The sequence below is a fragment of the Azospirillum canadense genome (assembly GCF_025961225.1).
Taxonomy (GTDB): domain Bacteria; phylum Pseudomonadota; class Alphaproteobacteria; order Azospirillales; family Azospirillaceae; genus Azospirillum; species Azospirillum canadense.
On the sequence record NZ_JAOQNG010000001.1, the window covers coordinates 3,061,703 to 3,117,630 of the forward strand.

A 55,928-nucleotide genomic window follows, 5' to 3' on the forward strand; every position below is an offset into this window, starting at 1 on the left:
CAGCGCCGCGGCCAGTGCCGCCGCCGACCCCACGCCGAGGTAGCGCCCGTCCTCGAGCACCACGAAGCAGGCGCCCACCCCTGCCCGCGCGAGCCACCGGGCGGCCTCGGTCAGGGGGAGCGCGGCCTCCACGGTCGGGGTTGCCACGGTCAGGGCATCGCGGACGCCGCGCTCCGCGGGCAGGCGCGCCAGCGCGGCGCGCTCCACCAGCCCCAGCACCCGGCCGTCCGCCGCGACGACCGCCAGCGCGGGCAGGCCGGGGTTGGCGTCCAGGCGGCGCGACGCGTCCGCGCAGGACGCACCCGGCCCGATCGCCATGGCGCGGACGGCCAGGGCGGCCACGGTCTGCACGATGCCGTCGCCTTCCGGCACCGCGCGTCGGTCCAGCGCCGCACCATCGGCCGACGGCTCCCCTAGGGTATGAACGGTGGTATGAACGGTTGCTTCGTCGAGAAACATGGGAAACCCCCGTTTCTTCCGCCTTCCGGGCCACCCGCTCGAAGCGGGTGTAGCACACAATCATACCCACTGATTGTTTTTAAATTATTTCCAAATCAGGCGGCGCACATCACGCGGCGGGAGCGATCCGGGTTTCCCCGGCACCGGTCCCGCCGGGTTTGGCGGAGGTCACCTGCACGTCCACCGTCATGCCCAGGAAATCCGCGGGCGCCCCGGTCCAGGATCCGGCCAGCGGCACGGCCTGGGTCGGGTCGCGGGTCACGGCCACGCGGATCAGGTTCTTGCCGCCGATGATGCCGTTGGTCGGGTCGAACTCCACCCAGCCCGCGCCGGGCAGATAGATGTCCACCCAGGCGTGGGTGGCCCCGCCGCCGACCATGGCTCCCTCCGCGCCGTCCCGCGCCGGGTCGTACAGGTAGCCCGACACGAAGCGCGCCGCGAACCCCAGGGAGCGCGCCGCCTCCATCATGAACAGGGCGAAGTCGCGGCAGGACCCGCTGTTGCCCGTCAGAGTCTCCACCGGGCTCTGCGTCCCCTCCAGGTCGCGCGCCTGGTAGGTGAAGCTCTCCTTGATGCTGCGGGTCATGTTGACCAGCATGTCCTGCGTGTCGGGCGGGCCGCCTTCGCCCAGCACGACGAAGCCCTTGGCCCAGTTGTCCACCACATGATCCGGGTCCGGGTAGTGCCGCTGCGTGTAGAGCGCCAGATCCGGCACCTCCTCCGCCGTGTAGCTGAAGGGGTAGGTGCGGGCATACTCCTCGATGGGGAACTCCAGCTCGCCCAGCGGGTAATGCTCCACCCGGATGTGGCTTTCGAAGCGCAGCTCGGTCGCCGGCTGGTCGAAGCTTGCCACGGCGATGGAGTTGCCGAACACGTCGTGCAGCCAGCGCATCTTGGCCGGCGTCGGGCTGATGACCAGCTCCGTCTTCAAAAGGCGCAGGTCGTGGCTGTCGCGCGGCCGGAACATCAGCCGGTGGTCCCCGAAGGTGACGGGGTTGGCGTAGCGGTAGATCGTGGTGTGGTCGATGTCCAACGTGATCATGGTGCGCGCCCCTTGTTCCCCGGGCCTTCCCTGGGCCAGCACGCAACGGCGAGGTTTGAGAATGGTTCCGAATCTTAGTATGGTGCTCGGGCATTCGGGCGACCCGCTCCGGGGACAGGGAGGGCGCGGCCGGGAATGACGCCAAAGCCAACGGCGCCAAAGTTAGAGACGACAACAAGGGGAACCCCTATGCCTTCGCGACTCGAGCAGCTCTGCATCGACAAGGGCCTGAAGATGACCGACCAGCGCCGTGTGATTTCACGCGTGCTGTCGGAGGCGAACGATCACCCCGACGTGGAGGAGGTGCACCGCCGCGCCGCCGCCATCGACGAGCGCATCTCCATCGCCACCGTCTACCGGACCATGCGGCTGTTCGAGGAGGCGAACGTCATCGACCGGCTGGATTTCGGCGACGGCCGGGCCCGCTACGAAGAAGCGGGGGCGGAACACCATCATCACCTGATCGACCTGGAGTCGGGCAAGGTGGTGGAGTTCACCAACGAGGAGTTGGAGAAGCTGAAGGAAGTCATAGCCCGCGAACTCGGCTATCAACTGCTGGGCCATCGTCTCGAGCTTTACGGCGTTCCGCTCAACCGGCGCTCATCCGCGCCGGAGTGATCCCGGCATACTCCCATGCCTGACCCGAATTCTTGGACTCTTGAGTCCTTTGGATTCCCCAGGCATCCCCCGGACGGCGTTTCCATCGATTGCGGAGTGCACCGGGCGCGGATCTGTCCGTGACCGGTGCGCGGTCCTAGTTTCAGGATGCAAACACATCATCGACGGAACCGGCCGCCTGCCATGGACGACATCAGCAAAGACCCCGTTCTCGACCGCCTCGACCGGCTGACCGAGATGGTGACCCGCCGCCTCGACAAGATCGAGGAGCGGCTGCGGTGCCTGGAGCAGGACAACGGTGAGATCATCAACCTCCTGATCGCGGTGAAGGCCGGGCTGGAGGAATGCTCCGGCGAGCTGCTGATCGAGGCCGACGACGCCGACGCGGACGACGCGCCCGGCCTGCTGCACTGATCCCGTCGCGCTGTCCCCCCGGGAGCTCATGCGGGCTCATGCACGCGCCACGTGGGTGAGCTGTCGACATTCGACTTGTCGGCGAAGTCGTTCGGCCGGATAAGGGCGCCATGCAGATCAGCGTCGACCCGCCCGCCGCCCCACTGGCCGCCCCACCGGCCGGCCATGTGGACATTGCCCAGCCGGACATCGCCCACTCGGAGATTGCCCGGACCATCGCGCCGGGCGTCGCCTTCTTCGATTTCGACGGCACGCTGATCCACGGCGACAGCCTGCTGATGTTCATCGGCGAGGTGATCGGCCACCGGCGCGCCAAGCTGGCTTTCCTGGACGCGCTGCGGTCGGGCCTGCACCGCCACGCGCGCGGGCGCGGCCCCGGCGTGGACCTGTTCGGCACCATCAAGACCATCCTGCTGCGCCGGACGCTGCGCGGCGTGCCCGTGGCCGACGCGCTGGACGCGGCGGAGCGGCTGGTGCACCGCGTCCGCTGGCACGCCCCGCTGGTCGAAACCCTGAAGATGCACCGGCGCGAGGGACGCCGCGTCGTCGTTGCCACCGGCGCGCTCGACCTCTACATGCCGGCGCTGCTGCGCGGGCTGGAGGTCGACGCCCTGCTGGCGACCGGGCTGGAGGTGACGGACGGTCGCCTGACCGGCCACCTCAGCACCGGCAACTGCGTGCGGCTGGACAAGGCCGACCGCGTGCGCGCCTGGATCGCCGCCAACGGCCCGGTCGGCGAAACCTGGGGTTACGGCAACCGCCCAAGCGACCTGCCCATGCTCGCCGTCGTCAACCGCCCGACCATCGTGAAGATCTGAGGGGCGCGGCACCCGGGCGTTTACAGCCACCCTGCCTGGGCGTAAAACCTACCGCAGCGCACAACTTCGGTCAGGAAGGCCGGGGCATGTTCTCCATCGAGGCCGACATCTGGATGCCGCCACCCGGCGGGCGCCGCGCCGTGGTGGCCGACGACGACCCGGACCAGCGCGCCGCCCTGGCCCGCCATCTGGCCGGCCGCGGCTACACCGTGTCCGAAGCGGTGGACGGGTTCGAGGCGCTGTCCCTCATCGGAACGGAGTCGCCCTGCGTCGCCCTGCTCCGCCGCCTTCCGGCGGAGGATGACAGCGATGGCGACCGCGCCGCGGCGCTGGCCTGCCTGCTCTACCCGCGCACCCGCATCATCCTGACGGCGAATGCGCCCGATCCCGCGGCGGAGGACAGCCCCTTCACCGTGCTTCCCCGCCCCGTGGACCTGGACCAGCTCGACCGCTGCCTGGCCGAAATGGTGTCATAGGACGTCGACCGGCGTCCCCACGGACAGGCCGAGATCCCGGTCGGCGCGGCCCCGGTTGACGGCGATCTCCGCCAGGCCGCTGGAGTTCTCGTACCACAGCGCCTGCCCCGCCGGGACGTCGGCGAAGGTCCGGCCGCGGCGGACGGTCGTGCCGCCCACCCGCAGCACCGCGCCGTCGGCCAGGGACGACGCGCGGATGCCGGTCATGGCGTTGCCGTAGACGTCCACATAGACGATGCGCGCCAGATCGTCCGGCCAGTCGGGCCGCGCGATGGCGGCAGAATCGACCGGCGTCCCGGGAATCCCCTCCCCCCTCGCCACCTTGGCCGCCACCGGGGCGAACAGGTCGCGCCCGTGGAAGCTGGCCGAAAGGCGCGCCGGCCGCCAGTCGATGGTCCATACCCGCACCGCCTGGGCGCGCACCACTCCCGCCCGCCGCCTTAGCAGCTCGAACAGGCCGTTGTCGGGGCCGACGAACCAGCGCCCGTCCGCCTCCACCACCAGGGGGCGGCGCTCCGTGCCCACGCCCGGGTCCACGACGCAGACGAAGACGCTGCCGGCCGGAAACTCCACCGCGTAGGCGGCGAGCAGGTAGGCGGACAGCTGCGGGTCGAAGACCGGCGCGTCGCTGAACAGGTCGATGACCGGCAATCCCGGCGCCTCCCGCGCCAGGACCGCCTTCATTTGACCGGTGTAGGGGCCGTTGAGGCCGAAATCGGTGAACAGCACGATCATGCGACCACTATAGCGCGGCCGCCGCGCGCGAGACCACCGGCAGGGGGCGGTCCCGGTTGCCGCGGAGGGCCGGAACCCTTAAGATCCGGGCGTTGTCGCGAGCGGAGCCCCGAACGATGCCCCTCCACCGCCGGCCCCGCCGCTGGAGCGGCCTGACGCTCGTCGCGGTTCTCCTGCTTCTGGCGACCGCGCTGCACACGGTCAAGCACGCGCTGGACCACAATTCCGGCGACATGCTCTGGTCGCTGATCGGCATCGCGCTGGCCGGCTTGGTCATGTCGCTGGCCCTGCTGCGGGAAGGCCTGTCCACCGACCGAGCGCGGGCGGAGGCGGAGGCCGCGGAGAGGCGCGCGGTGGAGGCGCACCGCCGCCTGACCGAGGCCATCGAGGCGATCGACGAGGGCTTCGCCCTGTTCGACGCCGACGACCGGCTGGTCCAGTGCAACGCCCGCTACCGGGAGATCTGCGCCCCCTTCGGCCCGGTGGAGCCCGGCGTCCGGTTCGAGGACCTGATCCGCCGCGGCGTGGCGCTCGGCCATTTTCCGGAGTCCGGATCAGGCGGGGCCGACCGCTGGATCGCCGCCCGGCTCGACCATCACCGCAACCCCGGCGGGCCGCTGCTCCAACCCATGGGCGACGGGCGCTGGTTCAAAATCGACGAGCGGCGCACCAGCGACGGCGGCTACGTCGGCCTGCGCACCGACATCACCGAGCTGAAGCGGCGCGAGGAGGAACTGGCGCTCAAGTCCGACCTGCTGGAAGCCACGCTGGCCGCCATGACGCAGGGGCTGGTGGTGTGGAGCGCCGACGGCCACTTCCTGGCCTGCAACAAGCGCCTGCTCGCGATCCTGGAGCTTCCCGAAGCGCTGATGCGGCCCGGCCTGACCTTGCAGGACTGGGCGCACCATCTCGCCGAACGGGGCGAGTTCGGCCCCGGCGACCCGGACGAACTGACGGCGCAGCGGCTGGCGCTGATGGAGCCCGACGCCAACAACCGGAGCGAGCGCGTCCGCCCCAACGGCCGCGTTCTGGAGATCACCGCCGGCCGCATGCGCGACCGGTCGGTCCTGATGACCTACACCGACATCACGGAGCACCGCCGGGCCGAAGCGCAGCTGCGCCTCGCCAAGGAGGAGGCGGAGCGGGCGAGCCGCGCGAAGACCGGCTTCCTGCGCACCATCAGCCACGAGATCCGCACGCCCATGAACGGCGTGCTGGGCATGCTGGGCCTGCTGCTGGACGGCCCGCTGGGGGAGGGGCAGCGCCGCTACGCCCAGACGGCGCGGGAGTCGGCGGAGGCACTGCTGGCCATGCTGAACGACCTGCTGGACATCTCCAAGATGGAGGCGGGGAAGCTCACGCTCGACCTCACGCCCTTCACCCTGGTGGACGTGGTGGAAAGCGTGGTCGAGCTGCAGGCGGCGCGCGCACACGCCAAGGGGATCGACCTGGCCTGCTGCGTGCCCGCCGGCCTTCCGGAACGGCTGCGCGGCGATTGCGGGCGGCTGCGGCAGGTGCTGCTGAACCTGGTCGGCAACGCGGTGAAGTTCACCAACCGCGGCGGGGCGACCGTGACCGCGTCTCTGGCGGAGAGGGCGGCCGACGGGTCGGCGCCGGAACCGGACGGAACGGTGTGGCTGCGCTTCGAGGTGGCCGACAGCGGGATCGGCATCCCGGACGGAGCCCGCGGCGACCTGTTCACCGAATTCGCGGAGATCCACCCGCGGCTGGCGCGCCGGGACGGCGGGGCCGGACTGGGGCTGGCCATCTCCAAGCGGCTGGTCGACATGATGGGCGGCGTCATCGGCTGCGAGCCGGCGGTGGAGGGGGCGGCAGGCGGCGGAAGCCGCTTCTGGTTCACGCTGCCCCTCAGAATCGAAAGCGCCGTCGAAGGCGCCGCGGCCGACTCCGGCCGTGCGCTGGCCGGGCGGCGCGTCCTGCTGCTGGAACCGAACCCGCTGACCCGGCGCGCGCTCGCCCGGCAGATCCACAGCTGGGGGGCCGAGGTGCACGCCCCGCAGGACAGCGCCGACATCCCCGCTGACACACAGTCCGGCTTCGACGTGGCGCTCGTCGGCGATGCGGCGGACCCGGCGCTGGCGAAACTGCCGCCCCGGCTGCGCGCCGCCGGAGCGCGCCGGATCGTCCGCATGGCCGTCCCTCAACAGGCCCCCCAACAAGCCCCTCAGCAGAGCCAGGACGCCGACGCGGTCCTCGCCAAGCCAATTCGCCAGGCCCGCCTGCTGGAGGCGCTGGGCGGCCCGGCCCCCCGCGTGGCATCCAGCACGGCGCCCTGCTCGGCCGCCGAACCGCCTACGGCGGCCGTGGACGCTCTCCCGGGGCAGGGGCGGCGCATCCTGCTGGTGGAGGACAGCCCGACCAACCAGATGGTGGCGGCGCTGGTGCTGCGCGGCGCCGGCTACCGGGTGGACGTCGCCGGCAACGGGATCGAGGCGATCGAGGCCGTGACCGCGGCGCGTTACGACCTGATCCTGATGGACATCTCCATGCCGGAGATGGACGGGCTGATGGCGACGCAGATCCTGCGCGGCATGCCGCCGCCGGCTGGGACGGTCCCGATCGTCGCCATGACCGCCGACGCCATGGACAGCGACCGCGACCGCTGCCTCGCCGCCGGCATGAACGACCACGTCGCCAAGCCCGTCGACCGCACCCGCCTGCTCGGCACGGTGGCCCGCTGGCTGGCGGATGGGGAGGGCCCGAGCCGGGAGAACGTGCCGGCCCAGGATGCGCCGGCACCGGCCCCCGATTCGGACGCGCTCGACGCCGACGTGCTGAACCAGCTGATGCGGGATCTGAACCCGGACATCCTGGCCGACGTGATCCGCGAATTCGTGGAGGAAACCATGGCGCGCGCCGAACGGATCGCGAGGACGTGGGACGATCTGGGCGTCCTGGCGCGCGAAGCCCACACGCTGAAGAGCACGGCGAGCACCTTCGGCGCCCGTGCCCTGTCCGCCGCGGCGCGCGCGCTGGAAGCGGCGTGCCGGGACAACGCGGTCGGCGAGGTGGAGTCGCTGTGCCGCGACATCCCCCGCCTTACCCGCGAAGCCGTGGAAGCCTACCGGATCCGCGGCTATCTATCCCCATCGGGGTGAGATCACTCCATGACGCTGATGTTGACGGCGGCGTCCTTGCCGTTGTTGCCGCGGGCGACCTCGAACTGGACGCGCTGGCCTTCCGACAGGGCGTGCAGGCCCGACCGCTGCACGGCGGTGATGTGGACGAACACGTCCTTGGCGCCGGCCTCCGGCGCGATGAATCCATAACCCTTGGTGGTGTTGAACCATTTCACGGTGCCGGTGGTCATCAGGCGAACTCCCCCTACGTCTGCTCTGGTCGTCTGGTCAGTCTCCGCCACCGGCCCATGAGGATGGATCACGGGCCGGCCGCGGGACATTGTTGGAAAGCGAAGAAAGCCCAAAGGGAACGAAGATGTTGCGCAGGGAGGCTAGCCGCACAAAGCCCGAAGCGGCAAGGCGGCTTCAGGGCATATGCCCAATGCAGGCGGCACCATCATTCGGAAATAAGCCGATGGCGGCACCCCTTAGTATGGCAAGACTTTCGATCCTCTTGTGAAATGGATCGTAGGCGAAACGATTGCTTCAGATTTTGCCTTCGGCCTGCCAGGCGAGGCGCTTGCGGTAGATGGTGGAGGCGCTGATCTCCAGCAGCGCGGCAGCCCGCGGAATGTTGCCGTCGCAGGCCGCGACCGCCTCCTCGATGGTATCGCGCTCCACCTCCCACAGGGGCTTGATCGCTTTCGGCGACGGCGGATGGGCTGACGGAGATTGGGCGGACGCCGGATGAGCCGAAGGCCCATGGGCGGCGTGGTGGTGCGGCCCATGGCTTCCCCCATGATGCCCGCCCTGGTGCCCACCCTGATGCAGGCCATGCCCGTTGCCGGGCGGCGCGCCCAGCGGGGCCGGCAGCATGGCCGGGGTCACCGTGTCGCCGTCGTGCAGGACCACGATGTTGCGCACGACGTTCTGCACCTGCCGCACGTTCCCCGGCCAGTGGTAGGCGCGCAGATCCTGCTCCGCCTCCGGCGAGAAGCGGTTGAAGCCCTTGCCTTCCTCCCGCGCGTAGTCGGCCAGGAAATGGCGGGCGATCTCCAGCACGTCGTCCTCGCGCTCGCGCAGCGCCGGCAGGTGGATGGGGATGACGTGCAGGCGGTAGTAGAGATCCTCGCGGAACCGCCCCTCCTCCACCTCGCGCAGGGGGTCGCGGTTGGTCGCGCAGATGATGCGCAGGTCCACCTTCTCCAGCTTGCTGCCACCGACGGGGGTGAAGGTGCCGGTCTGGATGAAGCGCAGCAGCTTGGTCTGCAGGTCGGGCGCCAGCTCGCAGATCTCGTCCAGGAACAGGGTGCCGCCGTCGGCCCGCGCCGCGGCCCCCTCGCGATCGGCCAGCGCCCCGGTGAAGGAGCCCTTCATGTGGCCGAAAATCTCGCTTTCCATCAGGTCCTTGGGGATGGCCCCGCAGTTGATGGCGACGAAGGGCCGCTCCGCGCGCGGGCTCTGGCGGTGGATGGCCTCGGCGCAGACCTCCTTGCCGGTGCCGGACTCGCCGGTGATGAAGACCGTCGCGCGGGACGACGCGGCGCTGTCGATGATGCGGTAGACCGCCTGCATGGTCAGCGACGAGCCGATGAAGCCGTGGTAGCGGCTGCGCGCCAAGTCCTTGCCGAAGGTCTCGACGATCTGGGCCAGCCGCAGCCGTTCGATGGCGTTGCGCACCGTGATGGTCAGGCGGTCGGCCGAGAAGGGCTTCACCAGGAAATCGTACGCGCCGTAGCGCATCGCCTCCACCGCCACGCCGACCGAACCGTGGGCGGTGATGATGATCACGGCGCAGGGCAGCGCCTGGGCGGTGATGCGCTTCAGCACCTCCATCCCGTGCATGTCCGGCAGTTGCAGGTCGAGCAGCACGATGCGCGGCACGCCGTCGGCCAGTTGCTCCAGCGCCGCGGCGCCGGTTTCCACCGTCACCACGCCGTCGGATTCCTTCTTCAGGAACTCCGCATAGACGCGGGCCAGCGACGGGGTGTCTTCGACGAGAAGGATGGGCGTGGCGCGCGGAGGCATGGACCGATCGATGCGGATGAACAGGCGGCGTGGCGGCGTCCGATGGATGATCGGGACGCCGTGGATAGCACCAAATCCTTAAAATGCACTCTACGCGATGCCGCACCCGCGGCGAAAGACCCGGAATGGGGGCACGCAACGAAATATCGCAAGACACGGTTTCACAAGCGGACGTCGGATCTTATTTCACACAAAATATGCTGTAGCCCGGGGCGATGGACGCTTGTACCGGGCGCCGCGATGGAATATCTGAATTCTACAAAATCAATCGCGAGGAAGGGCGAGTCCCCCGTGGCCGATTCTCCCCTGCTGTCCGGCAAGCGCATCCTGCTCGTCATCGCGGGCGGAATCGCCGCCTACAAGACCCTGGAGCTGATCCGGCGCCTGAAGGAGCGCGGCGCCACCGTGCGCGCCGTCCTGACCAAGGCGGGGGCACAGTTCGTCACGCCGCTGTCCGTGCAGGCGTTGACCGAGGACACGGTCTACCAGGATCTGTGGTCCCTGACCGACGAGTCGGAGATGGGGCACATCCAACTGTCGCGCGCCGCCGACCTTGTGGTGGTCGCCCCGGCCACCGCCAACCTGCTGGCCCGCATGGCCGCGGGCATGGCCGACGACCTCGCGGCGACGGTCGTGCTGGCGACCGACAAGCCGGTGCTAGTCGCCCCGGCCATGAACGTCCGCATGTGGGAGCATCCGGCGACCCGCGCCAACATGAGGCTTCTGGAAGAGCGCGGCGTGCGCCGCGTCGGCCCGAACAAGGGCGACATGGCCTGCGGCGAGTATGGCTTCGGCCGCATGGCGGAGCCGATGGAGATCCTCCAGGCCATCGTCACCTACTTCGAGGAACGCGACGCGCCCAAGCCCCTGAAGGGCAAGCGCGCCCTGGTCACCAGCGGCCCGACCTACGAGCCCATCGACCCCGTGCGCTACATCGCCAACCGCTCCTCCGGCCGGCAGGGGCACGCGATCGCCGCGGCGCTGCACCGTCTGGGGGCGGAGGTGACGCTGGTCACCGGACCGACCCGCCTGCCCGACCCGCCGGGCTGCGCCATCCGCCCCATCGAGACCGCGCGGGAGATGCTGGCCGCCTGTGAGGCCGCCCTGCCGGTGGACATCGCCGTCTGCGCCGCCGCGGTGGCGGACTGGCGCGTCGCCGGCGAATCGGACCGCAAGCTGAAGAAGGACGGCGGCGCGCCGCCCGGCCTGACCCTGACCGAGAACCCGGACATCCTGGCCGCCCTGTCGCAGAGCACGTCGCAGCGCCCGGCGTTGGTCGTCGGCTTCGCCGCGGAGACCGGCAACGTCGTGGAGTACGCAACGGCCAAGCGCATCCGCAAGGGCTGCGACTGGATCGTCGCCAACGACGTCTCGGTCGGCACCACCACCTTCGGCGGGTCGGAGAACACCGTCCACCTGATCCGCGACGGCGGGGTGGAGGATTGGCCGACCATGGGCAAGGACGCCGTGGCCGCCCGCCTGGCCGACGCCATCGCGCAGCATTTCAACCAGCCCCCCGCCCAACCTGCCCCAGCCCAAACCAATCAGGAGAAAGTTCCGTGAGCGTTACGGTTCCGGTCGTCCGCCTTCCCCACGCCGAGGGGCTGGAGCTTCCCGCCTACGCCACGGAGCATTCGGCCGGGCTCGACCTCGTCGCCGCGGTCGCCGCACCGCTGGTGCTGGAGCCGGGCCGGCGCGCGCTGGTCCCCACCGGCATCGCGCTGGCGCTGCCCGACGGGTTCGAGGCGCAGGTGCGCCCGCGTTCCGGCCTGGCGCTGAAGAACGGCGTCACCGTGCTGAACAGCCCGGGCACCATCGACGCGGACTACCGCGGCGAGGTCGGCGTCATCCTGGTCAACCACGGCGACCAGCCTTTCACCGTGGAGCGCGGGCAGCGCATCGCGCAGCTGGTCGTCGCCCGCTACGAACGGGTCGTCTGGAGCGAGGCCGCCGCCCTGCCCGACAGCACCCGCGGCACCGGCGGATTCGGCTCCACGGGGAGCTCCACGGGGGGCTCCACGGGGGGCTCCACGGGGCAGCATGCCTCCAAATCGCCTCAGCCAGCGCCCCAGCCTACGTCCAAGCAGGAGTCCCTGTGATGCTCCGCATCTCCAAGAAGCTGATGTTCGCGATCGAGGCGGTGCTGGACATCGCCTACAACGCCGGCACGGAGCCGGTGCAGTCCGGCGAGATCACCCGCCGCCAGGGCATTCCCAAGCGCTACCTGGAGCAGGTGCTCCAGCAGCTCGTCCGCGACGGCATCCTGGCCGGCGTGCGCGGTCCGCGCGGCGGCTACCGGCTGGCGCGGGAGCGGCGGCGGATCACGCTGGGCGAGATCGTCAAGGTGGTCCGCTCGATGGAGACGGCGACCGACCCGATCGAGGAGCCCGCGGGCTCCATCCTCGGCCACAAGGTGGTCCGCCCGCTGTGGGTCGAGCTTCAGGAAGAGTGCATGAAGAAGCTGGAAGACGTGACCATCGAGGATCTCTGCCTGCGCGCCCGCTCCGCCGGGGTGGAAAGCGAAACGGAAGACCGCATCGATTTCACCATCTGAGCGAACGCGACCGTTTAAGCCCACCAAAAAAGCGGGTAATATCAGCCCAGATTGTGAAAGTGGGCAATAAACCACATACTGGAGGAGTGAAACCATGGCGGCTTCGGAATTCCGCGGCAAGATCTACGACAGCATCCTCGACACGGTCGGCGCCACGCCGCTGGTGCGCGTCAAGCGGCTGGCCGAGGACGCCGGCGTGAAGGCGGACATCGTCGGCAAGCTGGAGTTCTTCAACCCGCTGGCCAGCGTGAAGGACCGCATCGGCTTCGCGATGATCGAGGCGGCGGAGCGTGCCGGCACGATCGAGCCCGGCCGCACCACGCTAGTCGAGCCGACCTCGGGCAACACGGGCATCGCGCTGGCCTTCGTGGCCGCCGCCAAGGGCTACCGCCTGATCCTGACCATGCCGGAGAGCATGTCGGTCGAGCGCCGCAAGATGCTGAAGCTGCTGGGGGCGGAGCTGGTGCTGACCCCGGCGTCGGAGGGCATGAAGGGCGCCATCCGCCGCGCCGACGAGATCGTCGCGACCGACCCGAACGCCTACATGCTCCAGCAGTTCAAGAACCCGGCGAACCCGGAGATCCACCGCAACACCACGGCGGAGGAGATTTGGAAGGACACCGACGGCAAGGCCGACATCCTGATCTCCGGCGTCGGCACCGGCGGCACCCTGACCGGCGTGGCGGAAGTGTTGAAGGCCCGCAAGCCCGGCTTCCGCGCCGTGGCGGTGGAGCCGGAGGACAGCCCGGTCCTGTCCGGCGGCATGCCCGGCCCGCACAAGATCCAGGGCATCGGCGCCGGCTTCGTGCCGGACGTCCTGCAGAAGGACCTGATCGACGAGGTGGTGCGCATCTCCAACCAGCGCGCCTTCGAGACCGCCCGCAAGGTGGCGCGGCTGGAAGGCGTTCCGGTCGGCATCTCCTCGGGTGCGGCGCTGGCCGCGGCGCTGGAGGTCGGCGCCCGTCCGGAGAACGCCGGCAAGCTGATCGTCGTCATCCTGCCCTCCTTCGCGGAACGCTACCTCTCCACCGCCCTGTTCGAGGGGCTGGAGTAAGGCGAACTCTCGCGGCCCGGCGGACCAGCGCCGCCGGGCAGCCGGACAATTCACCACAGAGGCACGGAGACACAGAGAGCGTTGATCCGGCCCCTCTGTGTCTCCGTGCCTCTGTGGTTCAATCCCCTTCGCACGGCGCGCAACCGGACGGCGAAGATTGCAGGCGCGCGCACCCTGCTGTAGAATGGACGCGTGGCTGTCCGGGCCGGCTTTCCGGGCCGAATTTTGACAGTTCGATTGAATTTTAGTAATCTGGAGCCCACAGCACCGCCGGTTCGCAGCCTTGCCTTGCTCGGCTTCGCCTGATTGGGCCTTATTGGGAGTGACCACCATGGGCGTCACGGTTCCGAATGCCTCGACGATGAACTGGTTCCAGTTCCGCGGCATCACCAACGAACTGGGAGACAACGGCGCGTCGACGGACTACCGGCAGTTCACGGTGTCCAAGCCGGGTGAGTTCAACTTCAAGATCAACGACATCCACACCAACATCAAGATCGTCGACCAGAACAATAAGGTCGTCGCGGAAGCCAAGGCGAACAACGAATCGGCGTCGGCGAACGCCAAGCTGGGGCCCGGCACCTACACGGCGGTCATTTCGCAAGCGACCCGCGGGGTCAACGAGCGCGAATACACGCTGGAGGTCACGGAACGCCAGAACGTCATGATGCTGGCGTCGGGCGGCTCGATGAAGGGCACGGCCCGCCAGGTGGCCGGCAACGACCCCGGCGTGCAGAAGCACACGCTGAACGTCGTCCAGGGCGGAGAGTTCGTCGCCAACATGTCGCTGCCCTACACGCGCTGGGCCATCGTGGGCAAGGACGGCAAGGTGGCGGCGTCGGGCGACACCATGGACCCGACGAAGATGGGCGAGGACATGCTGAAGAAGCCCAGCTTCAAAATCACGCCGGGCCAGTACGAGCTGGTGGTCGTCCCACCCAAGAACGTGGACGGCGAGGTGCCCTACCAAATGAACTTCCTGCCGAAGATCGCCAAGGACGCGACCTCGTCCACCGAGGAACGGCCGATCGACAAAATCCTGCGCGAGCGCGAGGACCGGCTGCGCCAGTGGGCGGCGCAGGACGCGTCCAAGAGCGCCAAGAGCACGTCCTCGACCAGCAAGCCCTACAAGATGACGGTCATCACCTGACCTGACCGCAAAGAGCGGATCGCGGGCCTCTTGCGCAGGATGGGGGGCTCCGCGCTATTCTGCCGGCCATGGACTTCACGGAAACCCAGCTCCACCGCTACTCCCGTCACATCATCCTGCCGGAGGTCGGTGGCATCGGACAGGCGGCGCTGCTGCGCGCGCGGGTCCTCGTCGTTGGCGCGGGCGGCCTCGGCGCGCCGCTCCTCCTCTACCTCGCGGCCGCCGGAGTCGGCACCATCGGCGTCGTCGACGACGACACGGTCGACCTGTCGAACCTCCAGCGTCAGGTCATCCACGACGAGTCGACGCTCGGCTTGGCCAAGGTGGAGAGCGCCGCCGCCCGCATCCGCGCGCTGAACCCCGACGTGACGGTGGAGACCCACAAGGCCCGCCTGACCAAGGACAACGTCCTCGACCTGATCGGCCGCTACGACATCGTGGCCGATGGCTCGGACAACTTCGCCACGCGCTTCCTGCTGAACGACGCCTGCTATCTGGCCGGCAAGACCCTGGTGTCGGCGGCGATCCTGCGCTTCGACGGCCAGGTCTCCACCTTCAAGGCCCATCTCGGCGACCCGCACCCCTGCTACCGCTGCATCTTCCGGGAACCGCCGCCGCCCGGCCTGGTGCCCTCCTGCTCGGAGGGCGGCGTCCTGGGCGCGCTCGGCGGCTTCGTCGGCTCGCTCCAGGCGACCGAGGTGCTGAAGGAGATCCTGGGCATCGGGGAAAGCCTGTCGGGCAGCCTGCTGATGATGGACACGCTCTACGCCTCCTACCAGCGCATCGCCGTCAAGCGCGACCCGGAGTGCCCGCTCTGCGGCGCCCACCCGACCATCCACGACCTCTCCGCCCACTGAGAGGATTTGACATGCAAGGCCCTGACAGCCTGTCCATCGTCCTGTTCGCCGGCGGATTCGACCGGGTGCACTACGCCCTGGTGATGGCCAGCGCGGCGGCGGCGACCAACCGCAAGGTCACCTTGTTCTTCACCGGCCGCGCGCTCGCCGCCCTGTTGGACGAGGCGGAGCCGGGCGTGCCCGGCTGGCACGGGTTGGACGCCGCCGACGACGGCCGTTCGCCGGCGGAGCGCGACGGCTGGTTCACCGCCAACGGCGTCGCCGGCCTCGAGGAGCTGCTGGGCGCCTGCGTGATGCTGAACGTCACCGTGATGGCCTGCGAGATGGGGCTGCGCGCGCTGGGCCTGCCGCCCGGCGTGGCGCTGCGCCCGGACGTGCCGGTGAAGACCGGCGGCGTGGTCACCTTCCTGAACGACGCGCCGAAGACCGGCGCCATCCTGTTCGTATGAACACCCCTGCCACCGACCTTGCGCTCGTCATCGAACACGCCAACCGGTTCGAGGCCGTCGCCGCCGATGGCTTCGAGGGCCGCCCCTACCAGTCGGACCTCGACCAGCTTGTGGAGCGGGTGCGGGCACACCCCGTGCCGGATCTGGCGCCGAAGGTCGCCCACGCGCTCGGCATCATGATCGGCTTCATCGAGGACAGCGACCCGGCCGGCCGCTTCGCCCCGAAGGTCGCCATCCTGCGCGCCGCGGTCCGCAAGCTGGAACAGTTGTAAGCCTACGCGTCCCGACCGGTCCGCTCCTCCACCCATTCGTCCACGGCGTCGGCGACAACAGCGGCGACGATGCCGGTGACCGAGCCGGCCAGCAGGTCGGTGGCCCAATGACGCTCCGTCGCCAGGCTCGACCAGCCGACGGCGGCGGCGAAGCCGACGCCCGCGACGGTGACGGGCGACAGGCCGCGGTTCAGGGCGACCACGGTGGCGACCGCCGCCGTCGTGGTCGCGTGGCCCGAGGGGAAGGAGGCGTGCTTGCCGTCCGCCTTGCCCCAGCGGGCCGGGTCGCGGCCCTGGTTTGGGCGCGCGCGGCAGACGACCCGCTTGCCCGCCTTCGTCGCCATCGCCCCCAGCCCGATGGCGAGAAGCCCCTGGCGCGCCAGCCGCGACAGGGCCGGCGTCTCGGTAGCGCGGCCGGCGGCCCACAGCCCGGCCAGCAGCGGCAACAACACCTTGCGCGAACTCGGCACCTGGAGGCCATCGCGCAGGGCGGGAGCCTCCTCTCCCAACGCGACCGCCCTGCGGTGGGCCGCCTCGTCGAGGGCGCTCACATGGCGCAGCACCTCGTCCCCGAACTCGTCCACGGTCATGAACCGGTTCTCCCCACTGGATGGCCCACGCGGAATGGTCCGCCCACGGCGGGCGGCGGACCATCAACAGCCCCGCTGGCGTTTGGTTGCGGAGCCGCTCTCCGCATTGGCAATCGCCGACCGTCGGGGTCCTGGACCGGACCATGGTCGGTGATTGCCAAGACACGGCATCCCCCGGCGCCCTTGGCAATCGCCGACTCCCCCCGGATGCGCACCCCTATCCTGAGTCGCGAATCGCAAGCCGATCAAGCGCTTGGCAATCGCCGACCAGTGGTCGAGTCGCCCGGATTCCCACATCAAGCCTTGGCGAACGCCGACGCGGGTCTTGGCGATCGCCGACGGAATCCCGAGTCGTCCCCTGGCAATCGCCGACCTAGCAAATAGACTCCGGCAATTAGGACTCAATTAGCCTCGTCGGCGATCGCCAAATGGACTCTCCCGCCTGTGCATGTTCGACTGCCGGCAGGATGGACCGGAGGATTGGGACCGATGGGCGACGTACACCAACTCATCATGACGCACGGCCGGCGCGAGGCGCGGAACCTCGTGGACCCGAAGCGCGCCAGCGTCGTGGATGTGGCGGCGGCGGTGCTGGAGGACGAATCCAACGCGCTGGGCATCACATATTCCGGATTTTGCCTGACCAGCCTGCCGCACCGGAAGCTGGCGCCGGACGCCGAATGGCGCCGCGACCAGGGCCGTGTGACGCTGCTGGTGGAGCCGGGCAAGGAGCGCAAGCGCGACGGCAGCCTGACGCCGGTCGGCGTGCCCTATGGCGCCAAGGCGCGGCTGATCCTGCTGTACCTCCAGACGCGCGCCATCCAGGACAACAGCCGCGAGATCGAGCTTGGCCGCTCCATGAACGACTGGCTGGACCGCATGGGCGTATCGGCCGGCGGCTCCACCTACAAGGCGGTGCAGGAGCAGGCGACCCGCATCAACCTGTGCCGCCTGACCTTCTTCTGGGACAAGGACGGGGCGGAGGGCTTCGCCAAGGAGAACATCGTCAACGGCGGCATCCGCCTGCGCGACGACGACGGCCAGGGCACGCTGTGGCGCGAGACGGTGCAGCTGTCGGAAACCTTCTTCGCCGCGCTGAAGCGCTCCCCCGTGCCGATCTGGGAACCGGCGATCCGCCACATCGGCGGCTGCTCCATGGCGATCGACGTCTATGTCTGGCTCGCCTACCGGCTGCACGTGCTGCGCGACCCGGTGCCGGTGACCTGGAAGGCGCTCTTCACCCAGTTCGGCGGCGGCTACAAGGAGCTGAAGCACTTCAAGCCGGAGTTCCGCGTCGCGCTGGACCTGGCGCTGGCCGTCTACGAGGCGGCACGCGTGGAGATCTCCGACACCGGCGTGCTGCTGCACCCCTCGCCCCCGCCGATTCCAGAGCGCAAAGCCATCAGCCGGTGATTGCCAACCTCCGGAACGGCGTCGGCGATTGCCAAGCTTGAGGTGCGGTTCGTGAGGTGACGGGGGGAGTCGGCGATTGCCAGGGGCCGGAAAACTTGGCAATCGCCGACCAGGGCGAGCCCCCCACAGGACAAGGCCCTTACCGGTCCAACTGGACCTTCTTGCCGTCTTTCCAGGCCCAGACGACGTAGCCGGGCTTCGTCACGTCGCCCTTGTCGTCGAAGGACAGGGTGCCGATCACCGTCTCCAGCGGGTTGGCGTGGAGCGCCTTGACCACGTCGTCGGGCTTGGTGCTGCCGGCCTTGCCGACCGCCTGGGCGTAGGCCTGCACCGCCGCGTAGGCGAACAGGGTGAAGCCTTCGGTGCGCAGGTTCTTGGCCTTCATGGCCTCGACCACCGGCTTTGCCGCGGGGTTGATCTGCGGGTCGGGCGGGAAGGTGAACAGGGTGCCCTCCGCCGCGTTGCCGGCGATGTTCCAAAAGGTCTGCGGCTGGATTCCGTCGGCACCGATGATCTGCGGATGGAAGCGCTGTTCCGCCATCTGGCGGGCGATCAGCCCCAATTCCTGGTCGTAGCCGCCGTAATAGAGCACCTGCACGCCGTCCGCCTTCAGCGATGACACCAGCGCGGCCTGCTCCTCTTCGCCGGCCGCGGCGGTGAACAGGGTTTCCTTGATGCCGGCCGCGTTCAGGCGGCGCTTCACGTCCTCGGCAAGGCCCTGCCCATAGGGCTGCCGGTCATGGACGATGGCGATCTTCCGGTCCTTGAAGCGGTCGGCGATCAGCGCGGCGGCGACCTCTCCCTGCTGGTCGTCACGACCGCAGACGCGGAAGACGTTGCGCAAGCCGCGTTCGGTCAACGCCGGGGCAGTGGCGGTCGGGGAGATCATCGGGATCCCAGCCTGCGCGTAGACGGTGGAGGCGGCGATGGCGGCACCGGAGCAGACCGGGCCGATCACCACGGCAACCTTCTGCGCGACCAGCGTGTTCGCCACGGTCACCGCCTGCCGCTCGTCGCAGGCGTCGTCGGCCACGGTCAGGACCAGCCTCTGCCCGAGAAGGCCGCCCCGCGCGTTGATGTCGGCCACCGCGGCCTCGGCGCCCGAGCGCGCCTGGCGGCCGTAGATGGAGGCGGACCCGCTCAACGGGCCTGCCAGAGCGACGGCGATGTCGGCCCGCGCGGGCATGGCCAATAGGCCGGCCCCGAGGCTCGCGCCCAGGCACATCAGGGCGAGGGCCGTCGCCCGCGTTGCGCGCTTCATGGTCTGTGGCCTCCTGTCTCTCAGCAACGATAACCGTAACAGAACGGTCATCAAATGCGGCGGGGGGCGCGCACAATCAAACGGGACAAGGCAAATGGTGCGAGGCAAACGGGCGAAGGCAAACGGGTGGAGACCACACAACGCCGAAACGGATGGGGCTGACGGTTGCCCGGCGCATGGCGCGCCGACCCTCTCGCGCAATCACCCGGCCAGCGCGGGCAGCTTCGCCTCGACGCCGGCCAGCGCATCGGTGACGGCGCGTTGCAGGTCGCCGGCCATCACCGGTTTGTGCAGGACGCGGAAATTGCCGGCCTCGGCCTCGGCCAGCCGCTCCGGCGCGGTGTCGCCGGTCACCAGGATGCCGGGGACGGACCGCCCGACCGTGCGCCGGACGTCACGGATGATTTCCGTTCCCGTACGGTCGCCGTCCAGGCGGTAATCGGTGACGATCACGTCTGGGGCGCCCTCGTTCGCCACCAGGGCCAGCGCCTCGGCGCAGGTTTCGGCGGCGAGCACGTCGTGGCCCCACTGCATCATCATCATGCGGAAGCCTTCGCGGACGATCGGGTCGTCCTCCACCACCAGGATGCGGGGTCCCGTATGCTTCGGGAGCGGGGGCGGAACCATCGGCGTCGGCGGTGGAGGCTCGGCGGAGGGACAGCCGAACGAATTTACAGACGTGGCTGTCGGCGGATCCGGAAACAGGTCCGACGGTGGATTGTCCATGGGTTCGTCCGCGGGCGCCGGAGGGGTGGGTGCCACCGCGGCCAGCGGCACCTCCACGCGGAAGACCGAGCCCTGCCCCGGCGCGGAGCGCAGCGTGATCCGGTGGCCCAGGATGCCGGCCATACGGCGCACCACCGCCAGCCCGAGGCCGAGGCCCTGGTCGCGGTCCCGGCTGGCGTTGCCGACCTGCACGAACTCCTGGAAGATATCGTCCTGCCGGTCGGCGGGAATGCCGATGCCGGTGTCCCACACCTCGATCCACAGCACCGCGCCACGGCGCCGGCACCCGACCAGGATGCGCCCCTGCGCGGTGTAGCGCAGCGCGTTCTCCACAAGGTTCTGGAGGATGCGGCCCAGCAGCATCGGGTCGCTGTCCACATGGGCGGAGCAGGGCATGATGTGCAGGACCAGCCCCTTGCGCACGGCCACCGGGCGGCTGTTGGCGGCGATGCGGTCCATCAGTTCCGCCACCGGGAAGACGGTGCGGTTGGGCTCCACCGCCCCGGCCTCCAGCTTTGAGACGTCCAGCAGCCCGTCGAGCAGCATCTTCAGCGCGTTCAGCGCGCGGTCCATGGTGCCAAGCACCTTGCGCGTCGGGGCGTCGCTGGTGCGGGCCGACAGCACCTCCATCAGCAGCAGCAGCGACTGCACGGGCTGGCGCAGGTCGTGGCTGGCGGCGGCCAGGAACTTGGACTTGGCGACGTTGGCCCGGTCCGCCTCCCGCCGCGCCTCGGCCAGGGCGGCCTGGGCGTTCTTGTGCTCGGTGATGTCGCGGACGATGGCGATCAGGCTGACCAGCCGCCCGGCGTCGTCGCGCACGGGCGAGGCGCGCAGTTCCAGCCACACCGCACCCAGGTCGGGGCCGACGTCCTCGCCGGACGCGCCGGAGTGGCGGAATTCCACCCGCGTGTCGGTTGCGGCGGCGATGCCCTCGCGCAGGGGCTGGACGATCGACGGATCGCCGATCGGCCCCTCCAGGATGCCCCAGCACGCGCCGGCCGAGCGCACCGCCCGGCTCCAGGTCCATCAGCCGCTCGAAGGAAGGGTTGGCGTAGACCACCGGGGTTCCGGGCCGGGTCGCGTCGGCGACCAGGATGCCGTCGCCACTCCAGGCCATGGCGCGGTTGCGGATGCGCAGTTCCCGGTCGCCGCTGCGGCGGCGGGCGAGTTCCACCAGGAAGGCGGTGGTGAACAGCAGGATCACCATGGTCGTCGTTCCGGCCCAGGCGAAGGACAGCACGCGATTCTGGCGCCAGGGACCGAAAACGGTGTCGACCGATTCCCCGACGATGGTGATCACCGGATATTGGGAGGAGAGGCGGAAGGCGGTGATCCGCTCCACCCCGTCCACCGGGCTGGCGGCGCGGGCGCTGCCGGTCGGCGACGTGGCGAGTTCCGGCCACAGCCAGGAGTTTGCGAAGCTGCGCCCCACGACCTCCGCCTGCCCGGTCTGGCGCGCCAGGATCGGGCCGTCGGCGCGGGCCAGCGCCACCGTGCTGCCCGGCGGCAGGTTCAGCCCGCCGTAGAAGCGCGACAGCGACTCCGCCGGCACGTCGGCGACGGCGACACCGCGGAACTGGCCGTCCGGCGTTTCCATGCGGCGCGACACCGGGATGAACACCTCGCGTGTGCCCGGGCTGACGAAGGGGGTGCCGATGACGAAACCCTTGCGCACGCCCTTGGTGTGGCCGCCTTCCTTGTGCAGGCGGAACTCATCGTGCTCCACCAGCAGGTCGCGCGTGTTGGCCCGGCCCACCGCCATGGTCAGGCGCCCGGCCTCGTCGTAGACGCGGATCGAGGCGGCCAGCTGTTCCTCGGCGTAGCGCCGGGCGGGGATGCGCAGCGGGTCGTTCCGCGCGAACTGGTCGGCGATGTCGAGCAGCACGTCGTCCAGGCGCCGGAAGGTGGCGACCGCCTGCTCCTCCACCAGCTGGGCGAGGACGGCGGTGTGCTGCCGCGTGGTCCGGTCGAGGAAACGCTCCTCCCGGTCGATGCGGTCGAGCAGGGTCCACCACAGCGCCGCGATGGCGACCGCGACGGCCGCCGCGGGAAGCACCAGACGGGCGTCAACGCTCTTCAGGAAAGTGATCGCGCGCAACAAAGCCGTCCCCGGATGCACCCCTGCGACACATTGATCGAGAAGAGGCGCACTCCACAATGGGCATCTTACCGCACCTTACCTCCTTTGGGTGGAACATCCTACGGCTTTTGCCGGCTTCCCAGGCAAGGGCCGGGCGGGTATACCCGCCGGACCCATGAGTTTCGCCCCATGAGTTTCGCCCGCGCCATCGCCACCGTCGGCGGCCTGACCCTGCTGAGCCGCCTCGCCGGCTTCGCCCGCGACATCCTGACGGCGGCCGTCCTCGGCGCCGGGCCGGTGGCCGACGCCTTCTTCGTCGCGCTGAAGCTGCCCAACTTCTTCCGCCGCCTGTTTGCGGAGGGCGCCTTCGGCGTCGCCTTCGTGCCGCTGTTCGCTGCCGAGCTTCAGCGCAACGGCCGACCCGCCGCCGTGGCCTTCGCGGAGCAGGCCCTGGCGATCCTGCTGACGGTTCTGCTGCCCTTCACGGCGCTGGCCATCGCGGCCATGCCCTGGCTGATGCACGGCCTTGCCCCGGGCTTCGCGGACGAGCCGGCGAAGTTCGAGCTGGCCGTGGGCATGGCGCGGCTGACATTCCCCTACTTGGCGCTGATCTCCCTGGTCGCGCTGCTGGGCGGGGTCTTGAACGCGCTGGACCGCTTCGGCCCCTTCGCCGCTGCCCCCATCGCCTTCAACCTGACGCTGATCGCGGCCCTGCTGACCGCCCCGCGCCTGGGGTTCGAGCCGGGGTACGCCATGGCCGCGGCGGTCACCCTGTCGGGCGTGGTGCAGGTGGCCTGGATGGCCTGGGCCTGCCGCAACGCCGGCGTGACACTGCGCCTCGTCCAGCCGCGGCTGACCGAGGGGATGCGGCGGCTGTTCCGGCTGGTCGGGCCGGGCGCCGTCGGCGCCGGGGTCATGCAGATCAACCTGTTCCTGAACGTGGTCATGGCCTCGCTCCTGCCGTCGGGGGCCGTATCCTTCCTCTATTACGCCGACCGGCTGAACCAGATGCCGCTGGGCATCATCGGCATCGCCATCGGCACCGCGCTGCTGCCCGTGCTGGCCCGCCACGCCGCCGCCGGGGACGAGCCGAAGGTCCGCCATTACCTGAGCCGCGCGGTGGAGTTCAGCCTGCTGCTGGCCCTGCCCGCCGCCATCGCGCTGGGCGTGGCGGGGGAGCCGATCGTCGCGGTGCTGTTCCAGCGCGGTGCCTTCGGCCCGGCGGAGGCGCAGGCGACGGCCTGGGCGCTGGCCGCCTACGCCGTCGGCATCCCGGCCCACGTCATCGTGAAGTCGCTGAACGCCGCCTTCTTCGCCCGGCAGGACACCAGCACCCCGGTGCGCGTCGCCGTCGTCGTCACGGTCGCCAACGTCGCGATCGGACTGGCGCTGATGCCGGCGCTGGAGCATGTGGGGATCGCGCTGGCCACCGGGCTGACCGCGTGGCTGAACCTGGGCCTGCTGGTGGCGGCGCTGCACCGGCGCGGCTTCCTGCATTTGGACGACCGGTTCCGGCACCGCGCGCCGCGCATCCTGGCGGCGGCGGTCGGCATGGGGGCGGGGCTGCTGGTGGGTGCCGCGCTGCTGGCGCCCTGGCTGGAGGCGCCGGGCACGCTGGTGCGCTTCGGCGCGCTGTCGCTGCTGGTCGGCGGCGGCGTGGCGCTGTTCGCCGGGCTGGCGCAAGCGCTGGGCGGCACCGACCTTGCCGACGTGAAGGCCTTCCTGCGGCGCGACACCCCCGAATCGGTGCCGCCCGCGACTTGACCCGGCCCGGTTCCGGGGCGATAACTCCGCCCTTCCAGACGTTTTCGAGCGAGAGAACCCCGTGAACCGCATCTTCTCCGGCATGCAGCCGACCCGGCAGCTTCACCTCGGCAACTATCTGGGGGCGCTGCGGAACTGGGTTGAGCTGCAGAACACGTACGAGTGCATCTTCTGCGTCGTCGACCTGCACGCGCTGACCATCGACCAGGACCCGGAGGTCCTGCGCAACAACATCCGCGAGGTCACGGCCGCCTACATCGCCGCCGGCATCGACCCGGAGAAGAACATCCTGTTCAACCAGTCCTTCGTCTCCGCCCATGCGGAGCTTGGCTGGATCCTGTCCTGCCACACGCCGCTGGGCTGGCTGAACCGCATGACGCAGTTCAAGGAGAAGGCGGGCAAGCAGAAGGACATGGCGAACCTCGGCCTCTACTCCTACCCGGTGCTGATGGCCGCCGACATCCTGCTGTACAAGGCGACCCACGTGCCGGTGGGCGAGGACCAGAAGCAGCACCTGGAACTGTCGCGCGACATCGCCGGCGCCTTCAACCGCCGTTACGAGACCGAGTTCTTCCCGCTGCCGGAGCCGCAGATCCTGGGCGAGGCGACGCGCGTCATGTCGCTCCGCGACGGCACCAAGAAGATGAGCAAGTCGGACGAGTCCGAATATTCGCGCATCAACATGACCGACGACGCGGACACCATCGCGACGAAGATCCGCAAGGCCAAGACCGATCCGGAGCCGCTGCCGGACAGCGTCGAGGACCTGGAGAAGCGTCCGGAAGCCGACAACCTCGTCACCATCTACGCAGCCCTCGCCGGTCAGACGCGCGAGCAGATCGTGCAGCAGTTCGCGGGCGCCCAGTTCTCTGGCTTCAAGGCGGCGTTGGTCGACCTGTCGGTCGCCAAGCTGGCCCCGATGACCACGCGCATGAAGGAGCTTCTGGCCGACAAGGGCGAGATCGACCGCATTCTGCGCAAGGGCGGCGAGCGCGCCCAGGCCATCGCCGAGAAGAACCTGAACGACGTGAAGGACATCATCGGCCTTCTGCGTCCGTAAGCGAGGGCATGCGTCCATGGCGGCTCCCATCCTGCTCACCGGTTTCCAGCCCTTCGGCGACAACGCCGTCAACCCGACGGCGTTGCTGATGGAACGGCTGGCCGGGGAGCCGGGGGTCGTCACCGCGGTCCTGCCGGTCGAATACGACACCTGCGGCGAGGCCTTCGCCGCCCTGGTGGAGGAGCACGGGCCGGCCGCCGCCCTGTGCTTCGGGCTGGCCGGCAATTCCGATTACATCAAGGTGGAACGGCTCGCCTGGAACCGGGACGAGAGCGACAAGCCCGACAACGCGGGGATCGTGCGCACCGATCAGGTGATCGAGCCGGACGGCCCCACCGCCTACGGCTCCGCCCTGCCGATCCCCATGGTGATGCGCGAGCTGGCCATCGCCGGCCTGCCGGTGACCTTCAGCGACTTCGCCGGCGGCTTCGTCTGCAACCACCTGTTCTACCGGGCGCGCCACCTGATCGAGACGCGCGGGCTCGACCTGCCCATGGGCTTCATCCACCTGCCGCCGCTTCCCGAACAGGTCGCCGGCCAGTCCGGCCGCGTCGGCCTGCGCCTGGAACGCCAGGAACTGGCGGTGCGGACGCTGATGGGATTGTTGCGGCAGGGGTTGGGCGAGGCGGCGTGAGGCGGGCGGGGTACTAATCCTTCACGGATTGCGCGGATTTGAGCGCGGATTTTCACGGATTTTGGTGATCCGCGCGCAGCGCCAGACATTCAGAATGCCGTCGCTCGGCAAGCCAAAAAGAAATCCGCGAAATCCGTGAAAAATTGGTTGTCCGCTACGGAGTGAACATTCACGCCGATTTGGCGGGGCGCATCTCGCGCGGGCTCACGATGGCGCGCAGTTCTTCCAGGAAGGTGCGGCCGTTGTCGGTCAGCGTCACGATCTTGCGGCGGCGCTCGCGGGGGTCTTCCTGGGCCTGGACGAGGTCCAGACCGGCCTTCCCGAAGCTGTGCCAGCGGCTCAAGGCTGCGACATTGCGCGAGGCGGAGGATTGGGCGATGCCCAGGCGTTCCGCAAGCTCGCCAATCGAAATCCCTTCGTTCTGCGCGATCGTCATGAACGACAGCGCGTACTGGATCGGCAGGTCGGGATCGAGCTTGCGAAACGCCTCGAGCACATGGACGACGGTGGTCACCTCGTCAGGACGAACGCGGGCCGGCATCAGCGAGCCCCCCTGGCCGAGGACCCCATCGGGCCGGTGTGTAGATGATGTGCAGGCGTCCAAGCCATATCACGAATTCCCCGTTTTCCCGCCGGACGTCGAAGAACTGGTCCGGAGAAGCCCAAAGGGCGTGCTCAACGAAGACGGAACGGCCGCAAAAGCCCCAAAAGACACTCATCGCTTCCTCTCCCTATCCGGAATTCCCGTTCAAACCCTGCGCGTTGAAGGGCGTTGTCGTTAAGGTTGCGGCCGTTAGCTCGCATGGACCAATCGCCATGTCGGCGGGTCCAGCTGGTCGGTACGATGGCTTTCATCGTGGTCTCCGTGGGTTGAAAGAAATGTCGGTGGTTCAAGGAAATCCGACGGGATCCGGTATCGCCCGTCAGCGGTAGGCTTGCAAGGTCAAAAATGACCGCGCTTCCGAAAAGTTCCGATCACGGATGTGTTCGGGCGCGCAAAAGCCGGCCTCGGTCTGCGTCAGCCCGATGTCGCGCCAGAGGTGGTCGCACAGGTGCTCCGCCCCGGCCGCCGGCTCGCCGCCGGGGTCCAGCCATCTCCGCCGCAAGGCGGTCCACAGCGTCTGCATGGGGTTCTCCATCTCGTTCCAGCGTTTCACCCGCAAAGTGGTTGCAGGCGCGCAAAACATCCGCTTGCGGATGAATGAAGTCAACACCGGTCCGCCCGCGAACGACCAGGTTGCGCGGGGGGCTGGGTTGCGCGCAATCAACCGAACGTTTCCCAGCGCGGGCGCGCAACACCGCCATCGGGGCGCCGCCGGGCCGCCTCGCGATGGTCGGGGCGGCCGGTCGACTCGGAACCCTTCCGCGCGCGTGCATGTTGGGGTGTTTTTCCGCCCGACGGGTACAGCCGGTGTGAATGGCGGCGATTAAAAAGGGAACAAGGATTCCCCATATTAGAACTTGATCATCATCCGGCACCAATGTGAGTTGATGCGGCTTTTGCTGGTAATATTTAACTTAGGTTAGTGACAGCCGCCTTTGCGATCATTATCGTCCAGCGTTTTTGCCCGTCGCCGACCGCAGTATTTCTGAAACAATATTTCGTCGAAGTATTCCACACCTTCCATCTCTGTTTCCGATGGAATTTTTCCAGACGATCCCCAGTTAAAGACCCCACACAGCCGCCGCGATCCCGGATGATGATCTTGCCTGCAACGACCGCCCCTTGCCGATGACCCAATCCGTCGACCTGACCAACTGCGACCGGGAACCGATTCAGTTCCTGGGGTCGATCCAGCCCGAGGGGTTCCTTGTCGCGGTCTCCACGGACTGGATCGTGCAGCACGCCTCCGCCAACATCGGCACATGGCTGGGGGTGGAGGCCGACGCGATGCTCGGGCACCCGTTGGTCCTGCAGGTCGGCGACGAGGTTCTGCACACGTTGCGCGGGCGGCTGCAACTGGCCCTGCTGAACGATTCGGTGGAGCGCATCTTCCGCATGCGGGTCACGGCGGACGGCCCCCTGCTCGACGTCGCGATCCATATGTCCGGTCCGTCGATCATCATCGAAGGGGAGCCCAGCGAGCCCGGCGGCGACCTCGACGGCAGCTCGATGGTGCGTGCCATGATCGGGCGGCTCCAGCGCGCGTCGACCTTCGACGACTGCTGCCGGGAGGCGGCGCGGCAGCTGCGCATGCTGACCGGGTTCGACCGGGTCATGGTCTACCGCTTCGACGTGGACGATGCCGGCGAGGTGATCGCCGAATCCACGGCGCGCGGCGTGCCGTCCTACCTCGGCCTGCGCTACCCCGCGTCCGACATCCCGGCCCAGGCCCGCGCGCTGTACGAGCGCAGCTGGCTGCGCTGCATCGTGGACGTCAACGCCGCCCCGTCGCCCATCGTTCCTCCCGCTGGGCCGCCCGCCGGATCACAAGACGCGCCGCTCGACCTGTCGATGAGCGTGCTGCGCAGTGTGTCGCCGATCCACTGCGAGTATCTGCGCAATATGGGCGTGGCCGCCTCGCTGTCCGTGTCGATCCTGCGCCGCGGCAAGCTGTGGGGCCTGTTCGCCTGCCACCATCTGGCGCCGCACCGCCTGTCGCTGGAGCGGCGCACGGCGGCGGAGCTGTACGGGCAGATGTTCTCCTTCCTGCTGGAGAGCGTGGAGCGCGACAAGGAGGCCGCCTACGAGGCCGACGCGCGCCAGCTGCACAACCGGCTGATGGCGCTGATCGCCGAGAACGCGTCGCCCATGGAGAACCTGGCGGAGCTGCGCGAGGAGATCGGGCGCTTCATCCGCAGCGACGGCGTCGCCATCGTGCTGGGCGGGCAGATCGCGCTGCACGGCTCCACCCCGACGCAGGAGGAGATGCTCGGCGTCATCCGCGCGCTGAACCGGGCGCACGCCAGCACCGTCTTCGCCACCAACGAGATCGGGCGGGTGCACCCGCCGGGCAGCGACTTCGCCATGCGGGCGGCCGGCATGCTGGCCATCCCCGTGTCGCGCAAGCCGCGCGACTACATCATCTTCTTCCGCAAGGAGTCCGCGCGCACGGTCACCTGGGCCGGCAACCCGGACAAGCCGGTGGAGCCCGGCCCCAACGGCGTCCGCCTGACGCCGCGCAAGAGCTTCGAGGCCTGGAAGGAGACGGTGCACGGCCAGTCCACCCCCTGGTCCGACGCCGACCTGCGCATCGCCGATTCCCTGCGCGTGACGCTGATGGAGGTGGTGTTGCGCCTGTCGGACCTGGCGGACGAGGAGCGGCGGTCGGCCCGCGCGCGGCAGGAGCTGCTGATCGCCGAGCTGAACCACCGCGTCCGCAACATCCTGGCGCTGGTCCGCGCCCTGCTGGCGCAGAGCCGCAGCGCGTCGGACACCGTGGAGGAGTTCGCGGACATCGTCGGTGGCCGCGTCCAGGCGCTGGCCCGCGCCCACGACCAGCTGACCGCCGTGAACTGGCAGCCGACCCCGCTGCGCACCATCATCCACGCCGAGGTCGCCGCCTATCTGGGCGGCAAGGCCGACCGCGTGCGCTGCGAGGGGCCGGAGGTGCTGCTGTCGCCGCAGTCCTTCTCCGTCGTGGCACTGGTCCTGCACGAACTGGTGACCAACGCCGCCAAGTACGGCGCCTTCGCCGACCGCAGCGGCCAAGCCGACGTCCGCTGGTGGTTGGAAGACGACGGGCAGCTCGTCCTGACCTGGCGGGAGTCCGGCGGCCCGCCCGTCCAGGCGCCGACGCGGCAGGGCTTCGGCACCACGATCATCGAGCGGTCCATCCCCCACGACCTGAAGGGCGAGGCGGAGGTCACCTACGCCCTGTCCGGTCTGCGGGCGCGCTTCGCCATTCCCGCCCCGCACGCCACGCTGGCCGCCACCCGGGAAGCGGCCAAGCCGCAAGGCAGCCACGCGGAGGTGGCGGCGGACGTCCGCATCGACGGTCCGGTCCTGCTGCTCGAAGACAACATGATCATCGCCATGAGCGCGGAGGACCTGCTGCTGAAGCTGGGCGCCGCGCGGGTGGACTCGGTGGCCAGCGTCCGCCAGGCGCTGATGGCCATCCAGGCCGAGGTGCCGGCCCTCGCCCTGCTGGACGTCAATCTGAACGACGAGACGTCCTTCCCCGTGGCCGAACGCCTGCGCGAGCTGGGCGTGCCCTTCCTGTTCGCCACCGGCTACGGCGAGACCTCCGTCTTCCCGCCGGAGTTCCACGACGCCATCGTGCTGCGCAAGCCCTACGATTCGGAGCAGGTGCAGAAGGCGCTGGCGGCGCTGCGCCGAACGGGCTGCCGGACTGGCTGATAACGGCGCGGATCCTTGTTTCCCGGACAGTTTTCTGGACAAGCCCGGCCGGCTTCGCCAAACAGATAGGGGTATGGAGCCCGCTTCCCCCCTTCCGCCGGCCAAGCCGATCGTGGCCGCCGCCCTCGCCACGCTCCTGGTCGCCCTGATGGCTATCCTGGCCCCGTTGCCGGCGCGGGCCGACGCGCGCTTCGTGCCCGGGCCCTGCTGGTTCACGGTGCCCGACGGCGAGGCGGCGCTGTGCGGCACGGTGGCCGTGCCCGACCGGCGCGACCGGCCCGCGACCCGGGCCTTCCGGTTGCCGGTCGCGGTGCTGCTGTCCACCGCGAAGCAGCCCGCCCCCGACCCGGTCCTGTTCATCGAGGGCGGCCCCGGCGCCTCCCCCTTCGGCGCCGGCGAGGCGGTGGAGGAGCGGATGGAGGCTTGGTGGGAGCTGTCGGCCCCCTTCCGCCGCACGCGCAACCTGGTGCTGTTCGACCCACGCGGCGTCGGCCGGGCGGAGCCGGACACCGACTGCCCGGAGCTGGACGTTCTCGGCGCCTCCCCCCGCCCGCGCCCGGTGTCGCGGGAGCGGCGGGCCGCGCTGGAGCGCGCCGCGGTCGCCGCCTGCGCGGACCGGTTCAAGGCGGCGGGGCTGGACGGTGCCATGTTCACCACCCCTGTCGCCGCCGACGATGCCATGGACGTCGCCACCGCGCTCGGCGCGCAGCGGGTCAACCTGCTCGCCGTTTCCTACGGCACGCGCGTGGCGCTGGAGGCGATGCGCCGCTATGGGCCGCGGGTGCGCACCGCCGTGCTCGATTCGGTCTACCCGCCCGACGTCAACGCGGTGGAGGAGGCGCCCTGGCTGGGCAGCCGGGCCTTCCGGCGCCTGTTCGACGACTGCGCCGGCAACCGCGCCTGCCGCGCCGCCTACCCGGACCTGGAGGGCCGCTTCCAGACGATGGTGGAACGGCTGGAGAAGGCACCGGTGGACGTGCCGGTGGGTGACGCGGCGGTTCCGCTGGCGGTCCGGCTGGACAGCGCCGGCGCCATGGCCGCCCTGCTGGAGGCAATGGCCGAGGGCGACCCTGTTCCCCGCCTGCCGGCGCTGGTCGACCGTGCCGCGCGCGGCCGGTACGAGCGGCTGGCCAACTGGGTTCCGGCCCCCTGGCTGGGCGATCCCGACACGGCGGAAGGGGTGGCCTTCTCCATCGAATGCCGGGAGACAATCAACCCCGCCGACCCGGTGAAGCTGGCCGAGAACGCCCGGCGCTTCCCGCCCTTCGGCGCGGTCAGCACCGACGATCCCGGCCGGCGCGTCTGCGCCCAATGGCCCGCCGCGGTGCAGGAGGCGGCGGAACGGCTGCCGGTGGCGAGCCCCGTGCCGGTGTTGCTGCTGTCCGGCGCCTACGACCCGCTGACCCCGCCAGAGTGGGCGGAGCGTGCGGCGTCGACGCTGCCGAAGAGCCGTCATCTGGTCTTCCGCAGCGCCGGCCATCTGGTGACCGGGTCGGAGGACTGCGCCACCGCCACCGCCGCGCAGTTCGTGGAGCAGGAATCCCTGCCCCCCAACGCCTGCCCCAACGCCGCCAAGCCCCCGGGCTTCGACGCGCCCTAAATTTGTTTTTCACCACCAAGGCACCAAGACACCAAGGTGGTGCGTGCCGGCCGGACACGCCGACCGAAGTCGACGCAAAGTCCGGTTTGATCTTGGTGTCTTGGTGCCTTGGTGGTGAAGATCCGCGCTACGGCTGCGTTCGTTCGGGCTTGCGCAGGCCGCGTTCCTCGAACTCCTCGTCCACCTCCTGCTCGACCTTGCGCTCGATCTCGCTTTCCAGGCAGTCGGCGGTCTTGGCGGCGATCTTCTCGAAGCCGGTCTTCACCTTCTGAAGTTCCTTCTCGGACTGTTCCTCCAGGTTGATCAGGCCGTTGCGCGCGGCCTCGGTGGCGCGGATCAGCTCGTCGAGCTTCAGCTGCACCGCCTGGGTGTCCCGGTTCTGGGCGTTCTGGATCAGGAAGACCATCAGGAAGGTGACGATGGTCGTGCCGGTGTTGATGACCAGCTGCCAGGTGTCGGAGAAGTGGAACATCGGGCCGGTGATGGCCCAGACGATGACCGTGCCCAGGGCGAGGACGAAGGCGCCCGGCTTGCCGGTCTGGCGCTCCGTCCAACGGGCGAAACGATAGAAGAAGTCACTGAGCATTCGGCTGGCCTCCGGCCAAGCGTTCTTGTGTTTCCCACAAGCAAACGCTCGGCCGGAGGAAAAGTGCCGTCAGGAACCCTGGCTCAGCACCTCGGCCAGCGCCCGGTCATTCTGGTTGCCTCCGACGATCAACTGCATGGATCCGGTCGGGACCTCCACGCCCAATTCGTCGAAGCGCTTCTTCATGCGGCGATTGAACTCGCGCGACACGCCCCACTGCTTGGTCGGACGGGTCTTGAAGCGGGCGGTGATCAGCTGCGTGCTGTCGGGCTGGAACTTGTCCAGGCCCATCACCTCCAGCGGCGCCAGGATGTCGGGGGCGAACTGTGCGTCGGTCTGCACCCCCTTGCCGATGTCGGTTAGCAGCGCGATGACGCGGTCCGGATCCTCGCGGTAGGCGATGCGCACCTCGAACAGGGCGTAGGAGAAGTCCTTCGACATGTTCTTGACGGTGGAGACCGAGTTGAAGGGCACCGAATGCACGGCACCCGAGGAGTCGCGCAGGCGGATGGAGCGGATGGACAGCGCCTCCACCACGCCGGAATGGCCGCCGCCCACGTCCACCACGTCGCCGACGGAGATGCTGTCCTCGAACAGGATGAACAGGCCGGTGATGATGTCCTTGACCAGGGTCTGGGAGCCGAAACCGACCGCCAGACCGACCACGCCGGCACCGGCCAGCAGCGGCGCGATGTTCACCCCGAGTTCCGACAGGGTGATCAGCGAGACCATCGTCACCAGCACCACGAGGAACGCGTTCCTCAGTAAAGGCAGCAGCGTGCGGACGCGCGCGCTGCGCTCGATCCGCGCACCGTTGCGGTCGGTGGAGGCGAGGAAGCGCTCGATCATCGAGCTGACGATTTCCCACGCCGCGATGGAGCCGACCAGCAGCAGGCCGATGGTGACGGCGCTGCGCACGATCCGCTGGCCGAGCGCCGTCTGCGTCCAGGCCAGCGTGTCGATGCCCCAGCCGTAGAAGATGATCATCAGCGCGACGACCCAGATCACCGTCTTCACCACCCGGTGCGCGATGGGGATGTAGAGGTTGGCGCGCTCCTGCAGCTGCGGCAGCGCCTCGCGCGTTTCCGCCTTCATGCGCAGGCCGCGGCGCAGGCCGCGGTTGGTGACGTTGACCAGCAGCCGGGCCAGCGCCGCCACCAGGATGGTGATGCCCGTGGCGCGCGCCAGATACTCGAAGCCGCCGTAGACGTTCAGCACCCAGACGCCGAAGGTGACCACGACGTAGACGATGGCCAGCACGTGCCAGACGTCGGCGAAGCGGCGCCGGGCGGAGCGCAGCACGGCCCCCTGCCCTTCCGACTCGCGCGCGGCGGTGGACGCCGGGTCGCCGTCGCCGGACAGCGGGTTGCCGTGCATCCACTCGGCCACCGTGCGGCGGTTCTGCAGGATCAGCGCGATCGTCATGCCGGCGATGGCGAGGCCCAGCAGCTTCAGCAGCGCGCCGTAGGCTCCGAGCGGCAGGCCCAGCACATAGGCGCCCTCCGCCAGGAAATAGCCGAAGATGCCGACCGCGGCGAGGCGGCGGATCCACAGGTAGAGGCGCCGCGTGTTGGCGTCGCCCATCTGGACCAGCCGCAGGTTCGGCGCGTCCGGGGCGATGACGATGCGCACCGCCACCAGCACGACCTGGAGGATCACCGTGGCGTTGATCACGGCCAGCGCCACCAGCCGCACGCGCGGCCCCGGCTCGCTGACCGACAGGATACCGTAGCCGACCACGATGAAGGCGGCGATGGGCGCCAGCTCCATCAGCGCGCGGCCGAGCAGCAGGGGCAGGCGCACCAGCGTCGTGGTGCCGCGCCGCGCGGCGAGCGCGGCGCGCGGCCGGGACAGCAGCCAGCTGATGAAACGCTCGATCACGCCGCCGGCGACCAGGATCATGGACAGCTGTATGGCGATCTGCACCCAGCGGTCACGGGCGGACTGGTCGGTCATCTGCCGGTTCGCCCACTCCACCGCGCCCGGCAGGTCCTTGAACACGTTGCCGACCTGGACGAGCTGGCGGCTGAGCACGTCCATGCGCTGCGCCAGGAAGGACAGCGCCGTGGCGCCGATGGTCTCCGGCAGCGGGGTGGCCGGCGCCTCGGCGGCCTTCGCCTGGTCCAGCCCCTTCTGCGCGGCCATCAGCGCCTTCAGCTGCTCGACCAGCCGGGCGCGGGCCGCGGGGTCCTCCAGCGTGACGATCATGCCCTGGAGCTGCTCCGGTGTCGGCTCTCCCGCCGCGGCGGGTGCCGGCGTCCCAGAGGCAGCCGGGGCGGGAGCGGCGGGCGCCGGGGCGACGGCCTGCGCCAGGGCGGGGCCGGCGGCCAGCGTCGGAGCCGACGTCGCGACGGTCGTCGCGAAGCCGGTGACCAGCAGCAGGAGGACGGCGGCGAACCCGCCGATCCATCCGGTGCTTGTGCGAAGCATGCCTGTCCTATCCATCATGTCGAATCCGTCGCGGCCCCTATCGGCAGGCCATATCGGCGAACCATGTCGATTGAGGGGCGCGACGTTAGCCCGCCTCCGCCACCTTGCCAAGCCAGGGGGGCCCAAGGACGATTGAACCTTTTTGGGACCATCGCCCCGCTTTGGGACGGATTTACGGCAAAGCGTCCGGAATTTCACGGCTTCTCATCAGCCGGGCGGCGGCCTGCGCCTTGGGATCGTCCGACGCCTCCAGGCCGCGGACGACACCGGCCCGGTCCTCCGCCTTGCGGTTCTGGCTCATCTTCCGCTTGGCGTCGATCCGGGTGATCGGCAGCCGCACCCCGACGATGCCCCGCAGCTGCGCCCGGATGAAGTCGGGCGGGGCGTCGGCGACCGCCCAGGGCTGCGCGCGCGACGCCTCGTGGCGGTCGGTCAGGCGCGTGACGAGGGCGAGCAGGCGGTCGGCGTCCTCGAAGAACTCCACCGGCCCATAGGCGTGCACCGCTGCGTAGTTCCAGGTCGGCACGACCTTGCCGTCGCGGCCCTTGCTTTCGTACCAGGACGGGGTGACGTAGGCGTCCGGCCCCATGAAGACCGCCATGGCCTCCATCGTCGGCGGCTCCCGCCACTGCGGGTTCGCCTTCGCCACATGGCCGTAGAGCGTGCCCATCTCCCCCTCGCGCTCGTCGAGCAGCAGGGGCAGCGGCGTGCAGACCAGCCCGCCGGCCGTGGCAGTGACCAAGTTGGCCAGCCCGGCGGCGCGCATCGTCTCGTGGATGAAGGGCAGGTCGGTCTCAAGGAACGCGGGCGGAATGTACATGTGGACCTCCTGATCTGGGGTGGAGTGTCCCCGAAAACCGGCCCGAACGGAACCGCCGGACCCTGGATTCTTTTGATGGTCCGGCCCCGCCACGCTCGACAGCGGCGCCCCGGCATTGACCCGCTGTAGCCGGCCGCACAGTTCTTGCTACAGTCCGACGCTTTTCACGACACCGCAAGAGGCAGCCATGGCCCCCGGCGACGAACCCAACAACAACCCGACCAAGGATGGCGAGATCGAGAAGGACGGGAAGATCCGCGAGAAGCTCGTCGCCACCAAGGAGAAGTGGGCGCAGGAGGGGCGCGCGCTGACCGGCCACACCGCCGACCCGGCGCGCGAGCGGCTGCCGCCCGGCCAGCGGCTGGTCGAGGATTGGCCGGTGCTGGACCTCGGCGTCGTGCCGCGGGTGACGACGGAGAACTGGACGCTGGCCGTCGACGGGTTGGTGGAGAATCCGGTCACGTGGCGCTGGGCCGATTTCCAGGCGCAGCCGCAGGAGAGCTTCGTCTCCGACATCCACTGCGTCACCACCTGGTCACGCTACGACAACCGGTGGGAAGGCGTCGGCACGCGCCATCTGCTGTCCGTGGTGAAGCCGAAGCCGGAGGCGCGCTTCGTCGTCTGCCATTCCTCGGACGGCTACACGACCAACCTGTCGCTGGACGCCTTCGCGGACGCGGACGTCCTGCTGGCCACGACCTGGGAAGGCCAGCCGATCAGCCGCGACCACGGCGGGCCTGTCCGAGTCGTCGTGCCGAAGCTGTATTTCTGGAAAAGCGCCAAGTGGGTGAAGCGACTCGAGTTCGTCGCGGAGGACCGGCGCGGCTATTGGGAGGTCCGCGGCTACCACAACGAAGCCGATCCCTGGAAGGAAGAACGCTACTCGGAGTGAAGGCGACAACATTCCGGAGGAAGAACAAAGGCGCGTTCTTCTGGTCGAGCGTCATGAAACGGCGACACGCGACGGCTGGTAACACCAATTGAGACCGCGGTTGCGGCAAATTGATGCCGCAACCGCGCCAATTGCGCCAGATCATTCCCTTGCTCCGCACTGGTGACGTAGCCGTACGCGCGTCGGGCGACTCACATTCGGACGCAAGGGATAAGCAATGACAGTGGACTCGGTCACGATTGCCCTGGTGGGCAGCGGTGGCGCCGGCGCGATGACCGCCGGACAGATGCTGCTGGATGCCGCCGCCAACGTGGGATGGTACGGTTTGATGTCGCGGTCCACCGGCCCGCAGATCCGGGGTGGCGAAGCCGCCGCCCTGGTTCGCCTGTCGCCGACGCCGGTTCATGGTCCCGGGGACCGCTTCGACATCATCATCGCCTTTGACTGGCAGAATGTGGAACGCTTCGCCGCCGAGCTGCCGCTGTCGGACAAGAGCGTCATCATCACCGACCCCAGCCAGGGCGAGGTGCCGGCGGTGCTGGCCGCCAGCGGCGCCCGCCAAGTTGAGCTGCCCATCAAGGAACTGGCCGGCAAGATCCCCGGCGGCCGTGTCAACATGGTTGGCCTGGGCGCCGTCGCCGCGATCATCGGCCTGCCCCGCGCGGGCATCGACGCGGTGATCCAGAAGGCGCTGGGCAAGAAGGGCGACGCCGCCATCCAGGCCTCCAACGCCGGCATCGACGCCGGGTCGAAGGAAGTGGCGGGCTGGAACCTGGGCCTGGAGCTGGCCGCCCCGAACAAGGCCGAGGGCGCAGTGCGCTGGAACATCTCCGGCAACGAGGCCGCCGGCCTGGGCGCGCTGAAGGGCGGGGTGAAGTTCTGCGCCGCCTACCCGATCACGCCGGCGACCGAGATTCTGGAGTGGCTGGCCCCCAACCTCGCCAAGACCGGCGGCAAGCTGGTGCAGGCGGAGGATGAGCTGGCCTCCATCGCCATGTGCCTGGGCGCCTCCTTCAGCGGCGTGCCGTCGATCACCGCGACCGCGGGGCCCGGCCTGTCGCTGATGACCGAGTGCATCGGCCTGGGCGTGGCGTCCGAGACCCCGGTGGTGATCGTCGACGTGCAGCGCGGCGGCCCGTCCACCGGCATCCCAACCAAGTCCGAACAGTCCGACCTGAACATCGCCGTCTACGGCCTGCACGGCGACGCCCCGCACCTGGTGGTCGGCCCGACCTCCATCGGCGACTGCCTGTTCACCACCCAGTGGGCGGTGCATTTGGCCGAAGCCCTGCAGACCCCGGCCATCGTCCTGTCCGACCAGGCCATGGGCCAGTCGCGCGCCATCATCGACAAGCCGGCCGACGCCCCCTACGTTGCCAAGCGCCTGCTGGCGACGGATCTGGGCGGCGAGGACAAGTACAAGCGCTACGCCAACACCGAATCCGGCATCTCCCCGGCCGCCATCCCCGGCATGCCGGGCGGCGAGCACACCGCCGACGGCCTGGAGCATGCGGAGAACGCCCTGCCCTCCTCGCAGGCGTCCGATCACCAGAAGCAGCTGGACAAGCGCCTGCGCAAGCTGACCAGCTTCGACTTCGGCGACGCCTGGGCCGACATCGAGGGCGAGGGCGAGATCGCCGTCGTCACCTGGGGTTCGGCGACGGGTCCGTCGCGCGAGGCGGTGCGCCGTCTGGAGGCCGAGGGCAAGAAGGCCCGTCTGGTCGCCATCCGCCTGATCTCCCCGGTCCAGCCGTCCAAGCTGGCCGCGGCGCTGGAAGGCGTCACGAAGGTCCTGGTCGTCGAGCAGACGCACGGCGCCCAGTTCCACAAGTTCCTCCGCGGGCATTACGATCTGCCGGGCAAGGTGTCGGTGTTCAGCCGCCCCGGTCCGCTGCCGATCCGCGCGCGTGAGGTTCACGAGACGCTTCTTTCCCTGATCTGACCGGCCGGAGCACGAACGACATGGATACCCACCTGACCGAGGACGTCGTCGGCCCGATGCCGCACGACTACAAGTCCGACGTGAAGCCCATCTGGTGCCCCGGCTGCGGCGACTATTCCGTGCTGGCCGGCATCACCCGCGCCATGGCCAACATGGGGCTGAAGCGCGAAAACACCGTCGTGGTGTCGGGCATCGGCTGCTCGTCGCGCATTCCCGCCTACACCAGCGTCTACGGCTACCACACCGTGCACGGCCGCTCGCTGCCCGTGGCCGCGGGCGTGAAGCTGGCCCGTCCGGAGCTGGACGTGCTGATCTTCGGCGGCGACGGCGACGGCTTCTCCATCGGCGGCGGCCACTTCCTGCACGCCTGCCGGCGCAACGTGGACATGACCTACATCGTCATGGACAACCAGGTGTACGGCATGACCAAGGGCCAGGCCTCGCCGACCACCGAATCCGACTGGTGCGAATCGAAGCTGACGCCGGAAGGCCCGGGCGTGAACCCGATCCAGCCGGTGGCCCTGGCTCTGGCCTGCGGCGCCAACTTCGTCGCCCGCGGCTTCTCAGGCGACCCGAACGAGGTGGCGCGCCTGATCGTCGAGGGCGTGAAACATCCCGGCTTCTCCGTCATCCACGTCCTCTCCCCGTGCGTCACCTTCCGTCCGGAACAGCGCAACTGGAAGAGCACGGTCCACCCCTACGGCCGCGAGCCGACGGACGACCCGAACCAGGCGATGCGCGCCGTCCTGGAGGACGACGGCTTCGGGCTCGGCATCTTCCTGGCCGGCAACCGCCGTCCGTTTCAGCCGGCGTCCAAGGACAGCCACACCATCGCCCAGATCGAAGAGAGGTTCGCGGTATGAAGACGAAAGTCGAGAATGGCGCGTCCAACGTGGGCATGTTCCTGGCCCACGCCCTGGAGCTGGAGATCGAGGCGGCCGACCGTTACAACGAACTGGCCGACAGCATGGAGGCCCACAACAACGTGGAGGTCGCCAAGCTGTTCCGCGACCTCGCGGGCTACTCGGTGAAGCACGCGGAAGAAGTGAAGCAGCTCGCCCGCGAATACGGCTCGCTGCCCAAGGTCGCCCCCTGGGAGTTCCAGTGGGACGCCACCAAGGAGTCGCCGGAGGCCGCCGCCTTCGAGAACGCCCATTATCTGATGAAGCCGCACCACGCGCTGAAGATGGCGTTGCTGAGCGAGCATCAGGGCAACAACTACTACGCCTCGGTCGCCGCCGAGACGAAGGACCCGGAGGTCGCCCGCCTCGCCCGCGAGTTCGCGGACGAGGAAGCCGGCCACGTCGCCCTGGTCCGCAAGTGGCTGGAGCGCTACCCGGCGCCGAAGGAAGGCTGGGACGAGGATCCCGATCCGCCGAACATTTCGGATTGAGACCGTTCGGACGGGAATGGTAAGGACGGAGCGGCCCTGTGGCCGTCCCGTTTTCTTTTGGAACCCGGAATGACCGTCGGACCCGAACCCACCGTGCCATCCCCTTGCGTCAGCGTCTGCAAGCTGACCGCCGACCGCTCGCACTGCACCGGCTGCCTGCGCACACTCGCCGAGATCCGCGCGTGGAAGACGATGGCGGACGACGCGAAGCTCGCGTTGTTGGATGAGTTGGAGGGGCGGCGGGCGGCGGCGGGGGTGTAGCTTTTTCCCCCACCCTCCCGCTTCGCGGGTCCCTCCCTCCCCCGCTGGGCAGGAGAGGGCTTATTTGCGGCTTCGCGGAAGGGCGGCAGAGTTCCCTCCCCCGCCCAGCGGGGGAGGGTTAGGGTGGGGGAAAAAGCCTCACGCCCCCCGCACCACCGCAAGCCCCAACCCCTCCAGCGCGGCGCGCAGGTCCTGGAACTTGCGGACGTAGCGGCCCTTGTAGGTTTCGAAATCGGCGACGATCGCAGCTTCGGCGTTGTTGCTCTTGCCGAATTCAGCGACGCGGTGCGGGTTCTCCGCCCGGTAGAGGGCGAAGGCGCCCGCGGTGACGAGTTCTTCAGTGGCGGCGGCGTCGGCGATCATGGTTGGCGTCCTGGACGTGAGTGTGTGTCGAAGCGCGGCGGCGGCACACTCCATGTGTGCACCGCACCATAACAAACACCACAACAGGACGGATTAATCCAAAGGATCAGGCCGTCGCCCCGCGCAACATTGTCATGCGGTCGCGGTCGACCCGGATGCGGTCGAGATGCTGCGCCACCACAGCGGTGATCGGAAGAGGAAGCTCCTTCTCCAAGGCCGCGTCGTAGCGTGTGACGCATTCCGTCTCGCCGCGCTGCACCTCGTTCAGGATGGCCTCGCGGTCGTGGCCCAGGACATTGTTCTTCAGTTCCAGGAAAAAGCGGTGCGCGCCGCCGATGACGGTGCCGCCCATGTCCGGCGCCCCGCCCTGCTCGGCGACCAACCGTTGCAATTCCCGAACGATGGCGCCGCGCTGTGCGGCCAGATCGTTGAACAACGCTTTCAGATCGTCTTCCTGCACCGTCTCGGCGGCTTGGCGGTAGGCCTCGTGGCTGTCCTCGACGATGCGAATGAGATCGTTGAGCGTGTCGACGATCTCGTCCTTCCCCATCATGGCCGCTCTCCCTGGCGTGCTGCCTGTCGGAACGGTCAACCTCCAGCCGCGCCAAAGGTTCCTTGTACCTCTTCCGGTAACCCCCTCGGTAACGGCCCCTGGCAACGGCCCCTGGCAACGGCCCCTGGCAACGGATGGCCCGCCGGCCTGTTGAGCGGGGCAAGCCCGATGGAGGGCATTCCGAAAACGAAACGACGGAGAGACGACGTGGCCAACAGCAGCAAAGAGACCCTGATCGACTGGCTGCGCGACGCGCACGGCATGGAGAGCCAAGCCGTGGAAATGCTGGAACGGCAGGCCGAGCGCATCAAGAACTACCCGGAGGTTCTGGCCAAGGTGCAGGAGCACATCGAGGTGTCGAACCGGCAGGCCGACCGGCTGAAGCAGTGCCTGCAGAAGCTCGGCACCGACACCTCGGCCATCAAGACCGGCGTCGCCATGCTGATCGGGAACGCGCAGTCCCTGTCCGGCGTGATCACATCCGACGAGATCGTCAAGGCGTCGATCTTCGACTACTCGTTCGAGCATTTCGAAATCGCCAACTACCGCTCGCTCATTGCGGCGGCGGAACAAGCCGGTGAACCGGACATCGCCCGGACGCTGAAGCAGAGCCTGGACGAGGAGCTGGAGATGGCCGCTTGGCTGGAACAGCGCCTGCCGCAGCTGACCAAGACCTATCTGGAGCGCAAGGAAACTGCTGGCGTGGCCGAGGCCAAGCGCTGACGCCGAAAGAGGTCAGGGACTATGGTCCGGGGGAGACGCGCGTCTTCCCCGGGGCCGCTGCGGTCGTCAGGACGCGGCCAGCGCCGCGGTATGGCGGGTGGCGGACCGGTCGCGCCACAGGCTCCAGAGATGGCCGGACAGCACCATGGCGTCCGATGCAAGGCCGAAGGCCGAGCCGGCCAGCATGTTGTGGCCGGCGCCAACAACCGTGGAGGTCAGGAAGAACAGGCGCATCGTCCCGACCGTGCTCTGCCAGCGGCCGATGGTGCCCAGGATGAAGCCCGCGGCCGACAGGGCCGACATCGGCCCCTGCCACGTCGCGGCCGCCACCGCCAGCGCCGCCGGCACGGTCAGCGCGAAGGCGACGCCGAGCCAGCGCGGCCGCTCCTCCGGATAGGCGGTCGCCAGCTGCACGAGGCCGAGCACCGACATCAGCATGCCCGTGTGGGCGCCCAAGCGCAGGAAATGGACGACGAACAGCGCGGCGGCACCGGCCTGCGCCGCCAGAATCATGCGCCGGTCCTGCAGCAGCGTGGACAGCGTGCCCAGCGCCAGCCCGGCAAGCCCCGTCACCGCGACGAGCGACAGGTGCGGCATGTAGTGCAACAGGAAAACCATGATCGGACGCCTTCTTCCGCTTCTGCGGGGTACCGGAATGCTGCGGTGCAGCAAAAAAAATCTGTGAAGGCGGCGGACGTTAGGCGGGGATGGTTAAACGGATATGAATCGCCATGTGATGAAGAAAGGCTGATAGCGCTGCGCCAAATCCAGGTCGGCTCTGGGTCAAATCCACCTTGAAAAACAACGGCAAGATCGAGACCAAGCTGTGCCCTGACCGCGGGTATACCCCCATCGTTCAGGCCTTGGGTTGGACCTTTCACCTTTGCGACGTTTCCTCGGCGGCTCTCCGGCGTCATATTTCCGCGCCGCAACATTCGCTGCCGTTCGAAACAATGCCATGAGCCGACGATGACCCAGTTGACCCGCTTCGAGGCCCTGACCGCCGACCGGCCCACCTGCAGCCATTGCGGCCAGCCGATGCGGCCGGGCGAGCCCCACTGGGCGGGCGACGCGGAAAGCCGCCCCTGGCATTACGGCTGTGCGGAAAAGGCCGGGCTGACCATGTCCTGGTCGCGGGTCTATGGGCGCCGGGCGTGCTGAGGGCCGCAACCGACATCGTTCCGCGCTGTTGTCCCGGAGAGCATCCGTGACATCCGTGGAGGGGAAAAGATGAAGGGAAGCCCGCGCAGCGTCTGGCTGTCGATGACGAACCGGGCGGCCAGCCAAGCCTTCGGGTTCTGGAGCGGCGTGTTCACCGCGGCGGCCAAACGCAATCAAGCGGCCATGCTGAACGCGATGACCAAGCTGCCAAAGGCCAAGACGCGGTCGAAGACCACCCGCACGCCGAAGAAAAAAGGCCACTGAGCCGGCATCCGGGCAAAACAAAAGCCGCCTTGCGGCGGCTTCATGTATCCCGGAAGAAGAATGGCGCGCCCGAAGAGATTCGAACTCCTGACCCCCAGATTCGTAGTCTGGTGCTCTATCCAGCTGAGCTACGGGCGCATCCTGCTTCTTTTGTTCGACGTCGTCGGTGACCGTCCGGCGTCGAGGCGCGCAACTTACTCAAAAGAGTTTTCGGCCGCAAGCGCTTTTTTCACCCCCTCCGCCGGAACCGCTGAGCGGCCATTCGGGGAGGTCGGGAGGCCCCGGATTGCGTCTTCCGCCGGCCTTGCGTTATAAGCGGCGCCAAGTCTCTCTCGGAGTCCAAAGCCGTGCCCGAAGCTGTTCCCTTCAACAAGCACTTCCCCGTGTCATGGGAGGAGCTTCACCGCAACGCCAAGGCTTTGGCCTGGCGCCTCATCGACAAGGGCCCGTGGAAGGGCATCATCGCGGTGACGCGCGGCGGCTTGGTCCCCGCGGCCATCATCGCGCGCGAGTTGGAGCTGCGCCTGATCGACACCGTCTGCGTGTCGAGCTACGACCACCAGAACCAGCGCGAGGCGATGGTGCTGAAGGGCGTGGAAGGATCGGGGGCCGGCGACGGCGAGGGCTGGCTGATCATCGACGACCTGGTGGACACCGGCAAGACCGCGGTGATCGTGCGCAAGATGCTGCCCAAGGCGCATTTCGCCACCGTCTATGCCAAGCCGGCCGGCCGGCCGCTGGTCGACACCTTCATCACCGAAGTCAGCCAGGACACCTGGATCCACTTCCCCTGGGACATCGAGCTGCAATTCTCGCAGCCGATCGCGAAGCAGCACCGCGGTTCCTGACCCAAGTCTCCCCTGACCAAAGTCATAGACCTCAGGGCGTCATAGAACGCTTTGGTTGCACTGCCTACATCGATGGGGCCGCGCTCGCTTTACCGGGTGCGGCCCCATTTCTTTACCGCAATGTTAACTTTCAATACGCGATAAAGACGATGCAACCCTAATTGCGCGATCGCCACTCGCATGTTCGACGCGTCCGACGACGACACCACCCTCCGGAAGAAGATCAACGAGCTGGTCGCGCGCCTGCCCGCCCACCTCGTCTACAATTTGCTGAGCGAGATCGAGGGGATGGACGGCGAGTCGCCGGAACGGATCCAGCTCGTCCGGCTGTATGTGATCGAGCATCTGAACCGACAGCGCACGAACCGCGCCCGCCGCCTGTTCACCACGCTGTTCGAATCCTTCATGATCGATGACGACGTGCTCTACCACGCCGGTGTCGCCGTGCCGGGCATGGTGCAGCGGCTGGACGTCGGCGCCCTGTGGGAGCTGCTGAGCCGCGACGGTTTTCCCGTCCTGGCGGTCGAGGCCCAGGAAAAGCTGGACGACATGGCCCGCACCGAGGTGCTGGACCGGGCGCTGCGCTCGCCCGAGGCGCTGGCGCTGATGGAGCGCATGCGCGTGGCCGCGGTGAAGCACCTGGACATGGTGCTGTCCAGCCGCAAGACGACCGACGACGCGCTGGCCGCGCTGTCGCGCAACCGGGCGCGCCGCACCCGCCTGCTGTCGGCCTACCTGGACAAGGCGCCGCATTTCGAGACCGGCACTGTCCAGACCATGCGCGACATCCTGGCCCACGCCGAAGGGCCGGGCGCCCCGATCGCCCTGATCGACGAGAAGCTGAAGGCTTTCCCGGCGCCGAATCCCAACGCCTGGGAGCAGGAACGCGCCGCCGACCGGCTGATGAACGCGGTGGACGACCTGGCAGACCGCTTCCGCGACAACGCCACACTCGCCCAGTTGCTGCCGCTGTCGGTGGTCAACGTGAAGCGCAACTACGCCGCGGTGGGCCTCTACATCCGGCAGAGCGGAGTCGATCCCGGCCGCGGCAACGCGGTCAGCGACGGGCTGACCGCCCATTTCGTGGCGACCATCCGCTTCCTGACCGCGGCATTGACCACCGTGCTGAAGCTGAACGAGCGGGTCCCCGGATCCGCGATCCGGCCGAGCCTGAAGGAAAAGGCGCGCATCAACGCCCTGATGCAGCGGCTTGCCCAGGTGATCGAGGCAGTGACCGCGTCGGGCCTGATGGAGGACCGGCGCAGCGAGCCGACCTTCCGCAACGCCTGGGGCGCCGCCAGCAAGATTGTCGTCACCCGCGTCGCGGCCATCGCCATGGAGCGGTCCGCCCAAGCCGCCGTGGCCCGCCGCCACGCGGTGATCGACCACGAGGACGTGATCTGGCTGGACCGCCTGATCTGGGACTGGCAGGAGCGCACCCGCGACTTCGGCTATGAGACCTACGAGCTGTCGAAGTGGCGCGAGACCCTGCTGGAGGAGATGCGCGCCAACGTCGAGAAGGCGATGAAGTTCGAGGAGACGGACTCGTTGGACGAGCGCATGGAGCATCTGCTGCGCATCAACGGCATCAGCACCGTCTTCGACCAACGCGTCAGCCGCTGGATCCCGACCACCAGCCACAACATGACCCGCCTGCTCAGCCACCGGCTGGAACGCGCCAAGGACCTGACCGAGGAGATGAGCCCGGCGGAGCGCGAGATCATCGACGACCTGATCGCCACCGCAAAGACCGAGGTCGGCAAGTCCCGTTATTGGAAGAGCAACGAACTGGTCGACCTGATCGAGCTGTCGGAGAAAGCCCAGAAGCCGGCCGGTTGACGGTCCGGGCCGGTTGGCACTTGACGCAATCGGACTTGCGGGTGTGTCAAGTGACGGTGGGATTCACCACCAAGGCACCAAGACACCAAGATGGTCAGCGCCGGCATGCACGCCGACCACCGGCCGACGCCGAACCGACAGGACGACCCTTGGTGTCTTGGTGCCTTGGTGGTGACACACGCCTCCACAATGGCCGCCCCCCCAGTCACAGCACCCCCGACGACCGGTGCCGCGGGTCCAGCAGGTCGCGCAGCCCATCCCCCAGCAGGTTCAGCCCCAGAACCGTCACCGCGATCGCGCCGCCGGGGAAGATCGCCTGCAAGGGGGCGGTGAACAGGAAGGTCTGCGCGTCACCCAGCATCTTCCCCCAGGAGGGCGAGGGCGGCTGGATGCCGAGGCCGAGGTAGCTGAGCGCCGCCTCGTTCAGCACCGCCACGGCGAACAGCACGGTCGCCTGCACGATCACCACGCCGGCCACGTTCGGCAGCACATGCACCAGCGTCACCGACAGCGGCCCGCGGCCGAGCGCCAGTGCCGCGCGCACGAATTCCCGCCGCCACACCGCCAGGGCTGCGCCGCGGGTGACGCGCGCGAAGACGGCGGCGTTGAACAGGCCGAGCGCCAGCACGACGTTCGCCGCCCCCGCCCCCAGCACCGCGGTCAGCAGGATCGCCGTCAGCACGGCGGGAAAGGCGAAGGTCAGGTCGGCGAGCCGCGCCACCGTCTCGTCCCCCCAACGGCCCCAGACCGCGGCAGCAAGGCCCAGCGGCACGCCGAGCGCCGCCCCCAGCGCCACCGCCGCCGCCCCGACGGACAGGGAGTTGCGCGCGCCCACCAGGATCATCGACAGCGCGTCGCGCCCGAAATGGTCGGTGCCCAGCCAGTGCTCCGGCCCCGGCAGGCGCAGCCGGGCGACGACGCGGATCTGCTCCGCCGGGAAGGGCGTCCAGACCAGCGACAGAAGTGCTGCCCCGACCACCAGCGCGGTCAGCACGGCGCCCAGGACCAGGCTGGCGGGAAGACGGCGCGCCCTCACGAGGACACACTCATGCTGCCACCTGCGGGCGGGGATCGACGGCGGCGCAGGCGATGTCGACCAGCGCGTTGACCAGCACGACCATCACCGCGAGCAGCACGACCACCCCCTGCACCACGATCAGGTCGTGCTGGCCGATCGCCTGGTAGAGCAGCCGCCCGAGCCCCGGCAGGGTGAAGACGTTCTCCACCACCACGGCCCCAGCGATCAGAAAGGCGAATTGCAGGCCGAGGATGGTCGTCACGGGGATCAGCGCGTTCGGCAGCACGTGGCGCAGCAGCACCGTCCGTCGCCGCAGCCCCTTGGCGCGGGCCGTGCGCACATAGTCCTCGCGCAGCGTGTCGAGCGCGGCGGTGCGGGTGACGCGGGCGAGGATCGCGGCCTCCGGCAAGGCCAGCGCCACGGCGGGCAGAAGCAGCGCCTTCAGCGCCGGCCCGACGCCCGCATCCCAGCCGGGAAAGCCGCCGGCCGAAAACCAGCCCAGCTGCACGGAGAAGCCCAGGATCAGCAGGATGGCGAACCAGAAGCTGGGCACCGCGATGCCGAGCTGCCCGAAGGCCATGACCGCCCAGTCGCCCGCCCGCCCCTGCCGCGCCGCCGCCAGCAGGCCGAGCGGGATCGCCAGCCCGGCCGACAGCAGCATCGCCATCAGCGCCAGCGGCAGGGTGATCTCCAGCCGCTCCGCCACCAACCCGGCGACGGGCCGCGCGTAGGTCAGGCTGGTGCCGAGGTCGCCGGTCAGCATCCCGCCGACCCAGGCGGCGTAGCGCACGGGCACCGGCCGGTCGAGCCCCATCTGGTGGCGCAGCGCCGCCACCGCCTCCGGCTGGGCGCTGGTGCCGAGCATCAGCAGCGCCGGGTCGCCCGGCACCACCTCCAGCACGGCGAACACCACCAGCGTGGCGAGCCACGCGGTCAGCGCCAGCGTCAGCAGGCGGCGCGCGAGGAAGGCGAGCACGCGGGTCGAGTCCTGTTGCGGGTGGCGAAACGGGGAGCGGGCGTCACTTCCACCGCACGCCGGTCACGTCGTTGGCCTGGACCGGGCGGTTCAGCCACATGCCCTGGAGGCCGGCCTTCTGCACGGTGGCGGCCGGCAGCATGAAGAGGAACCCGTTGACCGCGTCGTCGGCCAGGACGCGCTGCTGCTCGCCGTAGAGGAAGTTGCGCTTGTCGGTGTCCTGGGTGCGGTCAAGCTCCGCCTGGAGTGCGTTGAAGCGGTCGCTCTTGTAGTTGAAGTAGTAGTCGGGGCGGGCGTAGACGTCGATGTCCAGCGGCTCCGTGTGGGCGATCAGGGTCAGGTCGTAGTCCTTGCCCTTGAACACCTTCTCCAGCCAGGGCGCCCATTCCATCGGCTCCACCTTCGCGCGGATGCCGACCTCGGCCAGCATGGCGGCGATCAGTTCGCCGGAGCGGCGGGCGTAGATCGGCGGCGGCAGCTTCAGCGTCGTGTCGAAGCCGTTCGGGTAGCCGGCCTGGGCGAGCAGCGCCTTCGCCTTCGTCGGGTCGTAGGGGTAGAGGCCGGTCAGGTCCACATAGCCGGCGCGGTGCGGCGGGAAGTGGCTGCCGATGGCCGACCCGTTGCCGAACAGCACGCCCTCGATCAGCGTCTTGCGGTCGATGGCGTGGGACATGGCCCGGCGCACGCGGACGTCGTCGAAGGGCTTGCGGGCGTTGTTGGTGGACAGGATCGTCTCCCCCTCCGTCGTGCCGACCATGACCGAGAAGGCCGGGTCGTTGCGGAACTGGGGCAGCGCCTCGTAGGTGTCGAACTGCGGGAAGCTGTCGATGTCGCCGGCCTTCAGCGCCGCGACCTGGGCCGCCGGGTCGCTGATGAAGCGGAAGGTCACACGCTCCAGCGCCGGCTTCGGCCCGTCATAGTCGGGGTTGCGGGCCAGCACGACGCGGTCGCCGGCCACCCAGCGCTCGAACTTGAAGGGACCGGTGCCGACCGGCGTCTGCTTGTTGCCGGCGGCCGAGTCCGGCCCGACGATGGCGGCGTCGCCGGTCGCCATGTGGAACAGGAACAGCCCATCCGGCCGCGACAGCGTCACCACCGCGGTGTGCGGGTCCGGCGTGTCCACCGCGGCGATGGCCGCGAAATAGCCCTTCTGCGCGTTCACCGAATCGGCCCCGCGCGCGCGGTCGAGCGAGAACTTCACCGCCGCCGAATCGGCCGCCCGCCCGTCGTGGAATTTGGCGTGGGGCCGCAGCAGGAAGGTGTAGGTCAGCCCGTCGGCCGAGACGGTCCAGCGCTCCGCCAAGCCGGGTGCGAGGTTGCCGTCGGGGTCGACGCGCAGCAGCGGCTCGAACAGGTTGGCGTAGGTGACCTCCTTGATGGCCGCCGCCGCCCCGGCCGTGGGGTCGAGGTGCGGCGGCTCCAGCCGCATGCCCACCACGAGATCCGTGCGCGCCTGCGCCCACGCAGGGGTGGGTGCCGCCCCGAACGTGACCGCCCCGAACGCCAGGGCGGCGGCAAGCGCAAGGCGCGCGGTGCGGTTCGGCATGACGGCATCTCCCCCGATTGTTATCTCGGCGCGGGATGATGCGGTGGAGCCCGCCCGAGCGCAAGGCCGCACGCAGGCCGGCGGCCGGCTTTGCCGCCGGATGGAAGGCCTGCGCCTCCTTACGCCTCTTCTAGGAACGACTCGTACTGCCGGCTGATGGCGCCGACCGCAGCCTCGACGAGGCGCTGGCCGTGCTCCGGCTGGGCGAGGCCGGGGGCGGAACCGATTCGGCCGTCCGGGTGGCGGCGGCGGAAGTCGCGCGCGTCGTAGAAGCCGCCGGCCGCGGCGGTCTCCGGCTCCATCGTCGCGGTCTTGATGGATTCGGGGAAGGCGTATTGGGTCACCGACACCTCGCTGGGCGTGGCGTGGGAGCCCTCCTTGCCGCCGAACAACTCCTTCGACAGGCGAGAGACCTCGGCGTTCTCCCACCAGTTGACCAGCGTGCAGCGCAGGTCCGGCGCGTCCTTGCCGCGCAGCGCCCGGTTCTCCGCGTAGATCTCGTAAAAGGCGGCGCGCACCGAGGCGATGTTGCCGCCATGACCGTTGACGAAGAAGAAGCGCTGGAACCCATGCTCCGACAGCGACAGGACATAGTCGCGCAGCAGGGCGATCAGCGTGGAGGGCTTCAGCGTCATGGAGCCGGCGAACTCCATGTGGTGCACGGCCATGCCGACGGGGATGGTCGGCCCGACCATGGCGCCGGTCGCGTCGCCGACGCCACGCGCGATGACTTCGGCGCACAGCGCGTCGGTGCCGATCAACCCGTTCGGCCCATGCTGCTCGGTGGAGCCGATGGGCAGGACGATGCCCTTGGACGTCTTGAGGTATTCCTCGGCCTCGGCCCAGGTGCTGAGAAGGAGTTGCACGGTCCCTGACCCTTCTTGTGGCGTTGTCTCCGGACAGGAATTTAGGACGGATCGGCCAGCTTCCCAAAAGCCGACTGCGGAGCCCTGCCATGCCACACCCGTCTCGCTGGCAAAACCAACGCGCCTCTCATACACTCGCGTGCAGTGCTGCGGGGGTGATGGTTGGGATGGTTGCGAGGATCAACACGGTTGCGTTCCAGGGGATCGACGTCCTGGACATCGACGTGCAGGTGCAGATGTCCGGCGGCATCGTGGCCTTCACCGTGGTCGGGCTGCCCGACAAGGCGGTGGGGGAAAGCCGGGAACGGGTGCGGGCGGCGTTGCACGCGCTGGGGCTCGCCCTTCCGGCCAAGCGCATCACCGTCAACCTCGCCCCGGCCGACGTGCTGAAGGAGGGCAGCCACTTCGACCTGCCCATCGCGCTCGCCCTGCTGACCGTCATGGGCGTGCTGCCCGACGAGGAGATGAGCCGCTATTGCGCGCTGGGCGAACTGGCGCTGGACGGGGCGTTGAGCCCGGTGGCCGGCGTGCTGCCCGCCGCCATCAACGCGCTGGCCCAGGACCGCGGGCTGATCGTCCCGGAACCCTGCGGCGGTGAGGCCGCCTGGGCGGGGGAGGCGCTGGACGTGCTGGCGCCGGCCAACCTGCTGGTCCTGATCAACCACTTCAAGGGCACCCAGGTTCTGACCCGGCCCCGGCCGCGGCTTCAGGAGGCCGTGGAGGCGCCGCTGGATCTGCGCGACGTGAAGGGGAACGAGACGGCCAAGCGCGCGCTGGAGGTCGCCGCCGCGGGATCCCATAATTTGCTGATGATCGGGCCGCCCGGATCGGGCAAGTCGATGCTGGCCGCCCGCCTGCCCGGCCTGCTGCCACCGCTCGACCCGGCGGAGGCGCTGGAAGTCTCCATGATCCACAGCGTCGCCGGCCTGCTGGACGACGGGAAGTTGCTGCGGCAGAGGCCCTATCGTTCACCGCACCAGTCGGCGAGCCTGCCGGCGTTGGTCGGTGGCGGCACGCGTGCCAAGCCGGGGGAGATCTCGCTGGCACACAAGGGCGTGCTGTTCCTCGACGAGTTGCCCGAGTTTCCGCGTGCGACTCTGGAGGCCTTGCGGCAGCCGCTGGAGACGGGAAAGTCGGTGGTCAGCCGGGCGAACCATCATGTAACCTACCCGGCACGGGTGCAACTGGTGGCGGCGATGAACCCCTGTCGCTGCGGGCATTTGGACGATCCGTCTCTGGCCTGCGCGCGGGCGCCGAAATGCGCGGCGGATTACCAATCCAAGATTTCAGGGCCGCTGTTCGACCGCATTGACCTGCATATTGATGTCCCCGCCGTCAGCCCGGCCGATCTCAGCCTGCCGCCGCCGGCGGAGGGCAGCGCCGACGTCGCGGCCCGGGTGGCTGTGGCCCGCGCGGTCCAGGCGGAGCGTTACGCGGCGCTGGGCCCCTACCCGGAAGGGCGCGCGGTGCGCACCAACGCCGAGGCCGACGGGGAACTGCTGGAGACGGTCGCCGGCCCCGACCAATCCGGCCGCGCCTTGCTGACCGAGGCGGCGGAGCGGCTGAAGCTGTCGGCCCGCGGCTATCACCGGGTGATGCGTGTCGCCCGCACGCTGGCCGACCTGGAGGGCAGCACGGGCGTGCGCCGCCTGCACGTCGCCGAAGCGCTGAGCTACCGCCGCATCGCGCCGGGGCGGTGATTCACCACAGAGACACAGAGACACGGAGGGCGTGGTTTCTCTGTGTCTCCGTGTCTCTGTGGTGACCGTTCTCCCGCTTAAACCACGTCGTGCTTGCGGATGAACTCCCGCACGGCCGGCATGATGTTCTCGCGCCAGCGGCGGCCGTTGAAGATGCCGTAGTGGCCGACGCCCTTCTGGTAATGGCGCCCGCGCATCTCGTCCGGCAGGGAGGCGCAGAGGCGGTGCGCGGCCTCCGTCTGGCCGGGGGCGGAGATGTCGTCCAGCTCGCCCTCCACGGTCATCAGCGCGGTCTTGCGGATGGCCGCCGGCTCGACCTTGCGGTCGCGGGAGATCATGGTGCCGTTGGCGAGGTCGTGCTTCTGGAACACCGTCTCGATGGTCTGCAGGTAGAACTCCGCCGACAGGTCCATCACCGACAGGTACTCGTCGTAGAAGCGGCGGTGCTGCTCCGCGCTGTCGCCGTCGCCGCGGACGAGGTGGCGGAACAGGCCGATGTGCTCCCCGATGTGGCGGTCCAGATGCATGGACATGAAGCCCGACAGCTGGATGAAGCCTGGATAGACTTGGCGGAAGCCGCCGGGATAGTAGGCCGGCACCGTGGTGATCACGTTGCGCTCGAACCAGGACAGCGGGCGGGACGCGGCCAGCTGCACCGGCACGGTCGGGTTGGCCGTCGGGTCGATCGGGCCGCCCATCAACGTCATGGAGCGCGGCTGCACCGGCTCGTCCGCCGCCGCCATCAGCGACACCGCGGCCAGCACCGGCACCGCCGGCTGGCAGACGGCGATGACGTGGGTCTGCGGTCCCAGGAAGCGGATCATCTCCGCCACCGTGTTGATGTAGTCGTCCAGGTCGAAGCGCCCGCGCGCCAGCGGCACCAGCCGGGCATCCACCCAGTCGGTGATGAAGACGTCGTGGTCGGCCAGCAGCGCCGCCACCGTGCCGCGCAGCAGGGTCGCGTGGTGGCCCGACATCGGGGCGACCAGCAGGACGCGCGGCTGGGCCGGCGTGCCCTCGGGCTTGGCGAAGTGCAGGAGGTTGCAAAAGGGTTTCTGGAGCGCGAACCGTTCGGTGATCGCAACGGTCTCGCCGTTCACAACCGTCGTCTTCAGGCCGAAGGCGGGCTTCGGGAAGCGGCGCGTCGTGCGCTCCAGCAATTCGGCGCCGGCCGCCATGGCGCGACCGAGACGGGTGTAGGAGACCGGGCTGAAGGGGTTCTGGAAGGTGTGCTGAGCCGCCTCGGCCATCAGGCGCATCGGGCGCAGCGCCGCGTGCTGCATGTCGTAGAGATGGTAAAGCAACAGATCCTCGCTAAGGCGGTTGGTCCCGTGCCCGGTCGGGTGGGGATGCCAGACATTGGTCGTATGACCCACGGATAGTTTGTGCAGGCATCTAACCAAAGGTCAATAGCCCAACGACCCGGCTCGGACATGTATTTGCAATGGAAACGGATTTGCGCAGCCTTGGGGCCACGCATCGCAGCGCTGCAAAAGAATCATGTGATGGAAAAGGCACACCTCCGGCTGCGCACCCCCTCCGCGCCCGCGCGCGGAGGGTTGCCGGATCGAGACGACATTTTATGAAACGGGTTGGTTATGGGACCGCAACGGTCGCGCGCACCGGCAGATGGTCGGACGCGCGGCGGGTCAGCACTGTGCGCACCACCTCGAAGGCCGGGATCACCAGTCCGCCGCTGGCGTAGATGCGGTCGAGCCGCAGCGTGGGCATGCGCGCGTGGAAACTGCGCGGGTTGGCGCAGTCGGGAAAGGCTTGGCCCAGCCGCTTCAGCCGCGGCGAGTTGGGCGTCCACTCGTTCAGGTCGCCCATGAACAGCGTCGGCAAGTCCGGCCGTTCCGCCACCCGGCCGATGATGGTTTCCACCTGCTTGGCCCGTTCCCACGGGTCGAGGCCGAGGTGGGCGACGATGACGCGCACCGGGCGCCCCTGCACCTCCACCACGCAGTCGAGCCCGCCGCGCGGCTCCCGCCGGCCGACGCTGAGGTCGATGTGCGCGCAGTCCCGCACCGGCAGGCGCGTCAGGATGGCGTTGCCGTAGTGGGCGCGCGCGTTGTGCTTGGTCGGGCCGGCGTGGGCCTTCAGGCCGGTGGCCTTCTCCAGGAAGGCGAACTGATCGAGCCCGGCCTCCCCCCTGTGATGCCAGCCGACCTCCTGGAGGCCGACGAGGTCGACGTCCAGCTCCTTGATCACCTCGGCGATGCGGTCGGGCGCGAAACGCGCGTCCAGCCCGACGCAGCTATGAATGTTCCAGGTCGCGATGCGCAGCGTCGCCATGCCCTCGGGCACCGATCCGGCGCGCCCGTCGAGACGGCGCCGCGGGCGGCGGGCACGGGCGGCACGCAGCGCGGCGGCGATCCGCTCGACGCGCTCTTGGCTGAATCGGATCACCGGTCTTGCTCCCCCGTCTCTGCCGTCTTCATGGTTTGGGCCGTCTTCATGGTTTGGGCCGTCTTCGCCTTCTTGGCCGTCTTCTTCACGATTCGGTTGCCCACCCAGCCGAGCGACAGCGCGACCAGCGCCACCAGCGCCAGAAGGGTGATGTCGGCGGCCGAGGGATCCCGCATCGTCCGTTCCAGCTGGTTGCCCAGAAGGTTGAAGACGAGGATGCCCGGCGCCATCCCCAGCACCGTTCCGAACAGATAGTCGAGGAAGCGGATCCGGGAAGCCCCCGCGACAAGATTGACCACGGTGAAGGGCGCCACCGGCACCGCCCGCACGGCGACGACGGCGAGCACGCCGCTGTCGCCCAGCCGCTCGCTGACCTTCGTCACAGCCGGCCCGCCGTAGCGTTCCAGCGGCTTCCGCCCGGCGGCGCGGCCGACCCAGAACAGCACCGCGGCCGAAGCCAGCACCCCGGCCAGCGCGGTCGGGAAGCCCAGCCACGGCCCCAGCGCGATGGCGGTCGCGGCGACCAGCAACATCACCGGAAACATCACGAGGCCGCCCACCACATAGAGCAGCACGAGCCAGAGCGGGCCGAGGGGCACCTCCCGCACCCGCGCGATGGCGCGGAGCACGCCGTCGAGCGTCGCCCACTCCTGCAAGGGGGTGTGGCTCCACAGGCCCCACATCCCGCCGACCGCCAGCAGCACGGCGAACAGCGCGATCCAATGATGCCGGCGCGGGATGCTGGAGGGCAGGACGCGGCGCACGATCTCCACCGCGCCGACCGGCCGTTCCGGGTCGAAGACCTTGGCGTCGGCGACGGCCGCGGCCAGCACGCCGGGCTCCTGGTCCTCCATCGGCTTCAGGGTGCGCCCGTCGGGACGGCGCAGCGTCTCGATGGTGTGGACGAGCGAGCCGCTGCGGCGCAGCTCCGCCGCCACGCTTTCCGGGGCGACGCCGAGATGCTCGGCCACCAGGGAGTTGCGCACGTCCACGATGGCGCGGCGGGCCTGCCGCCCCTCCTCGCGGTGCTTTTCTTCCGGGCCGGCCGGCGCCTCCAGCGCCAGGTCGCATTCGGTGTCGAGCCCCATGGAGCGGTTGTTCAGGTTGGCGGAGCCGATGCGCAGCAGCCGGTCGTCCACCACCATCACCTTGGCGTGCACGGTGATGCAGGCTCCGCCGTCGGTCAGGGCGACGTACAGGCGGAAGCGCCCATGGGTGTCGGCCTCCCGCAGCTCCCGCGTCAGGCGGGCGCGGGCACCCAGCATGACGGTGTTCTCAAGCCAGCTGGTCGTGCGCACCGGGTTGACGATCACCACCTCCGGCCCGTCCGGCTCGGCCAGCCGCGCCTTCAGCGCGTCGGCCACGGCGGTCGAGGCGAAATACTGGCTTTCCATGTAGATGATGTGCCGGGCGGAGCGGATGGCCTCCACATACAGCGCCTCCACCTCGCGCACCTCCTCGCGGCCGTTCCAGGACGGGGCGGTGCGGGCGATGCCGACGGGCATGTCGCGCAGAAGCGGCGTCAGGGTCGGCGGCCAGGGGTCCAGGCTGTGCACGGCCGCGCGCTTGGCGTTGATGCTGAGCCGGTGCGGGCGCGACTGGAAGGCCGAGGGCGGCGGCGGCGGGTCCAGGTGCGTGCCGGTGGCGCGGTGCCAGCGCTCGCGGAACAGCTCCCCCATCGCGCGGGCGGCGTCGCCGTCCACCGCCATCATCACGTCGTGGAAGGGCTCGTAAGGATTGCCGTCCGGCTGGCGGCGCAGCGGCTCGTGGGCGCGGTGGGCGCGCGTGTCCCAGCGGTTGGCGGTGATGTCCAGCCCGCCGCAAAAGGCCAGCTGGTCGTCGATGACCAGGATCTTCTGATGGTGGCAGGCGCCCGCGGGGTGGTCGCTGTCCAGCCGGTAATG

General features: G+C 69.2%; 53 protein-coding genes, 1 tRNA gene and 1 pseudogene (2 of these 55 running past the window's edge). 30 read left to right on the top strand and 25 right to left on the bottom strand.

Annotated features, from left to right (window positions below):
- Positions 1-459, bottom strand: the 5' end (the start) of a protein-coding gene (locus M2351_RS14545; RefSeq protein WP_264656754.1) for a sensor histidine kinase. The gene continues 759 nt to the left of window position 1, outside the view; 459 of the gene's 1,218 nt are visible here — the first part of the coding sequence; it begins with the start codon at positions 457-459; the stop codon falls past the left edge of the window.
- A gap of 109 nt (positions 460-568) precedes the next feature.
- A complete protein-coding gene (locus tag M2351_RS14550) occupies positions 569-1,501 on the bottom strand; it encodes a transglutaminase family protein (protein WP_264656755.1) in 933 nt (310 codons plus the stop codon).
- A gap of 189 nt (positions 1,502-1,690) precedes the next feature.
- Between M2351_RS14550 and M2351_RS14555 the strand changes: the two genes are divergently transcribed.
- From M2351_RS14555 to M2351_RS14570, 4 genes are all read left to right on the top strand, one after another.
- On the top strand, positions 1,691-2,119 hold the full coding sequence (locus M2351_RS14555) for a Fur family transcriptional regulator (protein WP_264656756.1): 429 nt from the start codon (positions 1,691-1,693) through the stop codon (positions 2,117-2,119).
- 183 nt (positions 2,120-2,302) lie between these two features.
- Positions 2,303-2,533: a hypothetical protein gene (locus tag M2351_RS14560; protein ID WP_264656757.1), complete on the top strand. Its 231-nt coding sequence runs from the start codon at positions 2,303-2,305 to the stop codon at positions 2,531-2,533.
- A 110-nt stretch (positions 2,534-2,643) separates the two neighbouring features.
- Complete coding sequence (locus M2351_RS14565) at positions 2,644-3,351, top strand: HAD family hydrolase (protein WP_264656758.1); 708 nt, start codon at positions 2,644-2,646, stop codon at positions 3,349-3,351.
- 86 nt (positions 3,352-3,437) lie between these two features.
- The gene (locus tag M2351_RS14570) at positions 3,438-3,827 is read left to right on the top strand and encodes a response regulator (RefSeq protein WP_264656759.1); all 390 of its coding nucleotides are present in this window, start codon (positions 3,438-3,440) and stop codon (positions 3,825-3,827) included.
- Here the strand turns inward: M2351_RS14570 and M2351_RS14575 are convergent.
- Positions 3,822-4,562, bottom strand: a complete 741-nt coding sequence (locus M2351_RS14575) for an SAM hydrolase/SAM-dependent halogenase family protein (RefSeq protein WP_264656760.1) — start codon at positions 4,560-4,562, stop codon at positions 3,822-3,824. The genes M2351_RS14570 and M2351_RS14575 overlap by 6 nt on opposite strands.
- Positions 4,563-4,678: 116 nt before the next feature.
- Between M2351_RS14575 and M2351_RS14580 the strand changes: the two genes are divergently transcribed.
- Positions 4,679-7,681 carry a PAS-domain containing protein gene (locus tag M2351_RS14580; protein ID WP_264656761.1) on the top strand — a complete coding sequence of 1,001 codons (3,003 nt, stop codon included), beginning with the start codon at positions 4,679-4,681 and terminating at the stop codon, positions 7,679-7,681.
- A 2-nt stretch (positions 7,682-7,683) separates the two neighbouring features.
- On the opposite strand, the gene M2351_RS14585 is transcribed toward M2351_RS14580, so the two are convergent.
- Positions 7,684-7,893 carry a cold-shock protein gene (locus tag M2351_RS14585; RefSeq protein ID WP_209767967.1) on the bottom strand — a complete coding sequence of 70 codons (210 nt, stop codon included), beginning with the start codon at positions 7,891-7,893 and terminating at the stop codon, positions 7,684-7,686.
- 295 nt (positions 7,894-8,188) lie between these two features.
- The gene (locus M2351_RS14590) at positions 8,189-9,670 is read right to left on the bottom strand and encodes a sigma-54-dependent transcriptional regulator (RefSeq protein ID WP_264656762.1); all 1,482 of its coding nucleotides are present in this window, start codon (positions 9,668-9,670) and stop codon (positions 8,189-8,191) included.
- Between the two features lie 291 nt (positions 9,671-9,961).
- Here M2351_RS14590 and coaBC point away from each other — a divergent pair, with 291 nt between their 5' ends.
- The 8 genes from coaBC (at position 9,962) to M2351_RS14630 (ending at position 16,006) form a co-directional block, all read left to right on the top strand.
- Positions 9,962-11,233, top strand: a complete 1,272-nt coding sequence (gene coaBC, locus M2351_RS14595; RefSeq protein ID WP_264656763.1) for a bifunctional phosphopantothenoylcysteine decarboxylase/phosphopantothenate--cysteine ligase CoaBC — start codon at positions 9,962-9,964, stop codon at positions 11,231-11,233.
- Entirely contained in the window at positions 11,230-11,769 is a 540-nt protein-coding gene (gene dut / locus M2351_RS14600; protein WP_454464585.1) for a dUTP diphosphatase, read from the top strand. The genes coaBC and dut overlap by 4 nt, the downstream gene beginning before the upstream one ends.
- Complete coding sequence (locus M2351_RS14605) at positions 11,769-12,224, top strand: RrF2 family transcriptional regulator (protein ID WP_264656764.1); 456 nt, start codon at positions 11,769-11,771, stop codon at positions 12,222-12,224. Before dut ends, M2351_RS14605 begins: the two co-directional genes overlap by 1 nt.
- Before the next feature lie 94 nt (positions 12,225-12,318).
- Positions 12,319-13,278, top strand: a complete 960-nt coding sequence (gene cysK, locus M2351_RS14610) for a cysteine synthase A (RefSeq protein ID WP_264656765.1) — start codon at positions 12,319-12,321, stop codon at positions 13,276-13,278.
- Between the two features lie 331 nt (positions 13,279-13,609).
- Positions 13,610-14,428, top strand: a complete 819-nt coding sequence (locus M2351_RS14615; RefSeq protein WP_264656766.1) for a hypothetical protein — start codon at positions 13,610-13,612, stop codon at positions 14,426-14,428.
- Positions 14,429-14,496: 68 nt separating this feature from the next.
- Positions 14,497-15,285: a HesA/MoeB/ThiF family protein gene (locus M2351_RS14620; protein ID WP_264656767.1), complete on the top strand. Its 789-nt coding sequence runs from the start codon at positions 14,497-14,499 to the stop codon at positions 15,283-15,285.
- Between the two features lie 11 nt (positions 15,286-15,296).
- Positions 15,297-15,734: a DsrE family protein gene (locus tag M2351_RS14625; RefSeq protein WP_264656768.1), complete on the top strand. Its 438-nt coding sequence runs from the start codon at positions 15,297-15,299 to the stop codon at positions 15,732-15,734.
- Positions 15,731-16,006 (top strand): hypothetical protein, encoded by a 276-nt coding sequence (locus M2351_RS14630; RefSeq protein ID WP_264656769.1) that lies wholly within the window; start codon positions 15,731-15,733, stop codon positions 16,004-16,006. The genes M2351_RS14625 and M2351_RS14630 overlap by 4 nt, the downstream gene beginning before the upstream one ends.
- 2 nt (positions 16,007-16,008) lie before the next feature.
- Here the strand turns inward: M2351_RS14630 and M2351_RS14635 are convergent, their stop codons facing one another.
- On the bottom strand, positions 16,009-16,596 hold the full coding sequence (locus M2351_RS14635) for a phosphatase PAP2 family protein (protein WP_264656770.1): 588 nt from the start codon (positions 16,594-16,596) through the stop codon (positions 16,009-16,011).
- 489 nt (positions 16,597-17,085) lie between these two features.
- Between M2351_RS14635 and M2351_RS14640 the strand changes: the two genes are divergently transcribed.
- Positions 17,086-18,009, top strand: coding sequence for a replication protein RepA (locus M2351_RS14640; protein ID WP_209767954.1), 924 nt, complete (start codon positions 17,086-17,088; stop codon positions 18,007-18,009).
- A 139-nt stretch (positions 18,010-18,148) separates the two neighbouring features.
- Here M2351_RS14640 and M2351_RS14645 read toward each other — a convergent pair whose 3' ends face one another.
- The 3 genes and pseudogenes from M2351_RS14645 to M2351_RS45090 all read right to left on the bottom strand — a co-directional run.
- Positions 18,149-19,270, bottom strand: a complete 1,122-nt coding sequence (locus tag M2351_RS14645; RefSeq protein WP_264656771.1) for a branched-chain amino acid ABC transporter substrate-binding protein — start codon at positions 19,268-19,270, stop codon at positions 18,149-18,151.
- 201 nt (positions 19,271-19,471) lie between these two features.
- On the bottom strand, positions 19,472-21,004 hold the full coding sequence (locus M2351_RS14650; RefSeq protein ID WP_264656772.1) for an ATP-binding response regulator: 1,533 nt from the start codon (positions 21,002-21,004) through the stop codon (positions 19,472-19,474).
- Between the two features lie 337 nt (positions 21,005-21,341).
- Positions 21,342-21,758, bottom strand: a pseudogene (locus M2351_RS45090) (hybrid sensor histidine kinase/response regulator); the annotation flags it as partial.
- Positions 21,759-22,265: 507 nt separating this feature from the next.
- On the opposite strand from M2351_RS45090, the gene murJ reads away from it, so the two are divergent.
- From murJ to M2351_RS14670, 3 genes are all read left to right on the top strand, one after another.
- Positions 22,266-23,840: a murein biosynthesis integral membrane protein MurJ gene (murJ, locus tag M2351_RS14660; RefSeq protein ID WP_264656884.1), complete on the top strand. Its 1,575-nt coding sequence runs from the start codon at positions 22,266-22,268 to the stop codon at positions 23,838-23,840.
- Between the two features lie 61 nt (positions 23,841-23,901).
- Positions 23,902-24,900, top strand: a complete 999-nt coding sequence (gene trpS / locus M2351_RS14665) for a tryptophan--tRNA ligase (protein WP_264656774.1) — start codon at positions 23,902-23,904, stop codon at positions 24,898-24,900.
- Between the two features lie 16 nt (positions 24,901-24,916).
- Entirely contained in the window at positions 24,917-25,534 is a 618-nt protein-coding gene (locus M2351_RS14670) for a pyroglutamyl-peptidase I (RefSeq protein WP_264656775.1), read from the top strand.
- Between the two features lie 169 nt (positions 25,535-25,703).
- On the opposite strand, the gene M2351_RS14675 is transcribed toward M2351_RS14670, so the two are convergent.
- A complete protein-coding gene (locus M2351_RS14675) occupies positions 25,704-26,075 on the bottom strand; it encodes a winged helix-turn-helix transcriptional regulator (protein ID WP_264656776.1) in 372 nt (123 codons plus the stop codon).
- Positions 26,076-26,457: 382 nt separating this feature from the next.
- Positions 26,458-26,802 carry a hypothetical protein gene (locus tag M2351_RS14680; RefSeq protein ID WP_264656777.1) on the bottom strand — a complete coding sequence of 115 codons (345 nt, stop codon included), beginning with the start codon at positions 26,800-26,802 and terminating at the stop codon, positions 26,458-26,460.
- Positions 26,803-27,266: 464 nt separating this feature from the next.
- Here M2351_RS14680 and M2351_RS14685 point away from each other — a divergent pair, with 464 nt between their 5' ends.
- Together M2351_RS14685 and M2351_RS14690 are read left to right on the top strand one after the other, a co-directional pair.
- Positions 27,267-29,834, top strand: coding sequence for an HWE histidine kinase domain-containing protein (locus M2351_RS14685; protein ID WP_264656778.1), 2,568 nt, complete (start codon positions 27,267-27,269; stop codon positions 29,832-29,834).
- A 73-nt stretch (positions 29,835-29,907) separates the two neighbouring features.
- The gene (locus M2351_RS14690; RefSeq protein WP_264656779.1) at positions 29,908-31,434 is read left to right on the top strand and encodes an alpha/beta hydrolase; all 1,527 of its coding nucleotides are present in this window, start codon (positions 29,908-29,910) and stop codon (positions 31,432-31,434) included.
- 127 nt (positions 31,435-31,561) lie between these two features.
- Here the strand turns inward: M2351_RS14690 and M2351_RS14695 are convergent, their stop codons facing one another.
- The 3 genes from M2351_RS14695 to M2351_RS14705 all read right to left on the bottom strand — a co-directional run bounded on the left by M2351_RS14695 (position 31,562) and on the right by M2351_RS14705 (position 35,270).
- The gene (locus M2351_RS14695) at positions 31,562-32,020 is read right to left on the bottom strand and encodes a low affinity iron permease family protein (RefSeq protein WP_264656780.1); all 459 of its coding nucleotides are present in this window, start codon (positions 32,018-32,020) and stop codon (positions 31,562-31,564) included.
- 69 nt (positions 32,021-32,089) lie between these two features.
- Positions 32,090-34,450 (bottom strand): mechanosensitive ion channel domain-containing protein, encoded by a 2,361-nt coding sequence (locus M2351_RS14700; RefSeq protein ID WP_264656781.1) that lies wholly within the window; start codon positions 34,448-34,450, stop codon positions 32,090-32,092.
- Between the two features lie 172 nt (positions 34,451-34,622).
- A complete protein-coding gene (locus M2351_RS14705) occupies positions 34,623-35,270 on the bottom strand; it encodes an FMN-binding negative transcriptional regulator (protein ID WP_264656782.1) in 648 nt (215 codons plus the stop codon).
- Between the two features lie 187 nt (positions 35,271-35,457).
- Between M2351_RS14705 and M2351_RS14710 the strand changes: the two genes are divergently transcribed.
- The 5 genes from M2351_RS14710 to M2351_RS14730 all read left to right on the top strand — a co-directional run bounded on the left by M2351_RS14710 (position 35,458) and on the right by M2351_RS14730 (position 39,758).
- The gene (locus M2351_RS14710) at positions 35,458-36,162 is read left to right on the top strand and encodes a sulfite oxidase-like oxidoreductase (RefSeq protein WP_264656783.1); all 705 of its coding nucleotides are present in this window, start codon (positions 35,458-35,460) and stop codon (positions 36,160-36,162) included.
- Positions 36,163-36,379: 217 nt separating this feature from the next.
- Positions 36,380-38,104, top strand: a complete 1,725-nt coding sequence (locus tag M2351_RS14715) for a 2-oxoacid:acceptor oxidoreductase subunit alpha (RefSeq protein ID WP_264656784.1) — start codon at positions 36,380-36,382, stop codon at positions 38,102-38,104.
- Between the two features lie 20 nt (positions 38,105-38,124).
- Positions 38,125-38,967, top strand: coding sequence for a 2-oxoacid:ferredoxin oxidoreductase subunit beta (locus M2351_RS14720; protein ID WP_264656785.1), 843 nt, complete (start codon positions 38,125-38,127; stop codon positions 38,965-38,967).
- Entirely contained in the window at positions 38,964-39,497 is a 534-nt protein-coding gene (locus M2351_RS14725) for a ferritin-like domain-containing protein (RefSeq protein WP_264656786.1), read from the top strand. Before M2351_RS14720 ends, M2351_RS14725 begins: the two co-directional genes overlap by 4 nt.
- Before the next feature lie 69 nt (positions 39,498-39,566).
- Positions 39,567-39,758 carry a DUF1289 domain-containing protein gene (locus M2351_RS14730; RefSeq protein WP_264656787.1) on the top strand — a complete coding sequence of 64 codons (192 nt, stop codon included), beginning with the start codon at positions 39,567-39,569 and terminating at the stop codon, positions 39,756-39,758.
- A 138-nt stretch (positions 39,759-39,896) separates the two neighbouring features.
- On the opposite strand, the gene M2351_RS14735 is transcribed toward M2351_RS14730, so the two are convergent.
- Both M2351_RS14735 and M2351_RS14740 read right to left on the bottom strand, forming a co-directional pair.
- The gene (locus tag M2351_RS14735) at positions 39,897-40,121 is read right to left on the bottom strand and encodes a hypothetical protein (protein ID WP_264656788.1); all 225 of its coding nucleotides are present in this window, start codon (positions 40,119-40,121) and stop codon (positions 39,897-39,899) included.
- Between the two features lie 106 nt (positions 40,122-40,227).
- Positions 40,228-40,674 (bottom strand): ferritin-like domain-containing protein, encoded by a 447-nt coding sequence (locus tag M2351_RS14740; protein WP_246500758.1) that lies wholly within the window; start codon positions 40,672-40,674, stop codon positions 40,228-40,230.
- Positions 40,675-40,881: 207 nt separating this feature from the next.
- Between M2351_RS14740 and M2351_RS14745 the strand changes: the two genes are divergently transcribed.
- Positions 40,882-41,397: a ferritin-like domain-containing protein gene (locus tag M2351_RS14745; RefSeq protein WP_264656789.1), complete on the top strand. Its 516-nt coding sequence runs from the start codon at positions 40,882-40,884 to the stop codon at positions 41,395-41,397.
- 66 nt (positions 41,398-41,463) lie between these two features.
- Here the strand turns inward: M2351_RS14745 and M2351_RS14750 are convergent, their stop codons facing one another.
- A complete protein-coding gene (locus M2351_RS14750; RefSeq protein WP_264656790.1) occupies positions 41,464-42,015 on the bottom strand; it encodes a YgjV family protein in 552 nt (183 codons plus the stop codon).
- 351 nt (positions 42,016-42,366) lie between these two features.
- Here M2351_RS14750 and M2351_RS14755 point away from each other — a divergent pair, with 351 nt between their 5' ends.
- Positions 42,367-42,558 carry a hypothetical protein gene (locus M2351_RS14755; RefSeq protein WP_264656791.1) on the top strand — a complete coding sequence of 64 codons (192 nt, stop codon included), beginning with the start codon at positions 42,367-42,369 and terminating at the stop codon, positions 42,556-42,558.
- Between the two features lie 69 nt (positions 42,559-42,627).
- Positions 42,628-42,822, top strand: coding sequence for a hypothetical protein (locus M2351_RS14760; protein WP_264656792.1), 195 nt, complete (start codon positions 42,628-42,630; stop codon positions 42,820-42,822).
- Between the two features lie 61 nt (positions 42,823-42,883).
- Here the strand turns inward: M2351_RS14760 and M2351_RS14765 are convergent.
- Positions 42,884-42,960, bottom strand: a tRNA-Arg gene (locus M2351_RS14765).
- Positions 42,961-43,169: 209 nt separating this feature from the next.
- Between M2351_RS14765 and gpt the strand changes: the two genes are divergently transcribed.
- Both gpt and M2351_RS14775 read left to right on the top strand, forming a co-directional pair.
- Complete coding sequence (gpt, locus tag M2351_RS14770) at positions 43,170-43,670, top strand: xanthine phosphoribosyltransferase (RefSeq protein ID WP_264656793.1); 501 nt, start codon at positions 43,170-43,172, stop codon at positions 43,668-43,670.
- A 180-nt stretch (positions 43,671-43,850) separates the two neighbouring features.
- Positions 43,851-45,509: a hypothetical protein gene (locus tag M2351_RS14775; RefSeq protein ID WP_264656794.1), complete on the top strand. Its 1,659-nt coding sequence runs from the start codon at positions 43,851-43,853 to the stop codon at positions 45,507-45,509.
- Positions 45,510-45,714: 205 nt separating this feature from the next.
- Here the strand turns inward: M2351_RS14775 and M2351_RS14780 are convergent, their stop codons facing one another.
- From M2351_RS14780 to M2351_RS14795, 4 genes are all read right to left on the bottom strand, one after another.
- The gene (locus tag M2351_RS14780; protein ID WP_264656795.1) at positions 45,715-46,545 is read right to left on the bottom strand and encodes an ABC transporter permease; all 831 of its coding nucleotides are present in this window, start codon (positions 46,543-46,545) and stop codon (positions 45,715-45,717) included.
- A 10-nt stretch (positions 46,546-46,555) separates the two neighbouring features.
- Positions 46,556-47,503, bottom strand: coding sequence for an ABC transporter permease (locus M2351_RS14785; RefSeq protein WP_264656796.1), 948 nt, complete (start codon positions 47,501-47,503; stop codon positions 46,556-46,558).
- A gap of 43 nt (positions 47,504-47,546) precedes the next feature.
- On the bottom strand, positions 47,547-49,049 hold the full coding sequence (locus M2351_RS14790; RefSeq protein WP_264656797.1) for an ABC transporter substrate-binding protein: 1,503 nt from the start codon (positions 49,047-49,049) through the stop codon (positions 47,547-47,549).
- Positions 49,050-49,168: 119 nt separating this feature from the next.
- Positions 49,169-49,915: a creatininase family protein gene (locus tag M2351_RS14795; RefSeq protein ID WP_264656798.1), complete on the bottom strand. Its 747-nt coding sequence runs from the start codon at positions 49,913-49,915 to the stop codon at positions 49,169-49,171.
- A gap of 167 nt (positions 49,916-50,082) precedes the next feature.
- Here M2351_RS14795 and M2351_RS14800 point away from each other — a divergent pair, with 167 nt between their 5' ends.
- On the top strand, positions 50,083-51,615 hold the full coding sequence (locus M2351_RS14800; protein ID WP_264656799.1) for a YifB family Mg chelatase-like AAA ATPase: 1,533 nt from the start codon (positions 50,083-50,085) through the stop codon (positions 51,613-51,615).
- 77 nt (positions 51,616-51,692) lie between these two features.
- Here M2351_RS14800 and M2351_RS14805 read toward each other — a convergent pair whose 3' ends face one another.
- The 3 genes from M2351_RS14805 to M2351_RS14815 all read right to left on the bottom strand — a co-directional run.
- A complete protein-coding gene (locus M2351_RS14805) occupies positions 51,693-52,919 on the bottom strand; it encodes a polyhydroxyalkanoate depolymerase (RefSeq protein ID WP_264656800.1) in 1,227 nt (408 codons plus the stop codon).
- 292 nt (positions 52,920-53,211) lie between these two features.
- Positions 53,212-54,024, bottom strand: coding sequence for an endonuclease/exonuclease/phosphatase family protein (locus M2351_RS14810; protein WP_264656801.1), 813 nt, complete (start codon positions 54,022-54,024; stop codon positions 53,212-53,214).
- On the bottom strand, positions 54,021-55,928 hold the 3' portion of the coding sequence (locus M2351_RS14815; protein ID WP_264656802.1) for a VTT domain-containing protein. 411 nt of this gene lie beyond the right edge of the window; the window shows 1,908 of its 2,319 coding nt (coding positions 412-2,319); its start codon lies beyond the right edge, outside the window — the gene reads right to left on this strand; it ends in the stop codon at positions 54,021-54,023. Before M2351_RS14815 ends, M2351_RS14810 begins: the two co-directional genes overlap by 4 nt.

Excerpts from the sequence above, each read along its gene's own strand:
- M2351_RS14730 (WP_264656787.1), top strand. The coding sequence starts at position 39,567 with ATGACCGTCGGACCCGAACCCACCGTGCCATCCCCTTGCGTCAGCGTC.
- M2351_RS14705 (WP_264656782.1), bottom strand. The coding sequence starts at position 35,270 with ATGTACATTCCGCCCGCGTTCCTTGAGACCGACCTGCCCTTCATCCAC.
- M2351_RS14675 (WP_264656776.1), bottom strand. The coding sequence starts at position 26,075 with ATGCCGGCCCGCGTTCGTCCTGACGAGGTGACCACCGTCGTCCATGTG.
- M2351_RS14570 (WP_264656759.1), top strand. The coding sequence starts at position 3,438 with ATGTTCTCCATCGAGGCCGACATCTGGATGCCGCCACCCGGCGGGCGC.
- M2351_RS14560 (WP_264656757.1), top strand. The coding sequence starts at position 2,303 with ATGGACGACATCAGCAAAGACCCCGTTCTCGACCGCCTCGACCGGCTG.
- M2351_RS14750 (WP_264656790.1), bottom strand. The coding sequence starts at position 42,015 with ATGGTTTTCCTGTTGCACTACATGCCGCACCTGTCGCTCGTCGCGGTG.
- M2351_RS14645 (WP_264656771.1), bottom strand. The coding sequence starts at position 19,270 with ATGAAGCGCGCAACGCGGGCGACGGCCCTCGCCCTGATGTGCCTGGGC.
- M2351_RS14630 (WP_264656769.1), top strand. The coding sequence starts at position 15,731 with ATGAACACCCCTGCCACCGACCTTGCGCTCGTCATCGAACACGCCAAC.
- cysK (WP_264656765.1), top strand. The coding sequence starts at position 12,319 with ATGGCGGCTTCGGAATTCCGCGGCAAGATCTACGACAGCATCCTCGAC.
- M2351_RS14695 (WP_264656780.1), bottom strand. The coding sequence starts at position 32,020 with ATGCTCAGTGACTTCTTCTATCGTTTCGCCCGTTGGACGGAGCGCCAG.
- M2351_RS14565 (WP_264656758.1), top strand. The coding sequence starts at position 2,644 with ATGCAGATCAGCGTCGACCCGCCCGCCGCCCCACTGGCCGCCCCACCG.
- M2351_RS14580 (WP_264656761.1), top strand. The coding sequence starts at position 4,679 with ATGCCCCTCCACCGCCGGCCCCGCCGCTGGAGCGGCCTGACGCTCGTC.
- M2351_RS14700 (WP_264656781.1), bottom strand. The coding sequence starts at position 34,450 with ATGCTTCGCACAAGCACCGGATGGATCGGCGGGTTCGCCGCCGTCCTC.
- M2351_RS14690 (WP_264656779.1), top strand. The coding sequence starts at position 29,908 with ATGGAGCCCGCTTCCCCCCTTCCGCCGGCCAAGCCGATCGTGGCCGCC.
- murJ (WP_264656884.1), top strand. The coding sequence starts at position 22,266 with ATGAGTTTCGCCCGCGCCATCGCCACCGTCGGCGGCCTGACCCTGCTG.
- M2351_RS14755 (WP_264656791.1), top strand. The coding sequence starts at position 42,367 with ATGACCCAGTTGACCCGCTTCGAGGCCCTGACCGCCGACCGGCCCACC.
- M2351_RS14625 (WP_264656768.1), top strand. The coding sequence starts at position 15,297 with ATGCAAGGCCCTGACAGCCTGTCCATCGTCCTGTTCGCCGGCGGATTC.
- M2351_RS14740 (WP_246500758.1), bottom strand. The coding sequence starts at position 40,674 with ATGATGGGGAAGGACGAGATCGTCGACACGCTCAACGATCTCATTCGC.
- M2351_RS14635 (WP_264656770.1), bottom strand. The coding sequence starts at position 16,596 with ATGACCGTGGACGAGTTCGGGGACGAGGTGCTGCGCCATGTGAGCGCC.
- M2351_RS14725 (WP_264656786.1), top strand. The coding sequence starts at position 38,964 with ATGAAGACGAAAGTCGAGAATGGCGCGTCCAACGTGGGCATGTTCCTG.
- M2351_RS14670 (WP_264656775.1), top strand. The coding sequence starts at position 24,917 with ATGGCGGCTCCCATCCTGCTCACCGGTTTCCAGCCCTTCGGCGACAAC.
- M2351_RS14720 (WP_264656785.1), top strand. The coding sequence starts at position 38,125 with ATGGATACCCACCTGACCGAGGACGTCGTCGGCCCGATGCCGCACGAC.
- M2351_RS14555 (WP_264656756.1), top strand. The coding sequence starts at position 1,691 with ATGCCTTCGCGACTCGAGCAGCTCTGCATCGACAAGGGCCTGAAGATG.
- M2351_RS14575 (WP_264656760.1), bottom strand. The coding sequence starts at position 4,562 with ATGATCGTGCTGTTCACCGATTTCGGCCTCAACGGCCCCTACACCGGT.
- M2351_RS14590 (WP_264656762.1), bottom strand. The coding sequence starts at position 9,670 with ATGCCTCCGCGCGCCACGCCCATCCTTCTCGTCGAAGACACCCCGTCG.
- M2351_RS14585 (WP_209767967.1), bottom strand. The coding sequence starts at position 7,893 with ATGACCACCGGCACCGTGAAATGGTTCAACACCACCAAGGGTTATGGA.
- M2351_RS14800 (WP_264656799.1), top strand. The coding sequence starts at position 50,083 with ATGGTTGCGAGGATCAACACGGTTGCGTTCCAGGGGATCGACGTCCTG.
- M2351_RS14620 (WP_264656767.1), top strand. The coding sequence starts at position 14,497 with ATGGACTTCACGGAAACCCAGCTCCACCGCTACTCCCGTCACATCATC.
- M2351_RS14605 (WP_264656764.1), top strand. The coding sequence starts at position 11,769 with ATGCTCCGCATCTCCAAGAAGCTGATGTTCGCGATCGAGGCGGTGCTG.
- M2351_RS14550 (WP_264656755.1), bottom strand. The coding sequence starts at position 1,501 with ATGATCACGTTGGACATCGACCACACCACGATCTACCGCTACGCCAAC.
- M2351_RS14715 (WP_264656784.1), top strand. The coding sequence starts at position 36,380 with ATGACAGTGGACTCGGTCACGATTGCCCTGGTGGGCAGCGGTGGCGCC.
- M2351_RS14775 (WP_264656794.1), top strand. The coding sequence starts at position 43,851 with ATGTTCGACGCGTCCGACGACGACACCACCCTCCGGAAGAAGATCAAC.
- M2351_RS14735 (WP_264656788.1), bottom strand. The coding sequence starts at position 40,121 with ATGATCGCCGACGCCGCCGCCACTGAAGAACTCGTCACCGCGGGCGCC.
- M2351_RS14685 (WP_264656778.1), top strand. The coding sequence starts at position 27,267 with ATGACCCAATCCGTCGACCTGACCAACTGCGACCGGGAACCGATTCAG.
- M2351_RS14710 (WP_264656783.1), top strand. The coding sequence starts at position 35,458 with ATGGCCCCCGGCGACGAACCCAACAACAACCCGACCAAGGATGGCGAG.
- M2351_RS14640 (WP_209767954.1), top strand. The coding sequence starts at position 17,086 with ATGGGCGACGTACACCAACTCATCATGACGCACGGCCGGCGCGAGGCG.
- M2351_RS14790 (WP_264656797.1), bottom strand. The coding sequence starts at position 49,049 with ATGCCGAACCGCACCGCGCGCCTTGCGCTTGCCGCCGCCCTGGCGTTC.
- M2351_RS14615 (WP_264656766.1), top strand. The coding sequence starts at position 13,610 with ATGGGCGTCACGGTTCCGAATGCCTCGACGATGAACTGGTTCCAGTTC.
- M2351_RS14760 (WP_264656792.1), top strand. The coding sequence starts at position 42,628 with ATGAAGGGAAGCCCGCGCAGCGTCTGGCTGTCGATGACGAACCGGGCG.